The organism is Streptomyces sp. NPDC051907 (assembly GCF_040681075.1).
Lineage (GTDB): Bacteria > Actinomycetota > Actinomycetes > Streptomycetales > Streptomycetaceae > Streptomyces.
Window position 1 is genome coordinate 39,424 of record NZ_JBFAYB010000031.1, and the last position, 41,158, is coordinate 80,581.

General features: G+C 73.7%; 28 protein-coding genes, 3 tRNA genes and 2 pseudogenes. 17 read left to right on the forward strand and 16 right to left on the reverse strand.

Annotated elements, in window-relative coordinates; genetic code table 11:
* The 3 genes and pseudogenes from AB0M39_RS18430 to AB0M39_RS18440 all read left to right on the forward strand — a co-directional run.
* Positions 1 to 816, forward strand: a pseudogene (locus AB0M39_RS18430) (hypothetical protein); the annotation flags it as partial.
* Positions 817 to 1,065: 249 nt separating this feature from the next.
* Positions 1,066 to 1,860 carry a putative protein N(5)-glutamine methyltransferase gene (locus AB0M39_RS18435; RefSeq protein ID WP_365365481.1) on the forward strand — a complete coding sequence of 265 codons (795 nt, stop codon included), beginning with the start codon at positions 1,066 to 1,068 and terminating at the stop codon, positions 1,858 to 1,860.
* A gap of 133 nt (positions 1,861 to 1,993) precedes the next feature.
* Positions 1,994 to 2,779 (forward strand): TSUP family transporter, encoded by a 786-nt coding sequence (locus tag AB0M39_RS18440; RefSeq protein ID WP_365365483.1) that lies wholly within the window; start codon positions 1,994 to 1,996, stop codon positions 2,777 to 2,779.
* 118 nt (positions 2,780 to 2,897) lie between these two features.
* On the opposite strand, the gene AB0M39_RS18445 is transcribed toward AB0M39_RS18440, so the two are convergent.
* Both AB0M39_RS18445 and AB0M39_RS18450 read right to left on the reverse strand, forming a co-directional pair.
* The gene (locus tag AB0M39_RS18445) at positions 2,898 to 3,572 is read right to left on the reverse strand and encodes a class F sortase (RefSeq protein ID WP_365365485.1); all 675 of its coding nucleotides are present in this window, start codon (positions 3,570 to 3,572) and stop codon (positions 2,898 to 2,900) included.
* 101 nt (positions 3,573 to 3,673) lie between these two features.
* On the reverse strand, positions 3,674 to 4,180 hold the full coding sequence (locus tag AB0M39_RS18450) for a hypothetical protein (protein WP_365365487.1): 507 nt from the start codon (positions 4,178 to 4,180) through the stop codon (positions 3,674 to 3,676).
* Between the two features lie 582 nt (positions 4,181 to 4,762).
* Here AB0M39_RS18450 and AB0M39_RS18455 point away from each other — a divergent pair.
* From AB0M39_RS18455 to AB0M39_RS18465, 3 genes are all read left to right on the forward strand, one after another.
* The gene (locus AB0M39_RS18455) at positions 4,763 to 5,374 is read left to right on the forward strand and encodes an NAD(P)H-dependent oxidoreductase (protein WP_365365489.1); all 612 of its coding nucleotides are present in this window, start codon (positions 4,763 to 4,765) and stop codon (positions 5,372 to 5,374) included.
* Positions 5,375 to 5,484: 110 nt separating this feature from the next.
* The gene (gene cutA / locus AB0M39_RS18460; RefSeq protein WP_365365492.1) at positions 5,485 to 5,835 is read left to right on the forward strand and encodes a divalent-cation tolerance protein CutA; all 351 of its coding nucleotides are present in this window, start codon (positions 5,485 to 5,487) and stop codon (positions 5,833 to 5,835) included.
* A complete protein-coding gene (locus tag AB0M39_RS18465; protein WP_365365494.1) occupies positions 5,832 to 6,272 on the forward strand; it encodes a gamma-glutamylcyclotransferase family protein in 441 nt (146 codons plus the stop codon). The genes cutA and AB0M39_RS18465 overlap by 4 nt, the downstream gene beginning before the upstream one ends.
* On the opposite strand, the gene AB0M39_RS18470 is transcribed toward AB0M39_RS18465, so the two are convergent.
* From AB0M39_RS18470 to AB0M39_RS18480, 3 genes are all read right to left on the reverse strand, one after another.
* A complete protein-coding gene (locus tag AB0M39_RS18470; protein ID WP_365365496.1) occupies positions 6,262 to 8,451 on the reverse strand; it encodes a molybdopterin oxidoreductase family protein in 2,190 nt (729 codons plus the stop codon). The two genes, AB0M39_RS18465 and AB0M39_RS18470, sit on opposite strands and share 11 nt — an antisense overlap.
* A 139-nt stretch (positions 8,452 to 8,590) precedes the next feature.
* On the reverse strand, positions 8,591 to 9,172 hold the full coding sequence (locus AB0M39_RS18475) for a TIGR03086 family metal-binding protein (protein WP_365365498.1): 582 nt from the start codon (positions 9,170 to 9,172) through the stop codon (positions 8,591 to 8,593).
* 195 nt (positions 9,173 to 9,367) lie between these two features.
* Positions 9,368 to 9,982, reverse strand: coding sequence for an ElyC/SanA/YdcF family protein (locus AB0M39_RS18480; protein WP_365365537.1), 615 nt, complete (start codon positions 9,980 to 9,982; stop codon positions 9,368 to 9,370).
* A 186-nt stretch (positions 9,983 to 10,168) separates the two neighbouring features.
* On the opposite strand from AB0M39_RS18480, the gene AB0M39_RS18485 reads away from it, so the two are divergent.
* Positions 10,169 to 10,966 carry a hypothetical protein gene (locus tag AB0M39_RS18485; RefSeq protein ID WP_365365500.1) on the forward strand — a complete coding sequence of 266 codons (798 nt, stop codon included), beginning with the start codon at positions 10,169 to 10,171 and terminating at the stop codon, positions 10,964 to 10,966.
* Here AB0M39_RS18485 and AB0M39_RS18490 read toward each other — a convergent pair.
* From AB0M39_RS18490 to AB0M39_RS18510, 5 genes are read right to left on the reverse strand one after another with little or no spacing between them, the layout of a single operon-like run.
* The gene (locus AB0M39_RS18490) at positions 10,870 to 12,888 is read right to left on the reverse strand and encodes a hypothetical protein (RefSeq protein ID WP_365365502.1); all 2,019 of its coding nucleotides are present in this window, start codon (positions 12,886 to 12,888) and stop codon (positions 10,870 to 10,872) included. The two genes, AB0M39_RS18485 and AB0M39_RS18490, sit on opposite strands and share 97 nt — an antisense overlap.
* Positions 12,885 to 16,604, reverse strand: coding sequence for a DUF5682 family protein (locus AB0M39_RS18495; protein WP_365365504.1), 3,720 nt, complete (start codon positions 16,602 to 16,604; stop codon positions 12,885 to 12,887). Before AB0M39_RS18495 ends, AB0M39_RS18490 begins: the two co-directional genes overlap by 4 nt.
* On the reverse strand, positions 16,591 to 17,739 hold the full coding sequence (locus tag AB0M39_RS18500) for an AAA family ATPase (RefSeq protein WP_365365506.1): 1,149 nt from the start codon (positions 17,737 to 17,739) through the stop codon (positions 16,591 to 16,593). The genes AB0M39_RS18495 and AB0M39_RS18500 overlap by 14 nt, the downstream gene beginning before the upstream one ends.
* The gene (locus tag AB0M39_RS18505) at positions 17,736 to 22,817 is read right to left on the reverse strand and encodes a hypothetical protein (RefSeq protein ID WP_365365508.1); all 5,082 of its coding nucleotides are present in this window, start codon (positions 22,815 to 22,817) and stop codon (positions 17,736 to 17,738) included. The genes AB0M39_RS18500 and AB0M39_RS18505 overlap by 4 nt, the downstream gene beginning before the upstream one ends.
* A complete protein-coding gene (locus AB0M39_RS18510; protein WP_365365510.1) occupies positions 22,814 to 23,689 on the reverse strand; it encodes a DUF4132 domain-containing protein in 876 nt (291 codons plus the stop codon). Before AB0M39_RS18510 ends, AB0M39_RS18505 begins: the two co-directional genes overlap by 4 nt.
* Positions 23,690 to 23,864: 175 nt before the next feature.
* Here AB0M39_RS18510 and AB0M39_RS18515 point away from each other — a divergent pair, with 175 nt between their 5' ends.
* From AB0M39_RS18515 to AB0M39_RS18535, 5 genes are all read left to right on the forward strand, one after another.
* Positions 23,865 to 24,848 carry a sirohydrochlorin chelatase gene (locus tag AB0M39_RS18515; RefSeq protein ID WP_365365513.1) on the forward strand — a complete coding sequence of 328 codons (984 nt, stop codon included), beginning with the start codon at positions 23,865 to 23,867 and terminating at the stop codon, positions 24,846 to 24,848.
* Between the two features lie 44 nt (positions 24,849 to 24,892).
* The gene (locus AB0M39_RS18520; RefSeq protein ID WP_365365515.1) at positions 24,893 to 26,281 is read left to right on the forward strand and encodes a deoxyguanosinetriphosphate triphosphohydrolase; all 1,389 of its coding nucleotides are present in this window, start codon (positions 24,893 to 24,895) and stop codon (positions 26,279 to 26,281) included.
* A gap of 92 nt (positions 26,282 to 26,373) precedes the next feature.
* Positions 26,374 to 27,636: an FAD-dependent oxidoreductase gene (locus AB0M39_RS18525; RefSeq protein ID WP_365365517.1), complete on the forward strand. Its 1,263-nt coding sequence runs from the start codon at positions 26,374 to 26,376 to the stop codon at positions 27,634 to 27,636.
* 34 nt (positions 27,637 to 27,670) lie between these two features.
* Positions 27,671 to 29,575: a DNA primase gene (dnaG, locus tag AB0M39_RS18530; protein WP_365365519.1), complete on the forward strand. Its 1,905-nt coding sequence runs from the start codon at positions 27,671 to 27,673 to the stop codon at positions 29,573 to 29,575.
* A 199-nt stretch (positions 29,576 to 29,774) separates the two neighbouring features.
* Complete coding sequence (locus AB0M39_RS18535; protein WP_365365521.1) at positions 29,775 to 31,043, forward strand: RNA polymerase sigma factor; 1,269 nt, start codon at positions 29,775 to 29,777, stop codon at positions 31,041 to 31,043.
* 622 nt (positions 31,044 to 31,665) lie between these two features.
* Here AB0M39_RS18535 and AB0M39_RS18540 read toward each other — a convergent pair.
* From AB0M39_RS18540 to AB0M39_RS18560, 5 genes are all read right to left on the reverse strand, one after another.
* On the reverse strand, positions 31,666 to 31,875 hold the full coding sequence (locus AB0M39_RS18540) for a hypothetical protein (protein WP_365365523.1): 210 nt from the start codon (positions 31,873 to 31,875) through the stop codon (positions 31,666 to 31,668).
* Between the two features lie 47 nt (positions 31,876 to 31,922).
* Positions 31,923 to 33,845, reverse strand: a complete 1,923-nt coding sequence (locus AB0M39_RS18545) for an ABC transporter ATP-binding protein (RefSeq protein ID WP_365365525.1) — start codon at positions 33,843 to 33,845, stop codon at positions 31,923 to 31,925.
* Entirely contained in the window at positions 33,842 to 35,575 is a 1,734-nt protein-coding gene (locus AB0M39_RS18550; protein WP_365365539.1) for an ABC transporter ATP-binding protein, read from the reverse strand. The genes AB0M39_RS18545 and AB0M39_RS18550 overlap by 4 nt, the downstream gene beginning before the upstream one ends.
* A 230-nt stretch (positions 35,576 to 35,805) precedes the next feature.
* Complete coding sequence (locus tag AB0M39_RS18555; protein WP_365365527.1) at positions 35,806 to 37,245, reverse strand: FGGY family carbohydrate kinase; 1,440 nt, start codon at positions 37,243 to 37,245, stop codon at positions 35,806 to 35,808.
* Positions 37,246 to 37,282: 37 nt separating this feature from the next.
* Positions 37,283 to 37,582 carry a YtxH domain-containing protein gene (locus AB0M39_RS18560; protein WP_365365529.1) on the reverse strand — a complete coding sequence of 100 codons (300 nt, stop codon included), beginning with the start codon at positions 37,580 to 37,582 and terminating at the stop codon, positions 37,283 to 37,285.
* A 173-nt stretch (positions 37,583 to 37,755) separates the two neighbouring features.
* On the opposite strand from AB0M39_RS18560, the gene AB0M39_RS18565 reads away from it, so the two are divergent.
* From AB0M39_RS18565 to AB0M39_RS18575, 3 genes are all read left to right on the forward strand, one after another.
* Positions 37,756 to 37,828 (forward strand) — tRNA-Asn (locus tag AB0M39_RS18565).
* 5 nt (positions 37,829 to 37,833) lie between these two features.
* Positions 37,834 to 37,906 (forward strand) — tRNA-Asn (locus AB0M39_RS18570).
* A gap of 178 nt (positions 37,907 to 38,084) precedes the next feature.
* Positions 38,085 to 38,158: transfer RNA gene (locus AB0M39_RS18575), tRNA-Ile, on the forward strand.
* 375 nt (positions 38,159 to 38,533) lie between these two features.
* Here the strand turns inward: AB0M39_RS18575 and AB0M39_RS18580 are convergent.
* Positions 38,534 to 38,947, reverse strand: coding sequence for a VOC family protein (locus AB0M39_RS18580; RefSeq protein ID WP_365365531.1), 414 nt, complete (start codon positions 38,945 to 38,947; stop codon positions 38,534 to 38,536).
* Between the two features lie 182 nt (positions 38,948 to 39,129).
* Between AB0M39_RS18580 and AB0M39_RS18585 the strand changes: the two genes are divergently transcribed.
* Together AB0M39_RS18585 and AB0M39_RS18590 are read left to right on the forward strand one after the other, a co-directional pair.
* Positions 39,130 to 39,525, forward strand: a complete 396-nt coding sequence (locus AB0M39_RS18585; RefSeq protein WP_365365541.1) for a helix-turn-helix transcriptional regulator — start codon at positions 39,130 to 39,132, stop codon at positions 39,523 to 39,525.
* Positions 39,526 to 40,350: 825 nt separating this feature from the next.
* Positions 40,351 to 41,158: pseudogene (locus AB0M39_RS18590) on the forward strand (hydrolase); the annotation flags it as partial.

Here is a 41,158-nt window from a genome sequence, read left to right on the forward strand (position 1 = left end):
GCGGGTGCGACGGGCGACACGGGTCCTGCGGGCGACACGGGCTCGACGGGTGACACGGGTCCTGCGGGCGACACCGGCTCGACCGGTGACACCGGGCCTGCGGGCGACACCGGCCCGGCGGGTGCGACCGGCGACACGGGTCCGGCCGGCGACACGGGTCCTGCGGGTCCGACGGGTGACACGGGTCCGGCCGGTGACACGGGTCCTGCGGGTGCGACGGGCGACACGGGTCCTGCGGGCGACACGGGCTCGACGGGTGACACGGGTCCTGCGGGCGACACCGGCTCGACCGGTGACACCGGCCCGGCAGGCGACACCGGCTCCACGGGTGACACCGGCCCTGCGGGTGCGACCGGTGACACCGGTCCCGCGGGCGCCACCGGCGACACCGGTCCTGCGGGCCCCACCGGCCCGTGCGCCGACATCGACTCCGTCGGCCTCGCGAACCAAGAGGACTTCAGCGCCGTTCTCACGGGCGGGAACGCTCTCGTCGGCAGGGGGACGCCCGACACGACCACCCCTGACCCGAACGACCGGATCTTCGTGTGGGAGGACCTCACGGACAACGGGGACTTCCCCGCCGACGCCTGTGGGATCTCCATCGACTCCCGGGGCAACGACGCCTACGTCATGGTCGTGACGACAGACGGAGAGGTGTGGCAGACGCACGGCAACGTCGGCGGCACGAACTTCATCTGGGACGAGGCGTGGATCCAGCCGGAAGACCAGCCGACTCTGCTGCGGTCGAACAAGTTCAAGGGCGACCTTGCTGCCGGCGGCGCGATGAACCGCGGTATGCCGGGCACGCGCTCCTGACCCTGTCGGGATCGTGACGCCGTGTGCTGTGCCTGCTGTTCCCGCAGGCACAGCACACGCCTATACGGGCGTACTGAGGATCATCCGCCCGCCGCTCGGGTAGTGTTGCCGTCTCCAGCAGTACACGTCCGAGGAGGTGAGACCCATTACCGCGCTAGCAGGCTGGGTGCTCTCTTCTCTCGGATCCGCGGTTCGCCAGGCATAGGCAGCCGCCCGCGGGAGCGCCCTCAGGCATCCCGGAAGGCTCGTATGTCCGTCACACCCTCTCTTTCTCTCTCGTACTCCCTCGTCGTCGGCAGGCTCCGTGCCGCCGGCTGCGTCTTCGCCGAGGACGAGGCGCGTCTGCTTCTGTCCGGCGCCCAGAGCGACGCCGACCTCGCCGCCATGGTCGATCGGCGCGTCGCCGGACTGCCCCTCGAACACGTCCTCGGCTGGGCCGAGTTCTGCGGGCTGCGCGTGGCCGTGGACCCCGAGGTCTTCGTGCCCCGGCCCCGTACCGAGTTCCTGGTGCGCCAGGCCGTGGCACGGTCCGCCGCCGGAGCCGTCGTCGTCGATCTGTGCTGCGGGTCCGGGGCCGTCGGGGCCGCGCTCGCCGACGCGCTCGGGCAGGTCGAGCTGTACGCCAGCGACGTCGACCCCGCGGCCGTGCGCTGCGCCCGGCGCAACGTCGCGGCCTTCGGCGGCCGGGTCTACGAGGGCGATCTGTACGAACCGCTGCCCGCCGCGCTCCGCGGCCGCGTCGACGTGCTCGCCGCCAACGTTCCGTACGTGCCCACCGGGGACGTCGAGTTGCTGCCCCCGGAGGCGCGCGACCACGAGCCGCGCGTCGCCCTCGACGGCGGATCGGACGGCCTGGACGTGCTGCGCCGGGTGGCCGCGGGGGCGGGCGCGTGGCTGGCGCCGGGCGGCTGCCTGCTCGTCGAGACCAGCGAGCGGCAGGCGGACGCGGCGGTCGAGGCCTTCGTCCGCGGCGGGCTGACCCCGCTGACGGTCGCCGACGACGAGCTGTACGCCACCGTCGTCATCGGACTCAGGCCGCGCTGAACCGGTCCGCCGGGAGCGCGCTGAACCGGTCCGCCGGGAGAGCGGCGGCCCGAACGCTGTGGAACCTCAGACACCGCTCAGATCTTCAGAGATCGATGGACGCCACACTCATCTCGTTCGTAGGGTCGCGAGCATGCCTGACATAACGCTGACCACCCTGGTGCTCCTCTGCCTCGCCGCCGCGGCGGCCGGCTGGATCGACGCGGTGGTCGGCGGCGGCGGGCTGCTGCTCCTGCCCGCGCTGCTGCTGGGCATGCCGCAGGTCCCCGCCGCGCAGATCCTCGGCACCAACAAGGCCGTGGCCATCGTCGGCACCACGGGCGCGGCGATCACCTACGTCCGCAAGACGTCCGTGCAGGTCAAGGCGGCCGTACGGATCGGGCTCGCCGCGCTCGCGGGCTCTATGGGCGGCGCGTTCTTCGCGGCGGGCATCAGCAGCGACCTGCTCCGGCCCGTGATCATGGTCGTGCTGCTCGGCGTCGCGGCCTTCGTGATGCTGCGGCCGACCTTCGGCGCCGCCGCGGACGCGGACCGGCGGACCGTCACCCGCGCGCGGGCCGTCGCCGCCGTCGTGCTGGTGGGCGGCGGAATCGGCTTCTACGACGGCCTGTTCGGGCCCGGCACCGGCACGTTCCTGGTCCTCGCGCTCACCGCCGTGCTCCATCTCGACCTGGTGACCGCATCCGCCACTGCGAAGATCGTGAACGTCTGCACCAACGCCGGCGCGCTCGCGATGTTCGCCTACCAGGGCACGGTGCTGTGGCAGCTGGCCGCGATGATGGCGGTGTTCAACCTCGCGGGCGCGATGTTCGGGGCGCGCATGGCGCTGCGCAAGGGCAGCGAGTTCGTGCGGGGCGTGCTGCTCGTGGTGGTCTTCTCGCTGGTCGCCAAGCTCGCGTTCGACCAGTGGACGGCGTAGGGGCGGCGTGTGGGTGCGTCGGCGTCGTTCTTGGGTCGGTGTCGTGCGGGCGTCGGTGCCGTACGTACGTAGGCGTCGGGCGTGCGTCGGCGTCGGGCGTACGCGTCTGTGAGGCGCGCTAGGCCGGCTCCCGCACCCCGATCAGATGCGCGTACGCGACCACATTGCCCTGGTAGCCCGACTTCTCGGTGAATCCGCCGCCGCAGGTGATCACTCGCAGCTCGGCGCGGTCCCGGTGGCCGTACACCTTCCCGTCCGGGAAGTCCTTCGCGTCGTACACCTCGACGGCGTCGACGGTGAACACCGCCGTACGTCCGTCCTTGCGGGCCACCTCGATGCGGTGGCCCTTCTTCAGCGCGCCGAGGTCGTAGAAGACGGCGGGACCCTGCGCGTTGTCGACATGGCCGGCGACGATGGCCGTGCCCTTCGCGCCCGGGGGAGTGCCGTCCTTGAACCAGCCGGCCAGATTGCGGTCGCCCTCCGGCGGGACGTCCAGGCTGCCGTCCCGGCCCAGGCCCAGGCGCATCACCGGGGCGTCGACGCCTATCTCGGGGATGCGCACGCTCAGCGGCGCGGACGGCGGCAGCGGTTCGGCCGCGGCGTCCGTGTGGTGCCCGGGCCCGGCGGCGAAGGCCTCGGCGGCGGAGGGGACGGGCGGGGTGACGTCCTCGGACCCGTTCTGCACCAGCCACACGCCGACGCAGACGGCGATGGCGAGGCCCCAGCCCTTGCCCGAGCCCTTGCCCTTGGCCGAGCTCTTGGGCGGGCTCTTCGCGGCGCCGTCGGCGGTCATCGGTCTCGGTCCTCCGGATGGATCTCGCCCGCTCCCGCCGGGCTCGGGGCCTGACGGGAGCGGGGACACGGCGGTACGCCGGACGGGTGGGACCCCGTCCGTCAGCTGCCCTGCGCGCCGCTCGCCCGGCGACGCAGAAGCACGGTCCCGCCGACGGCGGCAGCGGCCAGAACGGCCGCTCCCACCGCGATCTGGGTGACGTCCGGCCCGACGCTGCCGCCGACCCCGGTCCTGACATGGCCGCTCGGCTCGCTGCGGTGCTCTACGACCAGGTCGCCGCCGGCGGTCTTGCCGTTGTCGCAGGCCACGGCGATGCCGTAGGTCCCCGCCTTGGCGTGGTCGGGAACGCGGAACTGGCCGACCACGACCTCCTTGTGCGTACCGGGCTCCAGCTGGAACTCGCCCGCCCCGAGCGCCCGCGCGTCCCCGACCCCTCGACCGCCTCGCCCGCACGCGGTGGTGTTCACGGTGACCAGGTCGCCGGGCGAGACGGTCGACGGGTGCACCTCCAGCCGCTCGACGTCCGAGGCGTAGGCCGCGTGCGCGGCTATGCCCATCGAGGCGACCGCCAACGCGGAAGCGATCAGCAGGTGGGCGGTGGGGCGCATGGAGTCCTCCGGGAAGCGCGGTGGTGCACGATCGTCTTCCCCCAGAGGTAAGGCGCAGCGGGCCTACGACGCCTGCTGATGAGCTGTCAGATTCCCCGCGACCGAACGGCGTGTCGCACTGGACGCGAGGGGTTGCCGCAGGTCACGGGGGGTTGTCGGGGAAGTGGGGTGGGGGCGTGCCGAATGGGTGACATGGCCCTGCGGGGCGGCTGGCGATGTACGGGTCGCTCGCGGGGCGGCCGGCGATGTGCGGGTTGCTTGCGGGGCGCTGCCCCGAACCCCGGTCCTCAAACGCCGGACGGGCTGAACTTTCCCGCCAAGGCGGGCAATCTCAGCCCCGCCGGCGTTTGAGGCGCGGGGACCCTATTCAGCCCCGCCGGCGATTGAGGCGTGGAGTGCGTCCAGATCCAGCCCCGCCGGCGATTGAGGCGCGGAGTGCCTCCGATGGCGCAGGCGTCCCAGGCTCGGGGGCCTAATCCAGCCCCGCCGGCGTTTGAGGCGCAGGGGTCCGGGGCGGTGCCCCGTAGGCAGTCCTCGCCGCGGCTTGACCTCAATCGCGCTTGAGGTAAGAGCCTCGTCCCCATGGACATCACCACACCCACACCCACACCCACACCCACCCCCCTCAACCTCGCCGTCGTTCTTGGGAGTAATCGGGACGGTCGCTTCGGGCCCGTCGTCTCCGAGTGGTTTCTGTCGCGGGTCGGGCCGCGTGAGGACTTCGACGTCGAGCTCGTCGATCTCGCGGAGGCTCAGCTGCCCACGGCTCTCTCCTACCAGCCGACCGCCGACGTGCAGACCGAGCTCGCCAAGGTCTCACCGAAGCTCGCGGGCGCGGACGCCTTCGTCGTCGTCACGCCCGAGTACAACCACTCCTTCCCCGCCTCCCTCAAGTCGCTGATCGACTGGCACTTCACCGAATGGCAGGCCAAGCCCGTCGGCTTCGTCTCGTACGGAGGGATCTCCGGCGGACTGCGTGCCGTGGAGCAGCTGCGGCAGGTGTTCGCCGAGATGCACGCCGTCACCGTTCGGGACACGGTCTCCTTCCACAACGCCCACGCCCACTTCGACGACGAGGGCCGGCACCGCGATCCGGACGGTCCGGACGCCGCGGCCAAGACGATGCTCGACCAGCTCGCCTGGTGGGGGAACGCCCTGCGCACGGCCAAGGCAAAGGCGCCGTACGCCGGTTGAGACAGGGCCAGGAGGGGCAGGCAGGGGCGCCCCACGGGCCCTGCGTACCGTGGGGTGACCGCCTGACCGCCTGACCGCCTGACCGACCCGACCGACGAGGAGCCCGTTCCGTGTCCGAGGCACCGACCGCGCCCACCGCGCCGACCGTACTGACCGTGTTGACCACGACCGACAGCGCCGACAAGGCGCAGGCCCTCGCGCGCGGCGCGGTGGAGGCGCGGCTGGCCGCCTGTGCGCAGATCTCCGCGCCCGTCGTCTCCGTCTACCGCTGGCAGGACGCGGTCGAGACGGCACAGGAGTGGCAGGTCCTCTTCAAGACCACCCAGGCCCGGTACGACGCGCTGGAAGCGCACCTCGTGGCCGCCCACGACTACGACACCCCGGAGATCATCGCGACCCCGGTCGTCCGGGGCAGCGCGGCGTATCTGGCCTGGGTCGACGCGGAGAGCACGGCACGATGAGCGGGACACGGGAGGAGCTGCCGTTCTTCGTGTACGGCACGCTGCGGCCGGGCGAGCCCAACCACGACCGGTTCCTGCTCGGCCGCACCTCGGCCGAGACCCCGGCCGCACTCGCGAGGGCGCGGCTCTACGACGGCCCCGGATACCCGTACGCCGTCCTCGACGCGTCGGTCTCGGACACGGTCACGGGCGAGGTGGCGTGGGCGGCGCCGGGCGAGTACGGCGAGCTGCTCGCTGTGCTCGACCACCTTGAGGAGTACATCGCCCCCGGCCACCCGCGGAATCTGTACGAGCGAGTGGCGCACGACGTCGTACGCCCGGACGGGACCGCCGTACGGGCCTGGGTGTACGTCGCCGCGCCCCGGGTGGCCACACGGCTGCGCACCGACGGCGTCCTCATCCGCGGCGGCGACTGGAGCGGCCGGCTCAGCCGCTGAGCTCCACCCGCACGGCGCACACCTTGAACTCGGGCATCCGCGAGGTCGGGTCGAGCGCCGGGTTCGTCACCGAGTTGACCCGCCCCTCGCCCGGCCAGTGGAACGGCATGAAGACCGTGTCGGGCCGGATCTTGGCGGTGATGCGGGCGGGCCCGACGGCACGCCCCCGCCGGGACACGACCGCGAGGGGAGCGCCCTCGACCGCGCCGAGCCGCTCGGCGAGATGGGGGTGCAGCTCCACGAAGGGCCCGGGGGCGGCGGCGTTGAGCTCGTCGATCCGCCGGGTCTGCGCACCGGACTGGTACTGCGCGACGACGCGCCCGGTGGTCAGCAGCACGGGATACTCGGCGTCGGTCTCCTCGGCGGCGGCCCGATGCGACACGGCGACGAACCGCGCCCGCCCGTCGGGGGTGGCGAACCGGTCGAGGAACAGCCGCGGGGTCCCCGGGTGCGGCCGCTCCGTCTCCTCAGCCGAGGAGACGGAGGTGTCGGAGGCACCAGAGACGTCAGAGGCGTCAGAGATGTCCGAGGCGCCGGCGATCTCCGGGCAGGGCCAGAACACCCCGTCCTCCGCCTCGATCCGCTCGTAGCTGATGCCCGAGTAGTCCGCCGCGCCCCCCGCCGACGCCCGTCGGAGCTCGTCGAAGATCTCCCGCGCGTCCGACGGGAAGCCCTTCTCGTGGCCCAGCAGCCCCGCCAGCCCGCCCAGCACCTCCAGATCGCTGCGCACCCCCGGCGGCGGCTGGATCGCGCGGCGGCGCAGCAGGACCCTGCCCTCCAGGTTCGTCGTCGTGCCCGTCTCCTCCGCCCACTGCGTGACCGGCAGCACCACGTCCGCGAGCGCGGCCGTCTCCGACATCACCACGTCCGCCACCGCCAGGAAGTCCAGCGAGCGCAGCCGCTCCTCCACATGCCCGGCCCGCGGCGCGGACACCACCGGGTTCGAGCCCATCAGCAGCAGCGACTTCACGTCCCGGCCCAGCGCGTCCAGCAGCTCGTACGCACTGCGGCCGGGCCCCGGCAGGGTCTCCGGCTCCACGCCCCACACCCGTGCCACGTGCTCCCGCGCCGCCGGGTCGTCCAGCTTCCGGTAGCCCGGGAGCTGGTCCGCCTTCTGGCCGTGCTCTCGTCCGCCCTGGCCGTTGCCCTGGCCGGTCAGACAGCCGTAGCCGGACAGCGGACGGCCCGCGCGGCCGGTCGCCAGACAGAGGTTGATCCACGCGCTGACGGTGTCCGTGCCCTTGGACTGCTGCTCGGGGCCGCGCGCGGTGAGCACCATCCCGGTCCCGGACGGCGCGTCGCAGAACATCCGCACCGCCTCCCGCAGCTGCGGGACCCCGACGCCGGTGATCCGCTCGACCAGCTCCGGCCAGTGCGCCATCGCCGCCGCCCGGGCCGCCTCCCAGCCGCTCGTGCGGTCCCGTACGAACTCCTCGTCCGTACGCCCCTCCGCCACGATCACGTGCAGCAGCCCGAGGGCCAGCGCCAGATCCGTGCCGGGCCGGGGCGCGAGATGCAGATCGGCCTGCTCGGCGGTGCGGGTCCGGCGGGGATCGACGACGATCAGCTTGCCGCCGTTCTCCTTCAGCTCGGTCAGATAGCGCAGCGCGGGCGGCATCGTCTCGGCGAGGTTCGACCCCACGAGGATCACGCACCCGGTGCGCGGAACGTCCGCCAGCGGGAACGGCAGCCCCCGGTCCAGGCCGAACGCCCGCTGATGCGCCGCCGCCGCGGACGACATGCAGAACCGGCCGTTGTAGTCGATCTGCGAGGTGCCCAGCACGACCCGGGCGAACTTGCCGAGGGTGTACGCCTTCTCGTTGGTCAGCCCCCCGCCGCCGAAGACGCCGACCGCGTCGGGGCCGTGCTCGGCCCTCGTACGCCGCAGTCCGTCCGCGACCGTGCGCAGGGCCTCCTCCCAGGTGGCCGGTTCGAGCCTGCCTGTGGCGGGGCGCCGGACCAGGGGCTCGGTCAGGCGCACCCGGGAGGAGAGCAGTGCGGGCGCCGTGCGGCCCTTGCCGCACAGCGCGCCGAGATTGACGGGAAAGTCCGTGCGCTCGACGACCTCGACCACCCCGGGGGCATCCGTCCCGCCGCGCAGGTTCATGCCGCACTGCAGAGCGCAGTAGGGACAGTGGGTCGGCGTCCCGGTCTCGGTCAGGGTGCTCTCGTCGCGCATACGTCCAGCGTGCGACGCCCGTGTTACGCGGACGGACGCTCCGGATTACGAGCGCGGTACGCGGGCCTCCATCTCCGCGCCCCGGTTCCGTGAGGCGACCGCCTCACGGAACCGGGCCGCCTCGTCCCGCCCGGCTGTCTCATGCGCGGCGGCCCAGCAGCGCGAGCAGCCTGGTCTGCGGGCTGTCCCCCGGCGGCGGCTCGATGGGCGGCGCGAACAGGCCGGAATCCGCCAGGTCCGCGGCGTACGGCGTCACCTCGTCGAGGGCGAAGTGCACCAGCGCGTCCGGCAGCCGCTCGTCCGCGCCGATCGCGCGGGACAGGTCCCAGCCGTGGACGACGGCGTCCGTGACCATCTGCGCGCAGTACGAGACGGCCGGCGTCTCGCCGTACGACAGCTGCACCGTCTGCTCCAGCGCGCCCTCGGCCCCGAAGGCCCTGCGCGCGGCCCGGGCGGCGGCGTCCCAGGTCGCGCGCGGGTTGTCGCCGAGGACGTCCCCGTCGTAGGAGTCGCCGACGTCCGCGATGCTCGCCCCGTCGCTCACCAGGGCGGGGACCCACAGCTGTTCGGCGGTGAGATGGTTGACGAGATCCCGTACCGACCACTCGGTGCACGGCGTCGGGTCGTCCCACTGGTCGGCCTGTACGGCGTGCACGCGGGCGGTGAAGAGCGCGAGCGCTTCGGTGTGCCGGGCGAGCAGGGCTGCTACGTCGTTTTCCATACGCTCCATGTTCCGTGCGGGAGCCGCCGAAGCCCGTCAGCGGGACCCGCGCGCCGTACGACGTGTCGCCCACGACAGGGGCCGCAGGTCGCGCGCTGTCGCTCGTGCGCCGCCTGTCGTGCGCCGGAGGCCGTGCGCTGCCGCCCGTGCGCTGGGTCGTGCGGGCCGGTCGCGGATCGGCGGGCGCCCGGCCCGTCAGCGGGCGGCCGAAGCCAGCGCGTCCCGTACGCCCGGCTCCTCGGCGCCCAGGAACCGCGGATCCGGCCTCAGCGTCGCGTCCAGCGCCGCCTTGCCTCCCGCGAGGATCTCCCGCACCCCGCCGTAGTACCAGGTCACGTCATGCGGCTCGGCGACCCCGACGCCGTACGACTCGACCCCGGCCGTCCGGCACAGCGCCACCGCCCGGCGGATGTGGAAGCCCTGCGTCACCAGCACCGCGCGATCGACTCCGAAGATCTTCTTGGCGCGCACGCACGAGTCCCAGGTGTCGAACCCGGCGTAGTCGCTGACGATCTGCCCGTCCGGCACCCCGCGCTCGGCGAGGTACGTCCGCATGGCGTCCGGCTCGTCGTACTCCGCCCGGCTGTTGTCCCCGGTGACCAGCACGACCTTGACCTTGCCCGCCCGGTACAGCTCCGCCGCCGCGTCGAGCCGGTGGGCGAGGTAGGGCGTGGGGCGGCCGTTCAGCAGCCCGGCCCCGAAGACCACGGCCACCTCCTGCGGCGGGACGTCGGCGACCGTGCGGACCCGGCTGTCGGCGACCGCGTGCATCCAGGTCGCGGGCGCGAGCGCCAGGACGCAGCCGAGCATCACCGCCTGCACGGTCCGCCGCTGGGCGCGGCGGGTGCGCGGCAGACGCGGAGCGAACCGCCACGAATGGCGTGACGAGGACGGCTGGGCGGCAGGGGATGACTTCACGCCTGGTCAGACGCCGAACGTGTCGGTTCGGTTCGTTCTCCTGTTCCCCCTCCTGTTCCCTTTGGCATGATCGACGCCATGATCACGACTGTGACGAGGGACGCGTGGGTGCGCACGGCCGCCCGCAACAACGCCGAGTGGTGCGACGCCATGTGCCGGTCGCACGGGCTGCCCGGTGCGTTCGGCGACCGGGCCTGGACGAGTGCGCGCCGGACCCCGATGCTCTACCCCGACGCCGTGACGCTCGCCGCCGACGCGTCGCAGCGGGACGTCGTGGACGGGATCGACACCAGCGCTCCCGGGTGCTCGGTCAAGGACAGCTTCGCCTCCCTCGACCTGGCGGACGACGGCTTCGAGGTCCTCTTCGAGGCGGAGTGGCTGTACCGGCCCGCCACCCTGGCCGCCCCCATGGCGCCGCGCGGCGTCGAGTGGACGCGGGTCCTCCACGCGCAGGAGCTGACGGCGTGGGCGACTGCCTGGGACGGCGGCCAGGGCCTGACCGGGCTCTTCCGGCCCGAGCTGCTGGCCGATCCCGCGACCAGCGTGCTCGCCGGGTACGACGGCGACGGGCGGGTGGTCGCGGGCGCGGTGGCGAGCAAGGGGCGCGACGCGGTGGGCGTCTCCAATCTCTTCAGCGCGGCGGACGGAGCGGGCGACGGCTCGGACGGGGAGGGCCTGGACGGCGCGTGGGCCGGGTGCCTGGCCGCGGTGGCCCACCGGTGGCCGGGCGTGCCGGTCGTCGGCTACGAGCAGGGCGAGGACCTGGACGCCGCCGTACGTCAGGGCTGCGTGCCGGTCGGCCCGCTGCGGGTGTGGCTGGCCTCGGGCGGCGACCAGGCGGCGAGCAGCAAGGAGCGGGAGGCCGCCGACGCGTAGACGGCCGCCGCGAGCCAGGCGGCGGCGAACGCCTCCGGGTCGGCGGGCAGCAGCCTCCCCAGCGCGTCGTGCCGCCGGTCGGCCGCGGCCTCGGCAAGCGCCCTGGCGCACTTCGCGCCCGTGGCCAGGCCCGCGGCCCGCAGCCGGCGCGGGAGTTCGCCGTCGGCCCCGGCGGCGGTGACCGCCCGGCCGCCGGCGACGGTGCGGTCCACGGCCCGGCGCAGCAGGTCGAGCTCCACGGGGAGCGCGGGCTGCGGCGCGGGAGCGGAGACGAGCGGGGCGGGCTCCGGGGCTGAGTGGACCGGTGGGGCTTGGTCCGTTGGGACATGGTCCCGTGGGGCTTGGTCCGGTACGCGCGGCGCCGACACCGGCGTGGGCCGGCCCGGCTGGGGCTGCTTCGGTATGTGCGTACGGTTCAGCCGCGCGAGGCCCAGGTCCGCGCGGACCCGGTCGCCGTCGTGCCCGTCCCACGCGGCCGCCAGCGCGTGGACCGCGCCCGGCCGGTCCGGGACCGCCCGCGCGATCAGCCGCAGCCTCAGCCCCGGACGGGAGGCGAGGAGCCGCAGATTCTCCGCGTACAGCAGCTCCGGCCGCTCGTCGGGGGCGAGCAGCCGCAGCGTGGGGCCGCCGTCGACCCAGAAGCCGGCCTCCGTCACCGTGCCGCCGAGGAAGAGCAGATCGCCGCCCGCGGGGCGGGCGTCGGACGGCTGCGTCAACCAGTCGAGCGCGGCGGCGAGTTGACCGGCGGGCGACCGCTGCCAGAGCGCGTCCAGCGGCGGCTCGTGCCACTGCGCGCCGGGAGCCCGTACGGAACGGAGCTTGGCGCCCCCGCCGATCCGGCCGTCCGGCGACACCGTCGGTCCGGTCAGGATCACCCCGCCGCCGTCGCCCCACGCGCGCAGCGCCAGCGCACAGCCGCCGGGCACCGGCGAGGCGGCCGCCTGGGCCGCGCGCTCCGGGCCGCCGGGTGCGATGTCGGAGAGCGTGCGCAGCGTGCCGTCGGGCGCGAGGGCGTAGGCGGTCGCCCCCGCATAGCCGGACGCGGTGACGACCGGCTCGGTGAACAGGCCGTACAGGCGCAGGGGCCCGGCCGGCTCATAGGCGCGGCGCGCGGGGGCGACGGCGTCGGCGGGGCTGCGTACGAGGCCGAGCAGCTCCGCGAGGTCGGCGGAGAGTCCGGGCAGCCGGAACGCGGGATCGTCCGCACGCGCCTCCCCGAGCTGCCGGGCCACCCGCACGGCGACGGCGGACGGCCGATGAAGCCCGGCGAGACGGGCGGAGTGCGCGGCATGGAGCAGCTCGGCGCGGTGAACGGGCCCCGCGCCGGCGACCCCGCTGACCAGGACGGCGACCGCGGCACGCTGAAGGGCCTGGAGCGAGTCGAGCTGGGCGGGGGCGGGCGAGGCGACGGGAGCGGACGGGGCGACGGGAGCGAGGGGAGCGGGCGAGGCGGCGGGAGCGGGGGCTGCGGCAGCCGGTTCGGCGCGCCCGGGGCCGGTGCCGGGGGCCGCGAGGTCCGGCTCCGGCTGTGCTTCCTGCTCCGCTTCCTGCTCTGCTTCCGGCTGTGCTTGAGGCTCTGCTTCCGTGGCCGCGGTGTCGTCCCTGTGCGCGTCCGCGCTCTCCTCCGCCAGCGGCGCGTTCGACAGGATCGCCGCGCGGTGCAGACAGGCCGGCGCCAGCAGGCAGTCGCAGACCGCGTCGGACGCCTGCGCCACGACGCCCGCCGTGACCTTCAGCGTCACCGTCGTGTCCTCGTCGACCCGGACGCGCACGCCCTCGGCCGTGGGCTCGACCGGCCAGCCGCGCGCCTTCGCCGCCGCGCCGTCGACGCGTTTGCGCAGCCGCGCCGGGAGCAGGTCGAGGGCCTGCGCCGCCGCCTCGGCGGTCACCGGGGGCAGCCCCGGGGTCGGGGTCGTGGTCACCGGTGCGTACCTCCTACGCGTTCGCCGACCCAGCGGGCCAGCTCGAGAGGGCTGAGCGCCGCGACCGGCATGCCCGCCGCGACCAGCCGGCCCGCCACGCCCGTCGAGTAGCGCGGCCGGCCCCGGTCGTCGAGCGAGGCGCAGCCCAGGACATGGCAGCCCGCGTCGATCAGCGCGCGTACTTCCGACAGCAGCGGGCCGATCGGGCCGCCCTCCTCGAAGTCGCTGATCAGCACGACCAGCGTGCGGGACGGCGCCGTCACCAGCTCCCGCGCGTGGCGCAGTCCGCGGGCGATGCGCGTGCCGCCGCCGACGCGGACCTCGAGCAGCAGGCTCAGCGGGTCGTCGACATGGTCGGTGAGGTCGAGGACCTCCGTCGAGAACGCCACGAAGTGCGTGCTCAGCGCCGGTACGCCGGCCAGCACCGACGCGGTGAGCGCGGACCAGACCGTCGAGGACTCCATGGAGCCGGAGACGTCGACGACGAGCACCAGCCGCCAGTCGGCCGACCGGCGGGCGCGGGTGCGGAAGACGGGTCGCTCGGGCAGGACCGTGACCGCGCCGGTGTCCGGGTCCCGGCGGGCGGTCGCCAGATTCGCGCGCAGCGTACGGGGGAGGTCGAGCGGGCCCCCGGGACGACGGGTGGGCCGCGGGTGGGCGAGGCCGGTGAGCGCGGGGCGCAGCTTGTCGGCGAGTGCCTCGGTCAACTCCCGTACCAACCGCGCCACCAGCGGTCTCAGCCGGGCCAGCTGCTGCTCGGGCAGTCCGCCGGCGTACGAGAGGACCGTGCGCAGCAGCTCCACGGAGGGGCGGGCGGAGGCAGGGTCGAGTGCGAGCGCGGCGTCGAACCGGCCCGCGTCGGCCGCCGCGGCCAGCACCTCCTCCCGTACGCCGGGGCCGAAGAGCGCGGCCAGCTCCTCGGACCAGGCGCGCACATCCGGGTAGGAGGCTTCGCTTCCGCCGCCGTGACCGCTGTGTCCGCCGTGTCCGAAGAGGCCGTCCTCGCCCCGGGAGCCTTCGCCGTGGCCGCTGCCGTACAACTCGTCGAGTGCGGCGGCCAGTCGTCCGGCGCGGCCGTTCAACGCGCGCGCCCGCCCGAGGAGCAGCCGCCACCGCGCACCGGCGCCGAGCGCGAGCGGCTCGCTCTCGCGCAGCCGCGGCCGCGGCCGCTGATCCTCCGGTCCTTCGATCGCCGTCGGCTCGACCGGCACGACAGCGTGGGCGCTGTCCCCGGCTGGGCCGTCGGCCTCGGGCCGCAGGCCCCTCGCGGTCAGCGCCTCCAGGCCCGCCAGGTCCGCCGCCGCCAGGCGTGCGAGCGCGACGGGGTCCGTGACCGGTCCCGTAAGCGTCCCCGCCGCCGTGCCCGTACGGTCCTCCACCACGGCCAGCAGCCGGGTGCGGGCCGCGGGCGGGAGGGACTCGAAGCCTGCCCGCAGCGCGGGCAGCCGGTCGAGGAACGCCCTGTCGGGCAGGGACTCCACCCGTTCGAGCAGCGGGTCAAGCGCCCGGCCCGTCTCCAGCAGCGGGCCCGCCGCGAGCAGCGCGCCGCGCAGGAAGTCGGCCAGGGCCGCCCGCAGTTCGGGCGTGCTCGCCCCGTCGGCGCGCGAGGCGAGGCGCGCCCCGAACTCCTCCGGCGCCCGCTGCCCCAGCAGCACCCGGGCCGCCCCCGCCGCCCCGCGCATCAGCGGTGTGGCGTCCGACTCCAGCCGGGCCAGGGCGTCCGCGAGGCGCAGGCCGCCTCCGCCCGCCTCGGCCGCGCGTCCCGCGAGGTCCACCAGGGCGCGCGCGTCCACGGCTTCGGCGGAGCCGGCGAGACCGTCCAGCGCCCGTACCCCCGCCGCCGTCAGCTCTTCGTACGCCGCGTCGACCCCCGGCCGTTCCCACCGCGCGTCGAGTCCCGGCAGATGCCCGGATCTGACGCGGTCCAACAGGTCCATTCCGGCGAGCAGCTCGGGCAGGCCGCCCGTCGCGGGAAGCAGCTCGGCCGTCTCCGTGAGCCGCTCGGCGGCGAGTTCGGGCAGGGCGCACCGCGCCGCGTCCGCCAGGCCCTCGACGACCTCCGCCGCCGTGGGCCCGCCCCGCCGCCGCTGGTCGGCGCGCCGCCCCCGCAGCAGCCCGGCCGCGGCCTGCTCGAGGGTCACCCCGTGCACGCCCGCTACATCGAGCATCGCGGCCGTCGAAGGCGTCCACGCCAGAGCCCACCGGGTGGTCAGCGCCGCGGCCTCGCCGACGCCGGCCACCGCCGACTCCTCGCCGTACGGAACGTGGCAGACCGCGAGGCGCCGCAGCGTGATCTCCCGGCGGCGGTCGAGGTCGGAGCGCAGCACGTCCAGCCGCACCTCGCGGCGGGCCGGTGCGTCCGGCACGGGCAGCCTCAGCTCGCCGAGCAGCGCCTCGACCGAGGGCCCGAGCCCGGAACGCGGCGTCCTCGGCGCGAGCCGCCCCTGCCGTCCGCCGATCAGGACCTGCTCCATCGCGGCGGCGACGACCCGGCCCCGGCCCAGCAGCCGCCCCTGGGTGAGCACCGTCTGCACCGCCTCGACCAGCTCGCCCCGGCCGGCTGCGGGCAGCCCGCGCAGCGCCGCCAAGTCCCTGGCGACCCGCACCACTTCACGGGCGTCGGCCGGCCCGCTGGGGTGGCCCGCGCTCCGTACCGCCGCACAGATCCGTACGGCCGTCGAGGTCAGAAGGTCGTCCAGCAGCCGTGGATCGCCCGCCGCGTGGAACACCCCGCGCTGCCACTCGGGGTCGCGGATGCCGGCGGGGTAGCCGGACCGGTCGTCGAGCAGGGCGTCCGCATAGGGCACTAGGGACGTGACGATCTCGTCGCCCGCCCGGGCGGCAGCCCGCGCCGACGACGGGCCGAGGACGCTCGCGACGGCGGTGTCCGTCTCCGGTACGGCCGCATCGGCAGGGCACAGCGGGGCGCCGGCCAGCGCGGGCGCGTGGAACGCCCCGATCACCGCCGCCGCCCGCCTCCCCGCATGCTCGGCGAGCCGCCGCCGCATGTTCGCCTCGCGCCGCAGGTCGTACGGGTCGACCGTCCCCGCGTCCGTACGCAGCGCCCAGCCCGTCAGCAGCGCGGCCCGCCGCAGCGCCTCCGGCGCCGACCCGGGGGCGGGCGCCTCGACCAGCCGGTCCCACAGATCGTCGCCGGGCCGCCCGCTCGCCCTGGCCCGCAGCGCGGCGGCGAGCGCCCCAGGTCCAGGCCCGGCATCGGGACCGCAATCGCGTCGAGGGTCAGCTCCGGGGCCGGCTCCCGCCCCGGGGACCGCCCCCGGCGCGCCCTCCGCGCCCGCCGTGCCTTCCGTGTACTCCTCCCCGCGCGCCGACAGCGGCAGGTCGAACGGCACCACCTCGACGCCCGCCTCCCGCGCCCACCGGATCGCCGCCAGCTCCGGCGAGAACTCCGCGAACGGCAGGAAGACCAGACCGCCCCCGCGCCCGCCGCCCGCCAGCGCGACGGGCGGCGCGGTCTGAGGGTCGGCGAGGTGCTCAAGCCAGGGCGCGAACTCCTCGGGCAGCTCGACGAAGAGCACCTCCGGCGCCGCCTCGGCCAGCAGCGCGGGCACCGCCGCCGCCAGCGCGGGGGAGTGGTGCCGCACCCCGATCAGATACGGGTCGCGGCACCCGGCGAGCCGGCCCAGCGCCTCCTCCGGCCCGGAAACCTCCTCAGGCGGCCCAGGCGCCCCGGGAACCTCCTCAGGCGAGCTCATCACGGAGCTCCCACAGCGTCCGCCACAGCGGAGCACCGCTCTCCGCCCGCCGCCGCACGGGCCCGTCCCAGTACCCCAGCAGCCGTGCGTGGTCGGCCGGGTCGTCCTTGCGCACCGTGCCGAGCAGATGCCCGGGCAGGGTGCGCACGACGTCTCGTCCGTCGCTCAGATACGCCGCGCCCAGCCCCATCGACGTGGCGACATGGACCGCCTCCGCCGTCGACATGACCGTCGAGGGCCGCTCGACCTCCCAGCCCTCCGCGCTGCGCCCGGTCCGCAGATCCCGGAACGCCGTCACCAGCGCCTCCAGCACCGCCTCGTCCACGCCGAACGGCGCACCGGACCGCGCCAGCGCCGCCGTGGCCTGCCCGCGCACCAGCTCCGTCTCGGCGTCGAGGTCGCCGATCGGGCCGACCTCCTCGAAGTTGAACCGGCGCTTCAGCGCCGCGGACATCTCGGAGACGCCCTTGTCGCGGAGGTTGGCCGTGGCGATCAGCGTGAACCCCGGCACGGCGTGCACGGTCCCGTCCTCGCTCTCGCTCTCGGCCAGCTCCGGCACGGACATCCGGCGCTCGGAGAGCAGCGAGACCAGGGCGTCCTGCACCTCGGGCAGACAGCGGGTGACCTCCTCGACGCGGGCCACCGCGCCCCGCGTCATCGCCGTCAGCACCGGCGAGGGCACCAGGGCCGCCCGGCTCGGCCCCTTGGCCAGCAGCATCGCGTAGTTCCAGCCGTACCGCAGCTGGTCCTCGGTCGTGCCGGCCGTGCCCTGCACGGTGAGCGCGCTCGTGCCGCACACGGCGGCCGCCAGCAGCTCGGAGAGCATCGACTTCGCCGTGCCCGGCTCGCCGACGAGCAGCAGCCCCCGCTCTCCCGCCAGCGTCACCACGCACCGCTCCACCAGCGCCCGGTCGCCCACGAACTTCCGGGAGACCACCTGCTGCCGCCCGTCCGCCGACCGCAGCGGCTCGCCGTCCGAGCCGCAGACGAACAGCACCACCGAGCGCGGCGTCATCCGCCACCCGGGCGGCTTCGGCCCGCTGTCGTACGTCTGAAGGAACGCCAGCTCCTGCGCATAGGCGTCCTCGGGCAGCTCCACCTGTCGCGCCGGGGCGCCCGACTCCGTACCGCTCATCGCGAACCTCCTCGCCCGCCACGGGCCTTGAACTCCTCGAACCCGGGCGCGTCGCCCTCCACGACCCGCCGCCACGCCGCCGCGTACAGGTCGGCCACCGGACGGTCCGGCACCACGAAGCCGTGCAGATCCCAGGGCAGGATCGACGTCTTCCAGCTCTCGGCGGGCAGCCGCGGGGACTTCTGCTCCAGCCAGCCGCCGGGCAGGAACAGGGAGCGTCCGGCGCGCGACCGCTTGGCCTCCACCACCAGGTCGGTGGCGGCCAGCTCGGCCCGTGCCTTCTTCAGCCGGGCCGGCTTCCAGCCGGTCCACAGGGCCTGGTTGCGGTCGGTCGGGTCGGGCAGGGCCAGCAGCATCAGATAGAGCACGGCGGCGTCCGCCGAGAGCCCGAACCGCTCGGCCGCCTCGGCTGCCAGCTCCGGCACGCTGTTCGGCGCGTACTGCGTATACGACGGATACGACCCGTCCGCCGGTCCCTCCGCCAGCCCCTTCGCCGACTCGTCCGCCGACCCCTCCGCCGGTCCTGCCTGCGGTCCCTCCGCCGGCTTGTCCGCGGCGACCAGTGCGGCGAACTCCTCGCTCAGCACCGCGCGCAGCGCCGCCAGCGACGGCGTGGCGCCCGCCACCGCTTCCAGCTGCTTGAGCGCGGGGTGATCCGCGTCCAGCACCGACGGCCGCACCCACACGGACTCGAGCTCCGTGCCGTGCCGCGCCGGCCCGAGCACGATGCCGGGCGCGAGCTCGACCAGCAGAGGGTCGCCCTCGCCGCCCCGCGCGCCCTCGCGCCCCAGCGGCTGTCCGTACGCCTCCCGCAGCCGGATCGACGTCGCCGAGCCCGCGGTGTCCCACAGCACGCCGAGGTCGAGCAGCAGCCCCGGGTCGGCGAGCCGCTCCCGCATCGTCCGCAGGGTGATAGGCAGGACGGTGCGGAGCGGGTCGCCGAAGGGCAGCCGGTAGGCGAGCCAGCGCAGCATCGAGACGTACGCGGTCAGATCGCGCGCCAGGAGCAGCTGCCGCGGATCGGCCGGCTCCAGGACGTCGTCGACGAGCCGCTGCTCGGTACGGCCGGTGAGCTGCGGCTGTGTCTGGGGGTTGAGCACGGAGTCGAGCGCCGTGCCGGCCCCGACCTCGGCGACCATCCGGCCGATCAGCTCCGCGGAGGCGACACGCCGCTTGCCGCGCCCCGCCAGCCAGGCCGCGGTCAGCGGCTCCAGGTCGTAGCCCTTCGTCCACAGCTCGGGCACCCGCCGCGGGTCGGTCGGCGTCAACAGGGCGGCGTACGCCATCCGTTCCGCCGGCTGCATGCCGCTCAGCACGCCCCGCCCGGCCAGCGCCTCCGCGCTCTTGGCGCCCAGCGGCGCGAGGTACTCCGGGCCGAGCAGGTCGTAGCGCCCGTACGCCGTGACGCCCGGCATCGCCAGCTGCACCAGCGCGCCCGTCACCGCGCCGACCCCGACCCGCTCGGCGAACTCCCGCGCCTGCTCCGGCCAGTACGGCACCGGGCCCCGGGCCCGCACCTCGTCCACCAGCGCGCGCAGCGCGTCCGCCCGCGCCGGGTCGTCGCCCGAGCCCAGCGTCTGCGACTCGACGAGCGTGCAGCCGTCCCAGCCGCCGAAGGCCCCCGCCGGGTCGTACTCGATCGCGTTCCAGAACGCGTGCGTGTCGTCGACCCGCTGGCATGCTGTGAACACCAGCCGCCGCGCGCCCGAGTGCCTTACCTCGCCGAGCAGTTGATCGCCCTTCGGCTTGCGCTCCATGCGCAGCTGTGCGAGCCGGAGCCGGCCGCGCGGGTCGATGAGGACGGCCTCGCCGTCCGCCCGCACGCCGAGCGCCGCGTCGAGGAACTCCAGCAGCGCCTCGCGCTCCGCGTCCCCCGTCGCGGGCGAGGCCGCGCACAGCGCGGCCGCGGCCATGCCGGGCCCGGGCAGCGTCGCCCACCCCACGCTGGACGCCTTCAGCGGAAGCCTCCCCGGAGCTCCGGGACCCTCGGGCGCCCCAGGAGCCTCGGGACCCTCGGGGGCCAGCCACTGCGCCAGCAGCCGCAGCTGGTCCATGGCCGTGGTGCTGTCCGGCGACCAGCCGGGGTGGCCGTAGAAGTAACGGGAGCCGGTGAAACAGGTCAGGGCGTCGCGCAGCACGCCGTCGCGGGCGTGCCGCACGGGCTGCTCCCGGGGCGCCGGATCGGCCTGCGCGCGCAGCCCCTTCGCGGCCTGCTCCGCGAGGACGCCGACGCGCTTGGCGTGCCGGGCCGCCTCCTCCACCAGCCCGGCCACGCCGGCCGCCAGCCGGGGATGGGCGATTTGGGGGAGCAGCTGCCGCACGGCCTCGTCGGGCTTCGTCCCGGCGGCGACCGCCGCGAGGAGCTCCGCCGCGTCCGCGTCGGTCACCGCCCGCAGCGCGGCCGAGCCCTGCTCGTCGCGGGGCCGCAGCGCATGCCAGTAGCCGATCGGCGGCACCAGCGGGGTGCCCGCGGCGTGGGCGCCGCCCCGGTTGCCCTCGGTGAACTCGGACAGGCGGACGCCGTCCTGGTCGTACAGCGAGACGATGCCGTCGTATCCGCGAGACTCGCGCGGATGCAGGACGGCTCCGCCGGGCAGGCGCAGCGGCGGCAGCGGAACGTCGTAGGAGGCGTACCCCCCGATGGTGACGCCTGCCGGCAGCTCGACGGCCGGGCCGGCGGCGCCGTCCACCGAGCACGCGGTGAGCGTGCGCGCCCGCGGGTCGTACCGCACCCACCAGCCGAGCAGCCCGTCCTTGCTGCCGAACGGCGAGGACTCCAGGCCGGGCTGCGCCGGCAGCAGCCGGCAGGCGTGCTCCAGGAGCGTCAGGCCGTCCGCCCCCGTGCCGCCTTCGGCGCCGCCCGCGAGCGCCGAGTCGAAGAACGCCGGGACCGCGATCCGTCCCCTGCGGGCCGTCTCGGGGTCGTACTCCCACCACTGGCCCTCGTGGAGGACCCACACCGAGATGCCGTCCGAGGCGACCGCGCGCCGCTCGCCCGCGAAGGACGTGTCGCCGGCGTGCACCGGCCGGCCGCCGAACGTGCGGCTGCCGTCGGCCAGTTGCAGGCTCGGGCTGTGGAAGGACGTCCAGCGGTCGGTCAACTCGCCTGCGGGCTTGAACACATCGGCCGCCCGGCCGGACCAGCGAGCCCGGCGGTCGGCGCCGTGCCCGTTGGCGATCAGCCACTGGCCGCCCACATAGCGGACCGTCGGCACGTCCCACGACGAGGTCGAGGGCACCGCCTGCGTCAGCGTCCGCTGGTCCAGCACCGCGTCCGGACCCACCGCGGCGACCTGCACGCCGACCCGCACGATCAGCGCGGGCCAGGCGTCCGCGAGCCGGTACCAGTCCTCGGCGAGATAGCCGTGCCGCTGTCCGGCCGCCATCGGGTTGACCTCGCCGAGCTCCGGCAGGACCTCCTCCAGGGCGGGCCAGCCCAGCTCGTCGAGGATGCCCGCGCGCAGCGTGCGCGCCAGCGCGGCGGCGGGGGAGAAGGCGACGATGCGCTCCGTCGCCTGCGGCGCCGCGGCCAGCACGGCCGGCGAGGAGAACCGGCGCACCCGGCTCAGCAGGCTGTCCACTCCCACCAGTCCCAGCGGCTCGGACAGGTCGTCGGCGCGGTCGGTCAGCCAGCCGGCGAGGACGGTCCGCAGCGCCGGGTGCTCCCTGATCCTCTCGAGCCTGGTCGACGCCTCGCTGGTGCCCGCCGAGCGCTCCACCCCGCCGCGCAGCAGCCGCGTGAACGCGGGGTCGGCGGCGAGCGCCGCCAGATCCCTGCGCCCCGGGCGCTCGTCGGCCAGCCAGGGGTCCAGCTCCAGGTTCTCCATCTCCGCGGCCGGGGGCTCGACCGGGACGCCCAGAGCCAGGCAGAGGTCGAGGAGGTCCAGGTCGACGAGGGTGCGCCAGCCCGATCCGCGCAGCAGCCGCACCGGGATGCCGTCCGCGACCAGCCGGTCCGCCAGCCGTCTGGCCAGGGCCAGTTCGGCCTCGAGGCGCTTCATGCCGCGCCAGCCGCGCTGCCGGTGAGCGGCCCACCCCGACAGCCACTCGGCCGCCGGAACCGTCCCGTCGAGCAGCAGGTCGACCGCCCCGCACCGCTCCAGCACGTTCAGCCAGGCCTCGTCGAACGCCTCGGGGCTGTCGCCGCCCGTCGACGGGCGCAGCGCCAGCAGCCGCTCCCGCACCGCCCGGTCCTGCTGGGCGACCTCGGTCAGCGCGGGCAGCGCCGACGTCCAGAAGCTCTCCGCCGCGCGGTTCATCGCGCCCGTGTGGACGACCTCCGCGATCAGCGACCGCTCCTCGGCGCGGGCGTCCAGCCCGGCGGCCTTCGCGAGCCGGCGCAGATCCTCCACCATGCCGGCGTACGGAGTGAGCCCGGCCGCGCACCGCTCCAGGCACACGGCCTTGAACTGCGCGTACGCCTCCGGCGCCGACAGCCGGGCGGCCAGCTGCTTGGCGTGCTCCCGCAGGGCCTTCGCGCTCAGCGCGCCCGCCGCCGCGAACTCGAGGAACACCTCGCGCAGCCGCTCCTCGTCCACGGCGAGGGCGTGCCGCTGCTCGGCGGCCCGCGCCTTGCCGAAGAACACCGCGGCGGGCTGCCGCGAGTCGGCGGCCACGAAGAGCCGCGCCGCCTGCTCGTAGAACGTGGGCAGGAAGTGCGGCACGGAACGGTCCAGCCGCCCCGCGATCTCCTCGAAGCCGTCCTTCGCCAGCCCCGGCTTGGTCGCCACGAGCCGCGTCAGCCGCTCCATCTCCTTGACCACGGCGAGCGCGTGGTGCCCGTTGTCCGGGTCGTTGACCAGCGCCCAGGCCGGGAAGCCCAGCGACTGCGGCTTCACCCGGCCCACGGCGGCCGTCCCGGCGCCGGCGAACCCCAGATACTCCAGCGCCAGATCCTCGGCCGGACCGAGAGCGTCCGGCACCAGCCGCACCACCGTGCGCCCCTCCAGCGCGGGATGCCCGTACGCCCGCGCGGTCAGCTCGTCTCCCGCGTCCGCGCCGAGCGGCAGCACCGCCCCGGCCTCCAGCAGACCGCTCCCGTCCACCGCCGCCCCCTTCGTGCTCCTCGCGCCGCTCACAGCCGCCCCTCCTCGTCCCCCGCGACCACACGGCCCGCGTACACCAGCGCCGCCATCCGCTCGCCCTCCGACCAGGCGACCGGCCCCACCTGCTCCAGCGGCAGCCGCCGCCCGTCCTTGTCCCGCCACTCCAGCGGCCCGGTCAGCGACTCCTGGTCCGGGTACTCGTCGCCCACCCAGTACGCCGCCTCCAGCGCGCGGCCGCCCTCCACCAGCGGGCACACCGCCTCGCCGCCGCGCACCCGGTAGCCCAGCGAGACCGCCCGCGCCGTGGCGTGCCGCAGCTGCTCGAACCTGCCGTTCGCATACGTCTGCACCTCGTGGCCGCGCGTCTGGTCCGGCCGTCGCCACACCTCGCGGAACAGCTGCTCCACGCCCTGCGCGACCCCCAGCTCCACCGCGAACTCCCGCAGCTCGTCCAGGTCTTCGAGGAGCACCGGATGCGGTATCAGCACCGTCTCGGCCTCGATCCGCACCGAGTCGCCGTCCAGGTCGACGATCCCCGCGCCCCGCTCGGGGTCCGCGTCCCGCAGGAACCCGGCGCGCTCCATGTCGGCCGTCCCGTCGGCGCCCACCGGAGCGACCACCAGATCGCGCAGCGCCGCCTGCCACGCCGCGTCCGGCCACACCCGGGCCAGCAGCGCGACCGGGACCGGCAGCGAGCGCACCAGCCAGGCGTCCGTCTGCTCCCGGCACTCGCGCTCGTGCCGCTCCAGCCACTCGGCCAGCTGCCGCAGCCGCACGACCTCCGCGTCGTCGCGCAGCTTCGGCGGCACCTGCTTCAAGGCGCGCCCCGCCGCGTTGCGGCACAGCACCCTCGTGCCGTCCAGCGTCACGGTGTAGCCGCCGCTCTCCGTCTCGATCCAGCCCATGGCGAGACCCCCTCCCGACCTTCCGGACACGACTCAAGGACCGCTCTTCCGGTTCCGATGGCGATCACAGTAGGCAACGGCACTGACAACCGCGCACGGCCCCCGGTGAGCCTGTGGAAAACACCTGTCACCCTCGCGCAACGACCCGGCAATCTCCGCCCGGCAGGATCGGTCCATGACGGAGCCGGTGCATCCTCGTGAGTCCCCGCCCCTCGACGACACGCCCCTCGACGCCCCGCCCTTCGACGACACGTCCCTCGACAGCACGGCGCAGCTGTTGTCCCGCATCACCGTGCAACTGGGCGCCCAGCTGAGCCACGTCACACGGAACGGAACCCCCAGGCGTATGACCCACACCGACCAGCCCACCCTCGTCGCCGTCGCCCACGGCAGCCGCGACCCGCGCGCGCTGGTCACGGTCACCGCCCTGCTCGACCTGGTCCGCGAGCTCCGCCCCGGGCTCGACGTCCGCCTCGGCCACATCGAGCTCAACGAGCCGCTGCTGCCCGACACCCTCGCCGCGCTCGGCCCGGCCGGGAACGCCGTGCTGGTGCCGCTGATGCTGGGCCGCGGCTACCACGTCAAGCACGACCTGCCGCAGGCCGCCGAGGCCTCCCCCTGCGCCCAGACGCGCGTCGCCGCCCCGCTCGGCCCGCACCCCCTGCTCGTCGAGGCGCTGTGCTCCCGGCTCGCGGAGGCGGGCTGGCGCGACGAGGACAGCGGCAGCCGCGGCGCCGCGGTGGTGCTCGCCGCCGCGGGCTCGCGCGACCCCGAGTCGGCGGCCGACGCCCGCCGCACCGCCGAGATGCTCAGCGAACGCCTCGAGGGGACGCCGGTCCTCGCCGCGTTCGCGTCCGGTGCCGTGCCCGCCGTCCCCGCGGCCGTGCGCGCACTGGCCGCCCGCGGCCGGCACCGGATCGCCGTCGCGTCGTACTTCGCCTCGCCCGGCCTGTTCGCCAGCCGCAGCGCCGCCGCCGCGCCCTGGACGGCCGCCGACCCGATCGGCGCGCACCCGGCCCTGGCCCGTCTGGTGCTGCACCGCTACGACCAGGCGGTCGCTGCGGCCAGGCCGCTGGGGGCGGGCGCGGCAGCCGGTGCGCGGAGCACGTCGTACCCGGCTGAGCACGCCGCTCAGCGGCGCGAACTCGCCCCCGCATAGCCCTGCGGGCGCCGACTGTCACCGCCTGCGGATACCGTCGGTGTATGGAAGGCGCCACCAGCACCACCCCAGACAGCCCGGACGACCGCCACGGCACGCACGGCTCGCCCAGCCCGTACGACGCCTACGACCCAGACGTGTACGACGACGCGGCCACCGCCCGCTGGGCCGCCGAGCCGGACAAAAGCCCCGGTCGCACCGCCTTCCAGCGCGACCGCGCGCGTGTGCTGCACTCCTCTGCGCTGCGCCGCCTCGCCGGCAAGACCCAGGTGGTCACCCCCGGCACCCGCAACCAGGCCTGGGACGCCAGCCCCCGCACCCGCCTCACCCACTCCCTGGAGTGCGCCCAGGTCGGCCGCGAGCTGGGCGCGGCCCTGGGCTGCGACCCCGATCTGGTCGAGGCGGCCTGCCTCGCCCACGACCTGGGCCACCCGCCGTTCGGCCACAACGGCGAGCAGGCGCTCAACGACTTCGCCAAGGACTGCGGCGGATTCGAGGGCAACGCCCAGTCGCTGCGGCTGCTGACCCGCATCGAGCCCAAGCGGTTCGCCCACCACGCGGCCGTCACGACGGACCCCGGCGCGGCGACCGACGAACTGGTCAGCGTCGGGCTCAACCTCACCCGGGCGGCCCTGGACGCCGCGACCAAGTACCCCTGGCCGCGCGGCGGCAACCCCGCCGACCCGGAATCGGTGAAGTTCGGCGTGTACGAGGACGACCTGCCGGTCTTCGACTGGGTCCGCCAAGGGGCGCCTGAGTTCCGCAAGTGCTTCGAGGCCCAGGTCATGGACTGGGCCGACGACGTCGCGTACTCCGTGCACGACTTCGAGGACGGCCTGCACGCCGGGCACATCGATCCAGCCGCGCTCCTGTCCGGGCAGGAGCGCGACGCGATCTGGTCGGCCGCGATCGGGCGGTACGTCCCCGAGGACACCGCCCCCCAAGAGCTCGCCGACGCCCTGGACCGACTCATCGGCCAGGAGTGGTGGCCGCACCACTACGACGGGTCGGCCGTCGCCCAGGCACGGCTGAAGGACGCGGCCAGCCAGCTCATCGGCCGGTTCTGCCACTCCGCCGAGGCCGAGACCCGCCAGGCGTACGGCGCCGGACGGCTCACCCGGTACGCCGCCGAGCTGGTCGTCCCGCGCGACACGCGCAACGAGTGCGCGGTCCTCAAGGCCGTCGCCCTGCGCTACGTCATGCAGCGCGCCGAGCAGGAGGCGCTCCGCGCCGACCAGCGCGTCGTGCTGGCCGAGCTGGCGGAGGCGCTCACCGCCCGCGCCCCCGAGGGGCTCGAGCCGCAGTTCCGCGCGGTCTTCGAGGCCGCGCCGGACGACCGGGCGCGCAAGCGGGTGATCGTCGACCAGATCGCCTCGCTCACCGACGCCTCCGCCCGCACGCTCCACGGCCGTCTCACGGCGCGCCCGAGATGACACGCCCAGGGGTACTCCCTCTTCCGCCATCACGCTCTGTGCGGGACGCTCGCTGAAGGCTGTGCATCGAAGAAGCAAAGAGGAGGCATCACGTGGTCGACGCACATAGGACATTCGTCATCGTCGGCGGAGGGCTGGCCGGCGCCAAGGCCGCCGAGACCCTCCGAGCCGAGGGGTTCACCGGACGAGTGATCCTCATCGGCGACGAACGCGACCACCCCTATGAACGCCCACCCCTGTCCAAGGGCTATCTGTCGGGCAAGGAGGAGCGAGACAGCGTCTTCGTCCACGAACCCGCCTGGTACGCCCAGGCCGACGTCGAGCTGCACCTCGGCCAGAGTGTCGTGGCCGTCGACCGCGAGGCCAAGTCCGTGCGCCTCGGCGACGGCGCCGTCGTCCACTACGACAAGCTGCTGCTGGCCACCGGCGCCGAGCCGCGCCGTCTGGACATCCCCGGCACGGACCTGGCCGGCGTCCACCATCTGCGCCGCCTCGCCCACGCCGACCGGCTGCGCCGGGTCCTGACCGCCCTCGGCCGCGACAACGGCCACATCGTGATCGCCGGCGCCGGCTGGATCGGCCTGGAGGTCGCGGCGGCCGCCCGGGGGTACGGCGCCGAGGTCACCGTCGTCGAGCCGGAGGCCACGCCCCTGCACCAGGTCGTCGGCCCGGAGCTGGGCCAGGTCTTCGCCGACGTGCACCAGGAGCACGGGGTCCGCTTCCACTTCGGCGCCCGTCTCACCGAGATCACCGGCCAGGACGGCATGGTGCTCGCGGTTCGCACCGACGACGGCCAGGAGCACCTCGCGCACGACGTCCTCGCCGCGATCGGCGCGGCCCCGCGCACCGCGCTCGCCGAGGCCGCCGGCCTCGACCTCGCCGACCGGGCGCACGGCGGCGGCATCGCCGTCGACGCGGGCCTGCGCACCTCCGACCCCGACATCTACGCCGCCGGAGACGTCGCCGCCGCCGAGCACCCGCTGCTCCGCTCCCGGCTGCGCGTCGAGCACTGGGCCAACGCCCTCAACGGCGGCCCGGCCGCCGCCCGCGCGATGCTCGGCCAGGACGTCTCCTACGACCGCGTCCCGTACTTCTTCTCCGACCAGTACGACCTGGGCCTGGAGTACTCCGGCTGGGCGCCGCCCGGCTCGTACGACCAGGTCGTCCTCCGCGGAGACGTCGGCAAACGGCAGTTCATCGCCTTCTGGCTGGGGGACGGCCGCGTGCTCGCCGGGATGAACGTCAACGTGTGGGACGTCACCGAGCACATCCAGCAGCTGATCCGCTCCCGGGCCCCGGTCGACCCGGACGCCCTCGCCGACCCGTCCGTGCCGCTCTCGTCCCTCGGCGACTGACGGGAGTGTCCGAGCGCCACCGTAGACTTCACGCGTGGCAGGCAGGATCAACGATGACGACGTGAAGGCGGTACGGGACGCGGTCCCGATCGACGCCGTCGTGTCCGAGTACCTCCAGCTCCGCAACGCCGGCGGCGGAAACCTCAAGGGCCTGTGCCCCTTCCACGACGAGAAGTCGCCCTCCTTCCAGGTCAGCCCGAGCAAGGGCCTGTTCCACTGCTTCGGCTGCCAGGAGGGCGGCGACACGATCGCCTTCGTGATGAAGATCGACCACCTCTCCTTCTCGGAGACGGTCGAGCGCCTCGCCGCGCAGGCGGGCATCACCCTGCGCTACGAGGAGGGCGGGTACAACCCCTCCCACCAGCGCGGCGAGCGCATCCGCCTGGTCGAGGCCCACAAGATCGCCGCACAGTTCTACATCGAGCAGCTGGACGGGCCCGAGGCGGAGATCGGCCGCGCGTTCCTCGCCGAGCGCGGCTTCGACCAGGCCGCCGCCCAGCACTTCGGCGTGGGCTACAGCCCGGCCGGCTGGGACCACCTCACCCGCTATCTGCGCGGCAAGGGCTTCAGCGACAAGGAGCTCATCCTCTCCGGCATCTCCCAGGAGGGCCGCCGCGGTCCCATCGACCGCTTCCGCGGCCGGCTGATGTGGCCCATCCGCGACATCACCGGCGAGGTCGTCGGCTTCGGCGCGCGCAAGCTCCGCGACGACGACAACGGCCCGAAGTACCTGAACACCCCCGAGACCGCGATCTACAAGAAGTCGCAGGTGCTCTACGGCATCGACCTCGCCAAGAAGGAGATCGCCAAGACCTGCAGTGCCGTGGTCGTCGAGGGGTACACCGACGTGATGGCCTGCCATCTCGCGGGCGTCACCACCGCCATCGCCACCTGCGGCACCGCCTTCGGCGGCGACCACATCAAGATCCTCCGGCGGCTCCTGATGGACAACGCCACCGCCGAGGTGATCTTCACCTTCGACGGCGACGCGGCCGGCCAGAAGGCCGCGCTGCGCGCCTTCGAGGACGACCAGAAGTTCGCCGCCGAGACCTCCATCGCGATCACCCCGGGCGGCATGGACCCCTGCGAGCTGCGGCTTGCCGAGGGCGACCCGGCGGTGCAGAAGCTCGTCGAATCGCGCACCCCGCTCTTCGAGTTCGCCATCCGCCACATGGTGACCCGGCACAATCTGGAGACGCCCGCGGGCCGGGCCGCCGCCCTCGACGAGGCCGCGCCGATCGTCGCCGGCATCAAGAACATCGCCATCCAGCACGAGTCGGCCGTGCAGCTCGCCGGCATCCTCGGCATCCTCGACACCCAGTTCGTGGTCAAGCGGGTCGCCCAGCTGGCGCGCTGGGCCCGCGACCGCGGCGGCCGCGGACCGGCCCCGAGCGGTCCCGCCTCCCGTGCGCAGCAGCAGGCCCAGGCAGCCCCCGCGGCGCCCGCCGGGCCCGCGCTCAATCTGCGCAGCCCCGCCCACCGCACCGAGCGGGAGCTGCTCAAGCTCGCGCTCCAGCACCCGGAGCTGGTCTCCCCGGCCTTCGACGCGTACGGCGTCGACGAGTTCACCGCCCCGCCGTACGCCGCGGTCCGCCAGACCATCGCGGAGGCCGGCGGCGCCGAGCAGGGCGCCGCCGACAGCTCCGGGTACCTCGCCCGGGTCCGCGACGCCGCGCCGAACGACACCGTGCGCGCGCTGGTCACCGAGCTCGCCGTCGAGGCGGTGCACTCCCGCACGGTCGACGAGACGTACGCCGGCATGCAGCTCGTCCAGGTCCGGCTGCGCGCCGTCGACCGCCGCATCGGCGACGTCCAGGGCTCCCTCGCCCGCCTCGGGTCGAACGCCGACCCCGAGCACCACATGGCCGTGGCGAACGAGCTGTGGGTGCTCCAGCAGTACGGCCGGTCGCTGCGCAACCAAGGCGCCGAGGCCCTCTAGCGACGTCCGGAGCCCGGTCGCCGACAGTCCGGTCGCCCGGCCTTCGCGGTGCCGCCCGGCCGCCCGGTCGCCCGGCCTACGAAGGGCCCGCTGGCGCCCGCGGGTTCTGCCTGGGTAACCGCCCGGTCACGCACGGGACTCAAAAAGTCACCGCACGCCCCTCGTGGCAGCGATGTGTCGTACCCCACACTGGGGTGCGGTGCCTGAGTCCCCGGAGCGCGGCCGGTCCACCCCCTGTGGTCCACACACCCCCGCGGATCCGCCCATCGCGTACGGGACGGAAAGCGGCCCGGCCGCCCCCGTCCCGCTGCCGCACGCCCCCGAACCGGCAGCGATCACACTGGAGGTCGCCCCCGTGCAGACCCAGACCCTGACCGAGACCGACGCTCTCGCCGTCCCTCGTGCGCAGGTCCCCGCCCAGAGCATGCCCGCACACCATCCCGAGGCGGCGCCGGAGACGGTCGCCGAGACGATCGCCGAGACCGTCGTCGAGGACCCCGTCGAGGTCCCGGAGCCCCCGAGGCCCCGCAGCGGCGGCCGGGTGGACAGCTCAGGCCCGTCGTCCGACCTGTTCCGCCAGTATCTGCGGGAGATCGGCAGAATCCCGCTGCTCACCGCGGTGGAGGAGGTCGAGCTGGCGCGCCGCGTCGAAGCGGGCCTGTTCGCCGAGGAGCGGCTCGGCCGGACGATCGACCTCGACGACTCCCAACTCGCCGTCGACCTCGACAAGTTGGTCGTCATGGGCCGGATGGCCAAGCGCCGGCTGATCGAGGCGAACCTGCGACTCGTCGTCTCCGTCGCCAAGCGCTACGTCGGCCGCGGACTGACCATGCTCGACCTCGTCCAGGAGGGAAACCTGGGCCTGATCAGGGCAGTCGAGAAGTTCGACTACGCCCGCGGCTACAAGTTCTCGACGTACGCGACCTGGTGGATCCGCCAGGCCATGTCCCGGGCGCTCGCCGACCAGGCGCGCACGATCCGCGTCCCCGTCCATGTGGTCGAGCTGATCAACCGCGTCGTACGGGTCCAGCGGCGGATGCTCCAGGAGCGCGGCTACGAGCCGACGCCCGAAGAGGTCGCCGCCCAGCTCGACTTGGCCCCCGAGCGGGTCAGCGAAGTCCTGCGCCTCGCCCAGGAGCCGGTCTCGCTCCACGCGCCGGTGGGGGAGGAGGACGACGTCGCGCTCGGCGACCTGATCGAGGACGGCGACGCGGCCTCCCCGGTCGAGTCCGCGGCCTTCCTGCTGCTGCGCGAGCACCTGGAGGCGGTGCTCTCCACGCTCGGCGAACGCGAACGCAAGGTGGTCCAGCTGCGGTACGGCCTGGTGGACGGCCGCCCGAGGACGCTGGAGGAGATCGGACGGATCTTCGGCGTGACCCGGGAGCGGATCCGCCAGATCGAGTCGAAGACACTGAACAAACTCCGCGACCACGCATTCGCCGACCAGTTGCGGGGCTACCTGGACTGAACGCGACGACGACGCCTGCGGCGCGGGGGACCGGGGGACGAGCCCCCGGCAAGTTCCCCCGCGCCCGGCTTCGGACGCCGCGCCCGCACGGGACCTACGCGTCTGTCGCCACGCTGCGGCGACCGCGGCGCGGGGGAGCGGGGGCGAGCCCCGGCAAGTTCCATCGCGCCTCGCGCCGGACTCCCGCGCCTGGCGCCTCGCTCCCGGCCCGGCTTCGGACTTCCACGTCCGGCTCAGGACTCCCGCGCCTCGCGCCGGACTCCCGCCCGGCTCCAGGCTCCCGCGCACGGCTCCAGGCTCCCGCGCCCGCTTCGTACTTCCGCGCCTGGCGCCACGCCGCGGCGATTGCGGCACGGGGGACCGGGACCGAACCCGGCAACCCCCGCGCCTCTGCGCCGGACTTCCGTGCCTCGCGCCGGACTTCTGCGCCCTGCTCAGGGGCTCCCGCACCCGGCGTCGTACTCCGCACCCGGCTCCGTACTCCGCGCCCGGCGCCCCACGCCCGCGGCGACCGCGGCGCGCGCCTGGCGCTCTGCCGACGACTCAGGCGCGGGGGACCGGGACCGAGCCCCGCAAGACCCCCCACGCCCCCGCCGGACTTCCGCGCCCACGCCCCCGCCCCCTATTCCCCTCGCTTGCGCCTCGCGTCGATCGCCGCGCCGATCGCCACTCCCGTGCTCAGTCCGATGGCCAGTCCCAGGGTCATGTCGTCCATCACCAACTGGCCGAGGCTCAAGCCGAACGCGACCCCCAGCGACAGCCCCATGGCCACGGCCGGGACGGCCGTCGGCTCTTCCTTCGTCGTCTCGCCGGCCTGTGCTTCGTTCTCCATGGCTGGTCAGCCTCCCCGTACTCTGGTCCGCTCGCTGGTGCGCTCGATCAGTCGACCTCGACGACCGCCTGCGCGAACTGCGCAGCGTAGAGCCGGGCGTACGCACCGCCCGCCGCCAGCAGCTCGTCATGCGTGCCTTGTTCGACGATCGAGCCATTCTCCATCACCAAGATCACATCCGCGTCTCGGATGGTGGAGAGACGGTGAGCGATCACGAACGACGTGCGCCCGTGGGCCAGCCGCGCCATCGCCTTCTGGATCAGGACCTCGGTCCGCGTGTCCACCGAGCTCGTCGCCTCGTCGAGCACCAGGATCACCGGGTCGGACAGGAACGCCCGCGCGATCGTGATCAGCTGCTTCTCGCCCGCGCTCACCCCCGAGCCCTCGTCGTCGATGACGGTGTCGTACCCGTCGGGCAGCGTGCGGATGAAGCGGTCCGCGTGCGCCGCCCGCGCCGCCTCCTCGATCTCCGCGCGCGTGACCTCGCGGGACGCGCCGTACGCGATGTTCTCCGCGATCGTCCCGCCGAACAGCCAGGTGTCCTGGAGCACCATCCCGATGCCCGACCGCAGCTGCTCCCGGGACATCTTGGCCACGTCCGTGCCGTCCAGCGAGATCCGGCCGCCCGTCACCTCGTAGAACCGCATCAGCAGGTTGACCAGCGTCGTCTTGCCCGCGCCCGTCGGGCCGACGATCGCGACCGTGTGACCGGGCTCCACGTTCAGCGACAGATTCTCGATGAGCGGCTTGTCCGGCTCGTAGCGGAAGGAGACCCCCTCCAGACAGACCTGCCCCCGCAGCCGCTCGGGACGCTCGGCGGACGGCGCGTCCGCCTCCTGCTCCGGCGCGTCCAGCAGCTCGAAGACCCGCTCGGCCGAGGCCACGCCCGACTGGATCAGGTTCGCCATCGAGGCGACCTGGGTCAGCGGCATCGAGAACTGCCGGGAGTACTGGACGAACGCCTGCACATCGCCGATCGACAGCGTGCCCGAGGCCACCCGCAGCCCGCCGACGACCGCCACCAGCACATAGTTGAGGTTGGAGACGAAGAACATCAGCGGCTGCATGATCCCGCTGTTGAACTGCGCCTTGAAGCCGGCCTCGTACAACGCCTCGTTCTGCTCGGCGAAGTCCCGCGCGGACTCCTCCTGCCGCCCGAAGACCTTCACCAGGCCGTGGCCGGAGTACATCTCCTCGATGTGCGCGTTGAGCTTGCCCGTGGACTTCCACTGCTGCACGAACTGCGGCTGCGAGCGCTTGCCGACCCGCGTCGCGACCAGCACCGACACCGGCACGGTCACCAGCGCGACCAGCGCCAGCACCGGCGAGATCCAGAACATCATCGCCAGCACGCCGACGATGGTCAGCAGCGAGTTGATCAGCTGGCCCAGGGTCTGCTGCATCGTCTGCGAGATGTTGTCGATGTCGTTGGTGGCCCGGCTGAGCACCTCGCCGCGCTTGGCCCGGTCGAAGTACGACAGCGGCAGCCGCGACAGCTTCGTCTGCACGTCCTCCCGCATCCGGTACACGGTCCGGTTGATGATCCGGATCGACAGCCGCGTCGCCACCAGCATCAGCAGCCCCGCGGCCACATAGATCGCCAGCGCCGTCAGGAGCACGTCGCGCACGGCGTCGAAGTCGATGCCGCTGCCCGGGGTGAAGTCCACGCCGGACAGCAGGTCGGCGAGCGAGTCGTCGCCGTCCTTGCGCAGCCCCTCGATCGTCTGGCCCTTGTCCGTGCCCTCCGGCAGCTGCCGGCCGACGACGCCCGCGAAGACCAGGTCGGTCGCCCGGCCCAGGATCATCGGCCCGACCACCGAGAAGGCGACGCCCAGCACGCACGCCGCGAGCATCGCCCACAGCGTCGCCCGCTCCGGCGCGAGGCGCCGCAGCAGCCGCTTGCCCGAGCCCCTGAAGTCCATGGACCGCTCCGCGGGGCCCATCATCATCCGTCCGCCCGGCCCGCTCATGCGGCCTCAGCCTCCGTCAGCTGCGAGAGCACGATCTCTCGGTAGGTCTCGTTGTCCTCCATCAGCTCGTGATGGGTTCCGGTCCCCACGACCCGCCCCTCGTCCATGACCACGATGCGGTCCGCGTCACGGATGGTGGACACCCGCTGGGCGACGATCACCACGGTCGCCCCCGCGGTCTCGCGGGCCAGCGCCCCGCGCAGCGCCGCGTCCGTGGCGTAGTCCAGCGCAGAGAAGGAGTCGTCGAAGAGGTAGATCTCCGGCTGCTGCACCAGCGTGCGCGCGATGGCCAGCCGTTGGCGCTGCCCGCCGGAGACATTGGTGCCGCCCTGGGCGACGGGCGCGTTCAGCCCGCCCTCCAGCGCGCGTACGAACTCGGCGGCCTGCGCCGTCTCCAGCGCCTGCCAGAGCTCCATGTCGCTCGCGTCCGGCTTTCCGTACCGCAGGTTCGTGGCGACGGTCCCGGAGAAGAGGTACGGCTTCTGCGGCACCAGCCCCACCGTCCGCGCCATCAGCGCGGGATCGACCTCGCGCACGTCCACGCCGTCCACGAGCACCTCGCCGCCCGTGACGTCGAACAGCCGCGGGACCAGCCCCAGCAGCGTGGACTTCCCGCTGCCGGTCGACCCGATGATCGCGGTCGTCTCCCCGGGCCGGGCCACCATGTGGACGCCCCGCAGGACCGGCTCCTCGGCGCCCGGGTAGCGGAAGTCGACGTCCCGCACCTCCAGCAGCCCGCTGCGGTCCAGCTCCCGCACGGGCTTCGCCGGCGGAACCACGCTCGACTCCGTCGACAGCACCTCCTCGATGCGCTCGGCGCACACCTCCGCGCGCGGCACCATCATGAACATGAAGGTGGCCATCATCACGGCCATCACGATCTGCATCAGATACGCCAGGAACGCGGTCAGCGCGCCGATCTGGATCGCCCCGCTGTCGACCCGGTGCGCCCCGAACCAGACGACGGCGACGGACGAGACGTTCACGACCGTCATCACGGTCGGGAACATCAGCGCCATCAGCCGGCCGGTGGACAGCGACACGTCCGTCAGCTCGTCGTTGGCGCCGCGGAAGCGCTCCTTCTCGTACTCGTCCCGGACGAAGGCGCGGATGACGCGATTGCCGGTGATCTGCTCCCGCAGCACCCGGTTCACGGTGTCCAGCCGCTCCTGCATGGTCCGGAACAGCGGCCGCATCTTCTTCACGATCAGCGACACGGACACGCCCAGCACCGGCACCACCGCGAGCAGCACCGCGGAGAGCGGCACGTCCTGCCCGACCGCCATCACGATGCCGCCGACGCACATGATCGGCGCGGAGACCATCAGCGTGAACGCCATCAGGACCAGCATCTGCACCTGCTGGACATCGTTGGTCGTACGGGTGATCAGCGAGGGCGCCCCGAAGTGGCCGACCTCGCGCGCGGAGAAGCTCTGCACCCGGTCGAAGACGGCCGCCCGCACGTCCCGCCCGAGCGCGGCCGCGGTCCGCGCGCCGAAGAAGACGGCGCCTATGTTGCACAGGACCTGGACGACGCTGACGCCGATCATGAGCGCGCCGAGCTGGAGGATGTAGCCCGTGTCTCCCCTGACGACGCCGTCGTCGATGATCTCCGCGTTGAGGGTGGGCAGATAGAGGGTGGCGCAGGTCTGCAGCAGCTGCAGCAGCACCAGCAGGGAGATGGGCTTCTTGTACGGACGCAGATACGTCCCCAGCAGTTGGATCAGCACACGCAGTCTCTCGGGGTCGGCAAGATCGGGGGCCATCCCATCTTCCGACACGCGCACGGCCCGACCCCAAGGGTTTTCACCCAAGGCAGAGTCAAGAAAGCTGAGCTACTCACCCGAGCCGCCGCATCCGAGCCGCTTCACCCGAGCCGCTTCACCCGGCCGGGGACGTCGGTCGTCGAGGCGCGAGCTGTGCACGCCGAGCGGGCCGTGTGCGCGCGGCCCCCCACGGACTACGCCCCGAACGCCCCCGGGTGGATCTGGTCCCGCGTCGCCGCGTACTGCTGGCGCACCGCCTGCCCGACCGGCGCCTCGTCGCCCGGCTCGAAGATCTGCGCCGCGGCGCCCTGCCAGGCCGGCGGCGCCTGCGGGGACAGCGTCCCCTGCGCGACCCCGAGCGCCCACGCCGCCTGCCGGGCCGCGCCCAGCGCGGCGTAGTCGGCGGGCTGCGGGACCACGACCTGCGCGCCGAAGATCGCGGGCGCGGCGGCCTGCACGGCGGGCAGCTCGGCGGCCGCCCCCAGCAGGAAGACCCTGCGCACGTCGACCCCGCGGCCGCGCAGCACGTCCAGGGCGTCGGCGAGCGAGCAGAGCATGCCCTCGAAGGCGGCCCGCGCCAGGTGCTCGGGCTTCATCGACTCGCGCCGCAGGCCGCTGAGCGTGCCCGCCGTATGGGGGAGTTGGGGGGTGCGCTCGCCCTCCAGATAGGGCAGCAGCACCAGGCCGGAGGCGCCCGGCGTCGACTTCAGGGCCAGCGCGGAGAGCTCCCCGAGATCCTCCAGGCCCAGCATCTCGGCGGTCCCGCGCAGCGCCCGTACGGCATTGAGCGTGTGGACGACCGGCAGATGCATCCCGGTCGCGTCCGCGAACGACGTGATCATGCCGCTCGGGTCGGCCAGCGCCTCATGGTGCACGGCCATCACCGAGCCCGAGGCCCCCAGCGACACCACCGCGTCGCCGACCGCGACGCCGAGGCCGAACGCCGCCGCCATGGTCTCGCCGGTCCCCGCGGAGATCAGCAGCCCCTCGGGCGTCGTCCCCGCGGCGTCGGCCGGGCCGAGCACCTCGGGCAGGGCGCACTGATGCCCCAGGGCCAGCTCCACCAGATCGGGGCGGTAGGCGCCGGCGCCCGCCGACCAGTAGCCGGTGCCCGAGGCCCCGCCCCGGTCGGTGGTCCTGCGGGCGGGCCGGCCGAGCAGCTGCCAGACCAGCCAGTCGTGCGGCTGCATCACGGCGGCCACGCGCTGCGCGTGCTCCGGCTCGGTACGCGCCATCCAGCGCAGCTTGGACACCGGCTGCCCCGACTGCGGCACCGATCCGACGGCCTCGGCCCAGGACTGCCGGCCGCCCAGAGCGTCGATCAGGTCCGCCGCCGCCACCTGCGCCCGCCGGTCGTTGCCGAGGAGCGCGGGGCGTACGAGATTGCCCTGCTGGTCCAGGGCGACCAGGCCGTGCTGCTGCGCGGACACGCCGATGGCCTGCACGCCTTCGAGCAGCCCGCCGGTCGCCGCCTCGCCGAGCGAGAGCAGCCAGGCCTGCGGGTCGATCTCGACGGCCTTCGGCTCGACGGGGTGCGGCGCATACCCCTGCCGCAGCACGGCGCCCGTGTCCGCGTCGCAGACGACGATGCGCGTGAATGCAGACGAACTGTCCAACCCGGCGACTATCCCCATGACAGAAGATTCTGCCGCACGTGCGGGGCCTCTTAGGTCACGTGTTGGTCGTCCCCCAGTCGTCCTCGGCGCCCTGGCTGCGCTCCCGCAGGGACCGGACCCGCTCGGCCACCGAGTCGGGCACATGGTCCCCGACCTTGTCGCTCACCGCGTGGAACGCCTTCCCGGCCGCCTGGCGGCTGGTCTGCGCCGCGGTCTCGGCGGCGTTGCGCACGGCGGGGTTCTGGGAGAACTGGCGCGCGGACTTCCTGAGCTGCTCGTAGCGCTCGCGGCCGGCTCGAGTGCCGATCACGTAGCCGATGGCCAGTCCGACGACGAACGTGAGCTTGTACCGCATGGCTGCCGCCCTTCCCTAGAGTCGGTGCTGCCCGCCTACCCGTCGCAGCCCGAGATCACCCGGGGCCATACCGATTGGCGGAGCACCCCCCTGCTTGCGCTAATGTATGTGTCGCAGCGAGCACACGCCCTCCGGGACGCCCCGGTTAGGTACGTTCGGTGCACACGCAGCAATCCCCTGTAGCTCAATTGGCAGAGCAGCCGGCTGTTAACCGGCAGGTTACTGGTTCGAGTCCAGTCGGGGGAGCGCGATCCCCTGTAGCTCAATTGGCAGAGCATTCGGCTGTTAACCGGAGGGTTACTGGTTCGAGTCCAGTCGGGGGAGCGATACCGAAGAGGACCCCTTGTGGGTCCTCTTTTGTGTGTCCTGGGCCACTGATGGAACCGGGCACCGAGCAGCGCAGTCCTCTTGGTTGAGCGTTGCCGACCATCCGAGGCAGGAGATCGTATGACCGGCTATGCTGCGGCAGACGGCGCGCACAAATGTGCGCGACGCGCCGTTAGGGGCGGTAGCTCAGCCGGTTAGAGCAGCGGACTCATAATCCGTCGGCCGTGGGTTCGAGTCCCACCCGCCCCACCTGGGTCTCGCCAGGCAGAACCGTTTCTACCTGCGGACATACGGGAGCGAGGGTCGCCACGCCGACACGGCGGCCCTCGTTCACCCGCTCAGATCAAGATCCAGTGGACGTGCTGAGGGCGCGCGGGGGACGCGAGGCCGAACCCGGCGGGAAGAGCCCCCTCGCGGCCGTTCCTCGGTGTGCCGGACCCCTTCACGGATCTACGTTCCGCGCGGAACGGAAGTGCTCCAGCGCGCCGTTCAGGAGGCCGTGCACGGCACCGGTCCGTTGTGCTGTGGAGTGCGGGCAGGCATGGCGAGGGCCGCCACCGACGCTGTGGCGGCCCGTGCGATCCCTCGGTCCGGCCTTCGCGCCGCCTTGAGCGGCGGGTGCCGTCAGGCCTTCTGCTCGGAGATGTTGACCAGCCAGGTGATGCCGAAGCTGTCCGTGCACATGCCGAAGACGTCGCCCCACATCTGCTTCTCCAGCGGGACCGTGACCGTGCCGTCGGCGGCGAGCTTGTCCCAGTAGCCGCGCAGCTCGGCGGAGTCCTCCCCGCTCACGCTCACGGAGATGTTGTTCCCGGGCTTGTGCTCCATGCCGACCGGGGTGTCGGCGGCCATGAGCGTGAGGCCGGCGGTGGTCTCGAGCATGCTGTGCATGACCTTGTCGGCCGCGGACGGGTCCTTCTCGCCGTACTGGCCGAAGGTGTTCACCGCCAGGTTTCCGCCGAAGACTCCTTTGTAGAACTCCATGGCCTGTCGCGCGTTGCCGTCGAAGGTGAGGTACGGATTGAGCCGAGAAGGCATGAGACGTTCCTTTCCTTATGATCTGTCAGGTTCCGTCGAGCCAGGTTAGGCGGTGTGCGTGCGATCGGCCCGTCGTCGCTCGGTCGCCACGCTTGGGTCTTCGTCCAAGAAGGCTGGCATTTGCTGCGAATCTGAGCGCTGAGGCTTGTACATGCTGGCTGATGCTGCCTACGGTGGCGCATATGCAGTCGTACACCATCGGTCAGGCAGCCCGGCTGCTGGGCGTCAGCCCCGACACGGCGCGCCGCTGGGCGGACGCCGGCAGGGTCGCGACCCATCGCGACGAGGGCGGTCGGCGCCTCGTCGACGGACGCGATCTGGCCGCCTTCTCCGTCGAGGTCGCCCAGAACGCGGCCGTCGAGGAGGACAGCTCCTACACCTCCGCCCGCAACGCCTTCCCCGGCATCGTCACCGCGGTCAAGCTCGGCGACGTCGCCGCGCAGGTCGAGATCCAGGCCGGGCCGCACCGGCTCGTCTCCCTGCTGACCCGGGAGGCCGTCGAGGAGCTGGGGCTCGAAGTCGGCATGCGGGCCACCGCCCGGGTGAAGTCGACCAGCGTGCACATCGACCGCGCCTGAGGCCCCGGACGCGCCCGCTCGGGACGATCCGCCAGAACGACGGCTTCCAGCAGCCGTGGCCCAGCGTGCGCGGGCTGCCCGGATCGGGGGGACGGGCAGCCCGCGTCACACCCTGCGCGGCCGTCTCGAGCGCGCCCCTGCGAAGGGCGGTGCCGGCCGCGGACTGAGGGCGACCACGGCCAGCCAGCCCGGCGGCCGGCTGAGGGCGCCCGTCTCCTCGCCGTATGCGCCGCGTGCGCCGGATCCGGTCGCGGAGGTCGCCGCGCAGGCCGACGCCGAGTGAGCGCTCGCGGACGGTGGTTCCGCGGCGACAAGCGTCAAGACCGCTGAGGCGACCGTCGTCGCTTTGTGATCTCTTTTTGTGCCTTCCCCCTATGAACTGGGGGAACAAAGGAGCAATCTGCGCTCATTTGCCGTTTGCGCGGCACCGAGGAGCGGCGTCGGGGCCCGTTTCGCCGGGCCGGCTGCCCGCCTTTCCTGAATTCGCCGCTGCGCCTGGCGTGGTGAATGGTCGACTATCCGGAACTCTTGTTCCACGGCGGCGAGTTGTGCGAGGGTGAGCCTCCTCGCGTCCGAACATGACGACATTGCTCAACAGTTCGAAAACAGCAGCCGGGGGCTTTGGAAACATCAAACACGTCGGCTCGAAGGTATGTACCAAGTAGCACAAGTTATCGAATGGCCTGAGGTCCCAGCCGGTCGGCCGGGATTGAGGGCCCCTGCTCATGCTCAACCCCCCACTGCAATGCCATGGATGGAAAGACGTCTATGCAGCAACCCCGTACTCCCGGTAACCCCCCTCCTTCGCCCGGTCGAACTCCTCTCGTGTCCGACGAGGCCCTCGGCGCCGCGCTGCGCGCCGGCGGGGCCAGGGAGGGGATTCACCCCGTGGCCGTGCTGCTGGCCAGGCACCAGCAGTCCGTGTCCGACTATGCGTCGCTCTGCGTGACCTCGGCCGACGACGCGGCGATGCTCGCCACCGCGGCCTTCAGTCAGGTCCTGGACAACCTCCGGCGTACCCGTATGTCCGCTGCCCTCCGTCCGCAACTTCTATTGACGGTTCGTCAAATAGTCAAGGCGTGGGCCGGCGACCCGCGTATCGTCGCTTTACTGACGGAAGTTCAGAATCCCGAGCCGCCCTCGGACAATCGCCAGCTGGTCTCCCGCGCATTCCAGGCATTGCCCGGACCCGCTCAGGTTCTGCTCTGGCATGCCGAGGTCGAGGCCGAGGGCATATCCGTACCCGCCGGTTTGCTCGCCATTGAACCCCGTGCCGCCGCCGCACAACTCGAACAGGCGCGTGACCTCTTCCGTACGGGCTGTCTGCGGGCGCACAACGAACTCGCGCCCAACCAGGAATGCCGCCACTACAGCCGGCTGCTCGACATATCCCTGCGCCGCGGCGACACCCTGATCCCGGACATTCAGCGCCATCTCGCGGAGTGCCAGCACTGCCGGTACGCCGTCGAACAGCTCAGGCACTCCGACGGCCGGCTGGCCGTGCTGCTCGCCGAGAGCGTGCTGGGCGGGAACGCCCCGCCACCGCTGCCGAGCCGCTCCCGCAGCTCGAAGCGCCCGTCGACGATCCTGCCGTCCGCGCCGCCCGCGCCCCCGCTCATGCGGGTCAGCGTAC

What these genes read in the sequence shown, in the direction of transcription:
- AB0M39_RS18435 (WP_365365481.1), top strand. Translation starts at nt 1,066, where the DNA reads ATGTCCGTCACACCCTCTCTTTCTCTCTCGTACTCCCTCGTCGTCGGC.
- AB0M39_RS18440 (WP_365365483.1), top strand. Translation starts at nt 1,994, where the DNA reads ATGCCTGACATAACGCTGACCACCCTGGTGCTCCTCTGCCTCGCCGCC.
- AB0M39_RS18445 (WP_365365485.1), bottom strand. Translation starts at nt 3,572, where the DNA reads ATGACCGCCGACGGCGCCGCGAAGAGCCCGCCCAAGAGCTCGGCCAAG.
- AB0M39_RS18450 (WP_365365487.1), bottom strand. Translation starts at nt 4,180, where the DNA reads ATGCGCCCCACCGCCCACCTGCTGATCGCTTCCGCGTTGGCGGTCGCC.
- AB0M39_RS18455 (WP_365365489.1), top strand. Translation starts at nt 4,763, where the DNA reads ATGGACATCACCACACCCACACCCACACCCACACCCACCCCCCTCAAC.
- AB0M39_RS18465 (WP_365365494.1), top strand. Translation starts at nt 5,832, where the DNA reads ATGAGCGGGACACGGGAGGAGCTGCCGTTCTTCGTGTACGGCACGCTG.
- AB0M39_RS18470 (WP_365365496.1), bottom strand. Translation starts at nt 8,451, where the DNA reads ATGCGCGACGAGAGCACCCTGACCGAGACCGGGACGCCGACCCACTGT.
- AB0M39_RS18475 (WP_365365498.1), bottom strand. Translation starts at nt 9,172, where the DNA reads ATGGAAAACGACGTAGCAGCCCTGCTCGCCCGGCACACCGAAGCGCTC.
- AB0M39_RS18480 (WP_365365537.1), bottom strand. Translation starts at nt 9,982, where the DNA reads ATGCTCGGCTGCGTCCTGGCGCTCGCGCCCGCGACCTGGATGCACGCG.
- AB0M39_RS18485 (WP_365365500.1), top strand. Translation starts at nt 10,169, where the DNA reads ATGATCACGACTGTGACGAGGGACGCGTGGGTGCGCACGGCCGCCCGC.
- AB0M39_RS18495 (WP_365365504.1), bottom strand. Translation starts at nt 16,604, where the DNA reads ATGAGCTCGCCTGAGGAGGTTCCCGGGGCGCCTGGGCCGCCTGAGGAG.
- AB0M39_RS18500 (WP_365365506.1), bottom strand. Translation starts at nt 17,739, where the DNA reads ATGAGCGGTACGGAGTCGGGCGCCCCGGCGCGACAGGTGGAGCTGCCC.
- AB0M39_RS18510 (WP_365365510.1), bottom strand. Translation starts at nt 23,689, where the DNA reads ATGGGCTGGATCGAGACGGAGAGCGGCGGCTACACCGTGACGCTGGAC.
- AB0M39_RS18515 (WP_365365513.1), top strand. Translation starts at nt 23,865, where the DNA reads ATGACGGAGCCGGTGCATCCTCGTGAGTCCCCGCCCCTCGACGACACG.
- AB0M39_RS18520 (WP_365365515.1), top strand. Translation starts at nt 24,893, where the DNA reads ATGGAAGGCGCCACCAGCACCACCCCAGACAGCCCGGACGACCGCCAC.
- AB0M39_RS18540 (WP_365365523.1), bottom strand. Translation starts at nt 31,875, where the DNA reads ATGGAGAACGAAGCACAGGCCGGCGAGACGACGAAGGAAGAGCCGACG.
- AB0M39_RS18545 (WP_365365525.1), bottom strand. Translation starts at nt 33,845, where the DNA reads ATGAGCGGGCCGGGCGGACGGATGATGATGGGCCCCGCGGAGCGGTCC.
- AB0M39_RS18555 (WP_365365527.1), bottom strand. Translation starts at nt 37,245, where the DNA reads ATGGGGATAGTCGCCGGGTTGGACAGTTCGTCTGCATTCACGCGCATC.
- AB0M39_RS18560 (WP_365365529.1), bottom strand. Translation starts at nt 37,582, where the DNA reads ATGCGGTACAAGCTCACGTTCGTCGTCGGACTGGCCATCGGCTACGTG.
- AB0M39_RS18580 (WP_365365531.1), bottom strand. Translation starts at nt 38,947, where the DNA reads ATGCCTTCTCGGCTCAATCCGTACCTCACCTTCGACGGCAACGCGCGA.
- AB0M39_RS18585 (WP_365365541.1), top strand. Translation starts at nt 39,130, where the DNA reads ATGCAGTCGTACACCATCGGTCAGGCAGCCCGGCTGCTGGGCGTCAGC.